The sequence below is a fragment of the Phenylobacterium kunshanense genome (assembly GCF_003254525.1).
Lineage (GTDB): Bacteria > Pseudomonadota > Alphaproteobacteria > Caulobacterales > Caulobacteraceae > Phenylobacterium > Phenylobacterium kunshanense.
Genome location: NZ_QFYS01000011.1, coordinates 52,994 through 109,820 on the forward strand (window position 1 = coordinate 52,994; position 56,827 = coordinate 109,820).

The 56,827-nt window shown below is 69.9% G+C and carries 47 protein-coding genes and 1 tRNA gene (1 of these 48 only partly in view); 22 read left to right on the forward strand and 26 right to left on the reverse strand.

Going from position 1 to position 56,827, the window contains the following annotated elements; all coding sequences use genetic code 11:
• The first annotated feature begins 36 nt into the window (after positions 1-36).
• A complete protein-coding gene (locus tag DJ019_RS18930) occupies positions 37-2,463 on the forward strand; it encodes a heavy metal translocating P-type ATPase (RefSeq protein ID WP_111277988.1) in 2,427 nt (808 codons plus the stop codon).
• On the opposite strand, the gene DJ019_RS18935 is transcribed toward DJ019_RS18930, so the two are convergent.
• The 4 genes from DJ019_RS18935 to DJ019_RS18950 all read right to left on the reverse strand — a co-directional run bounded on the left by DJ019_RS18935 (position 2,464) and on the right by DJ019_RS18950 (position 6,408).
• Positions 2,464-3,633, reverse strand: a complete 1,170-nt coding sequence (locus tag DJ019_RS18935; RefSeq protein WP_240606546.1) for an MFS transporter — start codon at positions 3,631-3,633, stop codon at positions 2,464-2,466. It lies immediately after the preceding gene.
• 100 nt (positions 3,634-3,733) lie between these two features.
• Entirely contained in the window at positions 3,734-4,351 is a 618-nt protein-coding gene (locus tag DJ019_RS21595; protein WP_111277992.1) for a DUF4142 domain-containing protein, read from the reverse strand.
• A 15-nt stretch (positions 4,352-4,366) separates the two neighbouring features.
• Positions 4,367-5,344, reverse strand: coding sequence for an aspartyl protease family protein (locus tag DJ019_RS18945; protein ID WP_165844083.1), 978 nt, complete (start codon positions 5,342-5,344; stop codon positions 4,367-4,369).
• Positions 5,341-6,408, reverse strand: a complete 1,068-nt coding sequence (locus DJ019_RS18950; protein WP_111277996.1) for a beta-N-acetylglucosaminidase domain-containing protein — start codon at positions 6,406-6,408, stop codon at positions 5,341-5,343. The genes DJ019_RS18945 and DJ019_RS18950 overlap by 4 nt, the downstream gene beginning before the upstream one ends.
• Before the next feature lie 75 nt (positions 6,409-6,483).
• Here DJ019_RS18950 and DJ019_RS18955 point away from each other — a divergent pair, with 75 nt between their 5' ends.
• Entirely contained in the window at positions 6,484-7,635 is a 1,152-nt protein-coding gene (locus DJ019_RS18955) for a saccharopine dehydrogenase family protein (RefSeq protein WP_111277998.1), read from the forward strand.
• 89 nt (positions 7,636-7,724) lie between these two features.
• Here DJ019_RS18955 and DJ019_RS18960 read toward each other — a convergent pair whose 3' ends face one another.
• Complete coding sequence (locus DJ019_RS18960) at positions 7,725-8,117, reverse strand: endonuclease domain-containing protein (protein WP_111278000.1); 393 nt, start codon at positions 8,115-8,117, stop codon at positions 7,725-7,727.
• Between the two features lie 76 nt (positions 8,118-8,193).
• Positions 8,194-8,943 carry a RadC family protein gene (gene radC, locus DJ019_RS18965; RefSeq protein WP_111278002.1) on the reverse strand — a complete coding sequence of 250 codons (750 nt, stop codon included), beginning with the start codon at positions 8,941-8,943 and terminating at the stop codon, positions 8,194-8,196.
• Between the two features lie 280 nt (positions 8,944-9,223).
• On the opposite strand from radC, the gene DJ019_RS18970 reads away from it, so the two are divergent.
• Complete coding sequence (locus tag DJ019_RS18970; protein WP_111278004.1) at positions 9,224-9,514, forward strand: DUF6958 family protein; 291 nt, start codon at positions 9,224-9,226, stop codon at positions 9,512-9,514.
• Between the two features lie 3 nt (positions 9,515-9,517).
• On the opposite strand, the gene DJ019_RS18975 is transcribed toward DJ019_RS18970, so the two are convergent.
• The 4 genes from DJ019_RS18975 to sfsA form a co-directional block, all read right to left on the reverse strand.
• Positions 9,518-13,096 (reverse strand): ABC transporter permease/M1 family aminopeptidase, encoded by a 3,579-nt coding sequence (locus DJ019_RS18975; RefSeq protein WP_111278006.1) that lies wholly within the window; start codon positions 13,094-13,096, stop codon positions 9,518-9,520.
• A 17-nt stretch (positions 13,097-13,113) separates the two neighbouring features.
• Positions 13,114-13,992 (reverse strand): ABC transporter ATP-binding protein, encoded by an 879-nt coding sequence (locus DJ019_RS18980; RefSeq protein WP_111278008.1) that lies wholly within the window; start codon positions 13,990-13,992, stop codon positions 13,114-13,116.
• Positions 13,993-14,115: 123 nt separating this feature from the next.
• The gene (gene map / locus DJ019_RS18985) at positions 14,116-14,934 is read right to left on the reverse strand and encodes a type I methionyl aminopeptidase (protein ID WP_111278010.1); all 819 of its coding nucleotides are present in this window, start codon (positions 14,932-14,934) and stop codon (positions 14,116-14,118) included.
• Positions 14,935-14,975: 41 nt separating this feature from the next.
• Entirely contained in the window at positions 14,976-15,689 is a 714-nt protein-coding gene (gene sfsA / locus DJ019_RS18990) for a DNA/RNA nuclease SfsA (protein ID WP_111278012.1), read from the reverse strand.
• 54 nt (positions 15,690-15,743) lie between these two features.
• Here sfsA and DJ019_RS18995 point away from each other — a divergent pair, with 54 nt between their 5' ends.
• From DJ019_RS18995 to DJ019_RS19030, 8 genes are all read left to right on the forward strand, one after another.
• Positions 15,744-16,511: a competence/damage-inducible protein A gene (locus DJ019_RS18995; protein ID WP_111278013.1), complete on the forward strand. Its 768-nt coding sequence runs from the start codon at positions 15,744-15,746 to the stop codon at positions 16,509-16,511.
• Between the two features lie 63 nt (positions 16,512-16,574).
• The gene (locus DJ019_RS19000) at positions 16,575-16,832 is read left to right on the forward strand and encodes a hypothetical protein (RefSeq protein WP_111278015.1); all 258 of its coding nucleotides are present in this window, start codon (positions 16,575-16,577) and stop codon (positions 16,830-16,832) included.
• Positions 16,833-16,972: 140 nt separating this feature from the next.
• Positions 16,973-17,674: a nucleotide-binding protein gene (locus DJ019_RS19005; RefSeq protein WP_276310042.1), complete on the forward strand. Its 702-nt coding sequence runs from the start codon at positions 16,973-16,975 to the stop codon at positions 17,672-17,674.
• An 83-nt stretch (positions 17,675-17,757) separates the two neighbouring features.
• Positions 17,758-18,537: an SDR family NAD(P)-dependent oxidoreductase gene (locus DJ019_RS19010; RefSeq protein ID WP_111278019.1), complete on the forward strand. Its 780-nt coding sequence runs from the start codon at positions 17,758-17,760 to the stop codon at positions 18,535-18,537.
• 10 nt (positions 18,538-18,547) lie between these two features.
• Positions 18,548-19,342 (forward strand): enoyl-CoA hydratase/isomerase family protein, encoded by a 795-nt coding sequence (locus DJ019_RS19015; protein WP_111278021.1) that lies wholly within the window; start codon positions 18,548-18,550, stop codon positions 19,340-19,342.
• A gap of 73 nt (positions 19,343-19,415) precedes the next feature.
• Positions 19,416-21,122: an ATP-binding protein gene (locus DJ019_RS19020; protein ID WP_165844084.1), complete on the forward strand. Its 1,707-nt coding sequence runs from the start codon at positions 19,416-19,418 to the stop codon at positions 21,120-21,122.
• Positions 21,123-21,243: 121 nt separating this feature from the next.
• The gene (locus tag DJ019_RS19025; RefSeq protein ID WP_111278025.1) at positions 21,244-23,643 is read left to right on the forward strand and encodes a TonB-dependent receptor plug domain-containing protein; all 2,400 of its coding nucleotides are present in this window, start codon (positions 21,244-21,246) and stop codon (positions 23,641-23,643) included.
• Between the two features lie 10 nt (positions 23,644-23,653).
• Positions 23,654-24,913 carry an aminotransferase class V-fold PLP-dependent enzyme gene (locus DJ019_RS19030; protein WP_111278027.1) on the forward strand — a complete coding sequence of 420 codons (1,260 nt, stop codon included), beginning with the start codon at positions 23,654-23,656 and terminating at the stop codon, positions 24,911-24,913.
• Here the strand turns inward: DJ019_RS19030 and purU are convergent.
• The 3 genes from purU to DJ019_RS19045 form a co-directional block, all read right to left on the reverse strand.
• Positions 24,910-25,752, reverse strand: a complete 843-nt coding sequence (gene purU, locus DJ019_RS19035; RefSeq protein WP_111278029.1) for a formyltetrahydrofolate deformylase — start codon at positions 25,750-25,752, stop codon at positions 24,910-24,912. The two genes, DJ019_RS19030 and purU, sit on opposite strands and share 4 nt — an antisense overlap.
• 53 nt (positions 25,753-25,805) lie before the next feature.
• Positions 25,806-26,489 carry a superoxide dismutase gene (locus DJ019_RS19040; protein WP_111278031.1) on the reverse strand — a complete coding sequence of 228 codons (684 nt, stop codon included), beginning with the start codon at positions 26,487-26,489 and terminating at the stop codon, positions 25,806-25,808.
• Positions 26,490-26,553: 64 nt separating this feature from the next.
• Positions 26,554-27,333, reverse strand: coding sequence for an SH3 domain-containing protein (locus tag DJ019_RS19045; RefSeq protein WP_111278033.1), 780 nt, complete (start codon positions 27,331-27,333; stop codon positions 26,554-26,556).
• 112 nt (positions 27,334-27,445) lie between these two features.
• Here DJ019_RS19045 and DJ019_RS19050 point away from each other — a divergent pair.
• Positions 27,446-27,532 (forward strand) — tRNA-Leu (locus tag DJ019_RS19050).
• A 2-nt stretch (positions 27,533-27,534) separates the two neighbouring features.
• Here the strand turns inward: DJ019_RS19050 and DJ019_RS19055 are convergent.
• From DJ019_RS19055 to DJ019_RS19065, 3 genes are read right to left on the reverse strand one after another with little or no spacing between them, the layout of a single operon-like run.
• Positions 27,535-28,476: a hypothetical protein gene (locus DJ019_RS19055; RefSeq protein ID WP_111278035.1), complete on the reverse strand. Its 942-nt coding sequence runs from the start codon at positions 28,474-28,476 to the stop codon at positions 27,535-27,537.
• Positions 28,477-28,535: 59 nt separating this feature from the next.
• Complete coding sequence (locus tag DJ019_RS19060) at positions 28,536-31,580, reverse strand: CHAT domain-containing tetratricopeptide repeat protein (RefSeq protein WP_111278037.1); 3,045 nt, start codon at positions 31,578-31,580, stop codon at positions 28,536-28,538.
• A 36-nt stretch (positions 31,581-31,616) separates the two neighbouring features.
• Entirely contained in the window at positions 31,617-32,411 is a 795-nt protein-coding gene (locus DJ019_RS19065) for a helix-turn-helix transcriptional regulator (protein ID WP_111278039.1), read from the reverse strand.
• A gap of 119 nt (positions 32,412-32,530) precedes the next feature.
• On the opposite strand from DJ019_RS19065, the gene DJ019_RS19070 reads away from it, so the two are divergent.
• From DJ019_RS19070 to DJ019_RS19080, 3 genes are read left to right on the forward strand one after another with little or no spacing between them, the layout of a single operon-like run.
• Positions 32,531-34,900, forward strand: a complete 2,370-nt coding sequence (locus tag DJ019_RS19070) for a TonB-dependent receptor (RefSeq protein ID WP_111278041.1) — start codon at positions 32,531-32,533, stop codon at positions 34,898-34,900.
• A 15-nt stretch (positions 34,901-34,915) separates the two neighbouring features.
• Positions 34,916-36,097 (forward strand): acyl-CoA dehydrogenase family protein, encoded by a 1,182-nt coding sequence (locus tag DJ019_RS19075; RefSeq protein WP_111278043.1) that lies wholly within the window; start codon positions 34,916-34,918, stop codon positions 36,095-36,097.
• A 13-nt stretch (positions 36,098-36,110) separates the two neighbouring features.
• Complete coding sequence (locus DJ019_RS19080; RefSeq protein WP_111278045.1) at positions 36,111-36,530, forward strand: MerR family transcriptional regulator; 420 nt, start codon at positions 36,111-36,113, stop codon at positions 36,528-36,530.
• A 24-nt stretch (positions 36,531-36,554) separates the two neighbouring features.
• On the opposite strand, the gene DJ019_RS19085 is transcribed toward DJ019_RS19080, so the two are convergent.
• The 5 genes from DJ019_RS19085 to DJ019_RS19105 all read right to left on the reverse strand — a co-directional run bounded on the left by DJ019_RS19085 (position 36,555) and on the right by DJ019_RS19105 (position 40,761).
• Complete coding sequence (locus tag DJ019_RS19085) at positions 36,555-37,250, reverse strand: sensor histidine kinase (RefSeq protein ID WP_111278047.1); 696 nt, start codon at positions 37,248-37,250, stop codon at positions 36,555-36,557.
• A 191-nt stretch (positions 37,251-37,441) separates the two neighbouring features.
• Positions 37,442-39,100, reverse strand: coding sequence for an N-acyl-D-amino-acid deacylase family protein (locus DJ019_RS19090; RefSeq protein WP_111278049.1), 1,659 nt, complete (start codon positions 39,098-39,100; stop codon positions 37,442-37,444).
• On the reverse strand, positions 39,100-39,309 hold the full coding sequence (locus DJ019_RS19095) for a hypothetical protein (RefSeq protein ID WP_111278051.1): 210 nt from the start codon (positions 39,307-39,309) through the stop codon (positions 39,100-39,102). The genes DJ019_RS19090 and DJ019_RS19095 overlap by 1 nt, the downstream gene beginning before the upstream one ends.
• A complete protein-coding gene (locus DJ019_RS19100) occupies positions 39,302-39,508 on the reverse strand; it encodes a hypothetical protein (RefSeq protein ID WP_111278053.1) in 207 nt (68 codons plus the stop codon). Before DJ019_RS19100 ends, DJ019_RS19095 begins: the two co-directional genes overlap by 8 nt.
• The gene (locus DJ019_RS19105) at positions 39,508-40,761 is read right to left on the reverse strand and encodes an acetyl-CoA C-acetyltransferase (RefSeq protein WP_111278055.1); all 1,254 of its coding nucleotides are present in this window, start codon (positions 40,759-40,761) and stop codon (positions 39,508-39,510) included. Before DJ019_RS19105 ends, DJ019_RS19100 begins: the two co-directional genes overlap by 1 nt.
• 160 nt (positions 40,762-40,921) lie before the next feature.
• Here DJ019_RS19105 and DJ019_RS19110 point away from each other — a divergent pair, with 160 nt between their 5' ends.
• Entirely contained in the window at positions 40,922-41,968 is a 1,047-nt protein-coding gene (locus tag DJ019_RS19110) for a hypothetical protein (RefSeq protein ID WP_133255335.1), read from the forward strand.
• On the opposite strand, the gene DJ019_RS19115 is transcribed toward DJ019_RS19110, so the two are convergent.
• Entirely contained in the window at positions 41,965-42,420 is a 456-nt protein-coding gene (locus DJ019_RS19115; RefSeq protein ID WP_111278059.1) for a nuclear transport factor 2 family protein, read from the reverse strand. The two genes, DJ019_RS19110 and DJ019_RS19115, sit on opposite strands and share 4 nt — an antisense overlap.
• A gap of 180 nt (positions 42,421-42,600) precedes the next feature.
• Here DJ019_RS19115 and DJ019_RS19120 point away from each other — a divergent pair, with 180 nt between their 5' ends.
• The gene (locus DJ019_RS19120; RefSeq protein ID WP_111278061.1) at positions 42,601-44,610 is read left to right on the forward strand and encodes a hypothetical protein; all 2,010 of its coding nucleotides are present in this window, start codon (positions 42,601-42,603) and stop codon (positions 44,608-44,610) included.
• A 45-nt stretch (positions 44,611-44,655) separates the two neighbouring features.
• On the opposite strand, the gene scpA is transcribed toward DJ019_RS19120, so the two are convergent.
• Positions 44,656-46,815, reverse strand: a complete 2,160-nt coding sequence (gene scpA, locus DJ019_RS19125) for a methylmalonyl-CoA mutase (RefSeq protein WP_111278063.1) — start codon at positions 46,813-46,815, stop codon at positions 44,656-44,658.
• Positions 46,812-48,206 (reverse strand): methylmalonyl-CoA mutase family protein, encoded by a 1,395-nt coding sequence (locus DJ019_RS19130; RefSeq protein WP_111278065.1) that lies wholly within the window; start codon positions 48,204-48,206, stop codon positions 46,812-46,814. The genes scpA and DJ019_RS19130 overlap by 4 nt, the downstream gene beginning before the upstream one ends.
• Before the next feature lie 107 nt (positions 48,207-48,313).
• Here DJ019_RS19130 and DJ019_RS19135 point away from each other — a divergent pair, with 107 nt between their 5' ends.
• From DJ019_RS19135 to DJ019_RS19145, 3 genes are all read left to right on the forward strand, one after another.
• On the forward strand, positions 48,314-50,542 hold the full coding sequence (locus DJ019_RS19135) for a glycosyltransferase family protein (protein ID WP_111278067.1): 2,229 nt from the start codon (positions 48,314-48,316) through the stop codon (positions 50,540-50,542).
• Between the two features lie 27 nt (positions 50,543-50,569).
• The gene (locus DJ019_RS19140) at positions 50,570-51,574 is read left to right on the forward strand and encodes an NAD(P)H-dependent flavin oxidoreductase (protein ID WP_111278069.1); all 1,005 of its coding nucleotides are present in this window, start codon (positions 50,570-50,572) and stop codon (positions 51,572-51,574) included.
• A 236-nt stretch (positions 51,575-51,810) separates the two neighbouring features.
• A complete protein-coding gene (locus tag DJ019_RS19145) occupies positions 51,811-53,385 on the forward strand; it encodes an OprO/OprP family phosphate-selective porin (protein WP_111278071.1) in 1,575 nt (524 codons plus the stop codon).
• Positions 53,386-53,406: 21 nt separating this feature from the next.
• On the opposite strand, the gene DJ019_RS19150 is transcribed toward DJ019_RS19145, so the two are convergent.
• Together DJ019_RS19150 and DJ019_RS19155 are read right to left on the reverse strand one after the other, a co-directional pair.
• Positions 53,407-54,876 carry an MFS transporter gene (locus DJ019_RS19150; protein WP_111278073.1) on the reverse strand — a complete coding sequence of 490 codons (1,470 nt, stop codon included), beginning with the start codon at positions 54,874-54,876 and terminating at the stop codon, positions 53,407-53,409.
• A gap of 110 nt (positions 54,877-54,986) precedes the next feature.
• Complete coding sequence (locus DJ019_RS19155) at positions 54,987-55,751, reverse strand: PhoH family protein (RefSeq protein ID WP_111278075.1); 765 nt, start codon at positions 55,749-55,751, stop codon at positions 54,987-54,989.
• Between the two features lie 342 nt (positions 55,752-56,093).
• On the opposite strand from DJ019_RS19155, the gene DJ019_RS19160 reads away from it, so the two are divergent.
• Both DJ019_RS19160 and DJ019_RS19165 read left to right on the forward strand, forming a co-directional pair.
• Positions 56,094-56,624: a gamma carbonic anhydrase family protein gene (locus DJ019_RS19160; protein ID WP_111278077.1), complete on the forward strand. Its 531-nt coding sequence runs from the start codon at positions 56,094-56,096 to the stop codon at positions 56,622-56,624.
• A gap of 69 nt (positions 56,625-56,693) precedes the next feature.
• Positions 56,694-56,827, forward strand: partial view of an enoyl-CoA hydratase-related protein gene (locus DJ019_RS19165; RefSeq protein WP_111278079.1) — the start only. 649 nt of this gene lie beyond the right edge of the window; the window shows 134 of its 783 coding nt (coding positions 1-134); it begins with the start codon at positions 56,694-56,696; its stop codon lies off the right edge, out of view.

Sequence of the window (56,827 nt, forward strand, 5' to 3'; positions counted from 1 at the left end):
CCTCGGGGGTATATTGAGACTTGCAGGAGGCCAACCATGGCCGGGCGACATAGCCACGATCACGAACACCATCATCACGATCACGCCGTAGAGAGCGCGTGTTGCGGGGGCGAGAGCGCGCCCAAGTCGACGGGGGAGGGCGCCTGCTGTGCGACCGCTCATGGCGCCGGCCCCGCCAAGGTGATCGACCCCGTCTGCGACATGACCGTCGACCCGGCGACGACCGCCCATCGTGCGGACCACGCCGGCCAGGACTTCCACTTCTGCTCGGCCGGCTGCCGGACCAAGTTCGTCGCCGATCCGGAGCGGTACCTGGACAAGGACCGGGCGCCGCCGCCCCCGGCGCCGCCGGGCACGATCTACACCTGCCCCATGCATCCGGAGATCCGGCAGGAAGGGCCCGGGAGCTGCCCGATCTGCGGCATGGCGCTGGAGCCTGAGCTGGTTACGGCGGAGGCGCCGCCGAACCACGAGCTGATCGACTTCACGCGCCGGTTCTGGGTGGGCCTGGCCTTCGCCCTGCCGGTGCTGGTTCTGGAGATGGGCGGGCACCTGTTCGACCTGCACCGCTTCGTCACGCCGCAGACGTCCAACTGGCTGCAGTTCGTGCTGGCGACGCCGGTGGTGCTGTGGTCGGGCTGGCCGTTCTTCGAGCGGGGCTGGCGCTCGCTGGTCACGCGTAACCTCAACATGTTCACGCTGATCGCCATCGGGGTCGGCGTCGCGTTCCTCTACAGCGTGGTCGCGACGCTGGCGCCGGGGATCTTCCCGCACGCCTTCCAGCGCCATGACGGCAGCGTCCCGATCTATTTCGAGGCCGCGGCGGTGATCACGGTGCTGGTCCTGCTGGGCCAGCTTCTGGAGCTTCGGGCCCGCGAGCAGACCTCGGGCGCGATCCGCGCGCTGCTGGACCTGGCGCCGAAGACGGCGCGGCGGGTCCGGGACGACGGCACGGACGAGGAGGTCACCCTGGACCTCATCCACGCGGGCGATCGGCTGCGCGTACGGCCGGGCGAGAAGGTTCCCGTGGACGGCGAAGTGCTGGAAGGCCGGGTTTCGATCGACGAATCCATGGTGACCGGCGAGTCCATGCCGGTGACCAAGGAGCCCGGCGCCAAGGTGGTGGGCGGCTCGATCAACAAGACCGGCTCGTTCGTCATGCGGGCCGAGAAGGTGGGCGCAGAGACCCTCCTGTCACAGATCGTCCAGATGGTGGCGCAGGCGCAGCGCAGCCGAGCGCCGATCCAGCGGATGGCCGACCGGGTCTCCGGCTGGTTCGTGCCGGCGGTGATGGCCGTCGCCACGCTGGCGTTCGTCGGCTGGGCCCTGTTCGCGACGAGCGCGGGGCTGTCGTTCGGCCTGATCGCCGCGGTCTCGGTGCTGATCATCGCCTGTCCCTGTGCTCTGGGGCTGGCGACGCCGATCTCGATCATGGTCGGCGTGGGACGGGGCGCGCAGGCGGGCGTGCTGATCAAGAATGCCGAGGCGCTGGAGCGCTTCGAGACCATCGACACCCTGGTGGTGGACAAGACCGGCACCCTGACCGAGGGCCGGCCGGCGGTGACGGCGATCCGTCCGGTGGGCGGGCTGGACGAAGGCGAGGCCCTGCGGCTGGCCGCCAGCCTGGAGCGGGGCAGCGAGCATCCACTGGCCGACGCCATCGTGCGGGCGGCTGGCGAGCGGAGCCTGAAGCTCTCGGAGCCCGAGGCGTTCGACTCCCCGGTCGGCAAGGGCGTGGAAGGCGTCGTCGACGGGCGCCTGGTGGCCCTGGGTTCCAGCCGGTTCCTGGCCGAGAAGCGCGTCGACCTCGCCGGCCTGGAAGCCGAGGCCGACGCCCTGCGCGCCGACGGCGCCACGGCGATCTTCATGGCAGTGGACGGCCGTGCGGCGGCGATCTTCGCTATCGCCGACCCCGTGAAGGCCACCACGCCCGAGGCCGTCCGGGCCCTCAAGGCCGAGGGCGTGCGGTTGGTGATGATGACCGGCGACAACCGCACCACGGCCCTGGCGGTCGCCCGGCGGCTCGGCATCGACGAGGTGGAGGCTGAGGTGCTGCCGCAGGACAAGGCGGCGGTGGTCCAGAAGCTGCGGGCCGAAGGGCGGCGGGTGGCCATGGCGGGCGACGGGGTCAACGACGCCCCGGCGCTGGCGGCGGCCGACGTGGGCGTGGCCATGGGCGCGGGCGCCGACGTGGCGATCGAGAGCGCCGGGGTCACCCTGCTGAAGGGCGACCTGCAGGGTCTGGTGAAGGCCCGGCGGCTGTCGCGCGCGGTGATGCGCAACATCCGCCAGAACCTGTTCTTCGCCTTTGTCTACAATCTGGCCGGCGTGCCGATCGCGGCGGGGGTGCTGTATCCGGTGTTCGGCTGGCTGCTCTCGCCCCAGATCGCGGCGGCGGCGATGGCGCTGTCCAGCGTCAGCGTGGTGGGCAACGCGCTGCGCCTGCGGGGCGTGCGGCTGTAGCTAGGCCGGAGGCGCGCCCGTCCGGGCGCGCCTTGCCGCCTCGGCCCCGAGCCAGGCGGCCGGCAACATGAAGACGGCGGCGAAGACGATCGGCGCCCAGGGGCCGACGCCCGAGAACAGGGCTCCGCCGAAGACCGGACCGATCACCCGCGCGAGCGAGCCGGAGGCGCTGGCCGCCCCGAGGACAGCGCCCTGCCGGTCGGGATCGGTCGCATGGGACACGATGGCGGTGCCGGCCGGTTGCCACAGCGCGTGGCCCACGACCGAGGCGGTGAGCATGACCGCGGCCAGCCAGCCCCAGGGCGACGCCGCCATGCCGACCAGGCATACGGCCGCGAAGACCAGGCCGATAACGATGGTAGGTCCTTCGCCGACGCGGCGGACGAAGGCGCCGGCGACCAGCCCCTGGGTCGTTGCGGCGGCGATGCCCGTGCCGGCCATGACCAGGCCCACGTCGCGTGGTCCCCAGCCGAACCGCGCCTCGGCCCACAGGCCGAGGACCGCCCACATGGCCGACGAGGCGAAGAAGCCGAAAAAGATCACGCCGAACGCGCGGGACAGGGTGGGATGACGAAGCGAGGCGCCCAGGGCCTCGAACGGGTTTCGGCGACCACCTGCGGCGGCGCCCGCCCGCCGGCTCTCCCTGACGAAGGCAAGGATCCCGATGATGGCGAAGACGCAGAGCACGGCGGCCAGGATGAGCGGCGGGCGGAAACCGGCGGCGCCCAGGTCGGGCCGCGCCATCAGCCCGCCCAGGGCCGGGCCGACCACGAATCCAACCCCGAAGGCCGATCCGATGAGACCCAGCCGGCCGGCCAGCTTCGCCGGCGGCGAGACGTCGACGATGTAGCCCTGGATGACCGACATGTTGCCGGAGAAGAACCCGGCGGCGAACCGCACCAGCACGGCGATCCAGATGCCGGGCGAGAAGGCCAGCGCCAGGTATCCGATCGCCGAACCGACGATCGTGACGAGCAGGATGGGTCGCCGCCCGACCCGGTCGGAAAGACGGCCCCAGACCAGCTCACCAAGGAACTGACCCGCCGAATAGACCGAGAAAAGCAGGGTCACCTGCCAAGGCGCCGCGTCGAACGCGGTCGCGAAGAAGGGCAGGAGGGGGATCACGACCCCGAAGCCGATCAGGCTGAGGAAGACGAGCAGAAGCAGCACCGGGACGGCGCCCGGCGCTGCTGTCTGACTTCCTGGTTCGCTCCGGCTCACCCGTCCGGCTTAGACCGGTCCGGCGGCGGCCTCCAGTGCAGAGGCGAGGTTACTTGGCGGCAGGCGCGGCGCCGGACTGCAGCTTCTTCACCTGGTCGAGGTGAGCCTGGATCTTCGGAACCGCCTTCGCCGCTGCGCCCTTCAGGCCGGCGTCGTCGCCGTTGTCGGCGTACCCCTGCATCAGGGTGAGGGCCTCGCTGTGCGCGGCCTCCTGCTGAGCGAGATAGGTCCTGTCGAAGTCGGCGGGGCTGGCGGCGTTGAGGTTGTCGATGAGGCCCTTGCGGCGCTCATCGAGGCCCGTCGGCGCGGTCTTGCCCGCCGCCACGATGAGCGGCTTCATGGCGTTGGACATGGCCGTGTGGTCCGTCACCATCATCTTGCCGAACGCCTTCACGTCAGCGGACTGACCCTTCTGCTGGGCGATCCTGCCGGCCTCGATCTCGTACATGTCGCTGATCGCGGCGTTGGTGACGAAGGCGTCGGTCGAAACCTGGCCCATGGTGGAGGCCGAGACTGCGCCGACAGCGGCGCTGGTGGCGTCCTGGGCGGCGTTGACCGCGTCGTTGGTCGTGCCGGCGTCGGCGGTCGGCTGGCTGTCGGTCTTCTGACAGGCGGCGAGCGAAAGGGCGGTCGCGGCGGCGGCCGCAACCAGCATGGCGGATTTCATCGGGCTCTCCCTGGACTACTGGGCGGGAGAACTGGGGCGACGCGCGCTTTGTTCCGGAACGATCATCAGCGTGGGCGCGGCCAGGATGAGCCGGCGGCCAGCGAGGTCGACCGCCACGTGCATGCCCTGGAGGGCGCTGGCCCCCACCAGACCCGCGGGGGCGGGCGCATGGATGGCCGGGGCGTAGATCTGCACCGGGACATGGCGCAGGGCGAGGTGGCCGATGGCGAGCTGGCGGGCCTCCACCACGCGATCGAGGCGCACGCCGCCCAGGCTGACGGACTGGGCGCGGGTGACCGGCCGTCCGGGGGCGAGCAGGCCGGCGTCCCGCGCAGCCGCTTCCGAAAGGGCCACCCAGCCGCTTGCGCCGGTGTCGAGGAGCAGGTCGATCGGCGGCCGCCCCTCGATGCTGACCGGCACGGTGGGCGCGCCGCCGCTGCGCTGCTTCAGCGGGATCACCTGGCCGTCGAACGGCAGGCGATACGCCCCGGGCGACAGGAAGCGCATCCGGTCCCTGGCGAAGTCGATCTCGAGGACGGCCTCGCGCAGGACGTCGCGGCCGATCAGAAGCTGGAATTCGCGGCCGGTGGCGGCGGACAGTGCGGCCAGGTCGAGGGCGGGCGCCCGCAGTCCCGGCGCATGCAGCCCGGGCACGCCGACGTCCAGCGTCACGGTGTGGGTGAGCGTCGGGCCGCCCGAGACGCCATAGGCCAGGACGGGCGCGGCCAGGGTGCGGGGCAGGTCGAGGCTCTCGGCCAGGACGCGGTCGACCGCCGTGAACTGGGCGCCGGTGTCGACCACCGCGCGGACCGGCCGGCCCGACACCGTCGCGTCGATCTCCACGAGGTTGCGCCCGGGCGCCAGCGGCAGCCAGGGCGTGGCGCGGCCATTGGCGAACCGGACGTCCAGGTCGCGCGGCAGGCGGTCGCGCACCAGGAACAGCGCCGCTCCGCCGGCGGCGGCCAGCAGCAGGAGCCCGCGACGGCTGGTCACTGGGTCTGCAACTCGTCCGCGCCGATGGCGAAGGCGCCGTCCAGCCAGTCCAGGATCTCGCGGGCGGCAGGATGGTCGAAGGCGCCGAACCGCGCGCGCAGGCGCTCTTTGCGCTCGTCGTCCAGGCCGCCGAGACCAGTGTCCTCCAGCAGCAGGAGCGTGCGCTCGACCCCGTCGGCAAGGTCCGGGCCGAGCACGGTCTCGGCTGCCCGGCGGAAGGCGGCGAGATACTGGTAGTCCGCGCCGTCGCGATAGCTCTCCACCAGGGTAAGCGCCGGGATGCGCGAGAGAACCGCCTGAGACGCCGTATTGATCCCGTGGGCCGAGATCTCCGCGCCGATCGAGGCCGGCCGCCCGGTGAAGGCGCGCAGGTGCAGATGCTGGCTCATGCGCGGTCCGTCGTTGACGGGATAGTTGTCCCACAGGAACGGCTTGCGGCGGATCTGGCCGGCGACGCGGGCGAGGTGGCCGGGCGAGAACTCGCGGGCGCAGACTTCCTCGCCGGTCCACATGATCTCGAAGGCAGGATCGAGGGCGGCGCCCAGGTCCTCCAGGTAGTTCGGCGGGCGCTGGCCGAAGACGCGGTCCAGGACCGGATCGTCGGTGTAGTAGCTGGGGCACACGATCACCCGGCCGGCGGCGGTGCGGTCCGCGATCCAGTCCACGATCTCGGCCTGGCGGGCGGCGAGGTCGGGCAGGTCGCCCTTCATGTCGTCGAAGAACACGCCGAGGTCGGCGAGGCCCAGGCTGTCGAGTTGGGCCAGCTTTGCGGCCAGGGCGTCCTTGGCGGGTCCGTCGAAGTCGAGGAAGAGTTCGTACGGGCTCAGGCCCACGCCGAAGCGCACGCCAGCGTCCCGGCACACGCCCGCGAGGTCGGACAGGGCGGCCATGGTGGCGTCGGGATAGGGCTCGCGCCAGCGGCGGCGGAGGTGCGCGTCGGCCTTGGGCGCGTAGAGGTAGAAGCCGTATCCGGCGGGCGCGAGGGCGCGGACCATGTCGGCCCGCTCGTCCCAACCGTAGGGCCGGCCGAAGAAGCCCTCGATGATGCCGAGTTCCGGGGTCATGCTGACTGCATAGCCGCTGGCCGTTGCGATAACAGCGTAAATTCGTAAGGTCGCGGGCCTGAATCGGAGGACCCCATGAACCCCAACGCCGAGTTCGACCTGATCGTCTATGGCGCCACCGGCTACACCGGCCGACTGGTCGCCGAGCACCTGGCGCAGCGCTACGGCGTGGGCGGGGAGGTGAAGTGGGCCATGGCCGGCCGATCCGCCGGAAAGCTGGCGGAGGTGCGCGACGAGATCGGCGCGCCGAAGGATACGCCGCTGGTAGTGGCCGACGCCTCCGACCCGGCTTCGCTGAAGGCCATGGTTGGTCGGGCCAAGGCGATCATCTCGACCGTGGGGCCCTACCAGCTCTATGGCTCCGACCTGGTGGCGGCCTGCGCGGCGGCGGGGACGGACTACCTCGACCTCTGCGGCGAGCCGAACTGGATGCGGCGGATGATCGACCAGCACGACGCGGCGGCGAAGGCCTCGGGCGCGCGCATCCTGTTCTCGTGCGGCTTTGACTCCATTCCCTTCGAGGTGGGCGTCTATTTCTGTCAGGAGACCGCGAAGGCGAAGCTGGGCGGGCCGGCCCCGCGGGTGAAGGGGCGCGTGCGCGGCATGCGCGGCGGCCTCTCCGGCGGGACGGCGGCCAGCGGGGCTGCGACCATGGCGGCGATCCAGAAAGACCCCTCGCAGCTCGCGGTGATGATGAGCCCGTTCGGCCTGACGCCCGGCTTCGAGGGACCGGCGCAGCCGCAGGGAACGACCGCCGAGGAGGACCCGGACGTGGGGCCGGTGGGGCCGTTCATGATGGCGGTGATCAACGTCAAGAACGTCCATCGTTCGAACCTGCTGATGGGCCATCCGTACGGTCGCGACTTCGTCTACGACGAGATGGTGATGGGCGGGCCGGCGGGCTCGGTGGGCTTCACCGACCTGGGCTCGCTGCCGGGCGGCGGCCCGAAGCCGGGCGAGGGGCCGACCAAGGAGGAGCGGGAGACCGGCTTCTTCGACGTGCTGTTCGTCGGGATCGCCGCCGATGGGCGCAAGGTGCGGGTCTCGGTGAAGGGCGACAAGGACCCGGGCTATGGCTCCACGTCCAAGATGCTGGCCGAGACGGGCATCGCCCTGGTGCGCGCGCCCGACGTGGCGGGCGGAATCTGGACGCCCGGCGCGGCGCTGCAGGGCCGTCTGGTGGAGCGTCTGGCCCAGCACGCCGGATTCACGTTCACGGTGGAATAGGCCTCACCGCCCCTCCACCACTTCGTGGTCCCCCTCCCCCATGAATGGGGGAGGTATTTGGAGACGTTGATAGCGCGAACCTCCCCCGTTCACGGGGGAGGGGGACCCGAAGGGGGGAGGGGGCGGTGGGCGCGCGCTACCGCCTCCGCAACGACACCATCGGCGATGCTCTGGGTGTGGGCGATCACCTCGCTGGCGTTCAGGCGCAGAGTCTCGATCCCAAGGTTGCGGAGATAGGCGTCTCTTCGCGCGTCCTGCCCGGGTCGATCGCCAAAGCCGTGGCCGCCGCCGTCGATCTCGACGCAGAGCGACGCGGCTGCGCAGTAGAAGTCGAGCACGTAGGGACCGAGCGGGTGCTGGCGGCGGAACACCGGCTTTCCGTCGCCGCGGCCACGGAGGCAGCGCCACAGCATCACCTCGGGCAGGGACATGTTCTTCCGCAGGCGGCGGGCGCGGATAAGGACGTTTCCGTCGGCTCTCATGGTGGGGCGCCGCCCCCTCCACCACTTCGTGGTCCCCCTCCCCCATGAATGGGGGAGGTTTGGTGCTCAGCTGGCATCACATGAGCCCCAGCGCCTTGAAGCTGGCGACGCCGTCGCGGCCGACGACGAGGTGATCGTGGACGGCGATGCGCAGCGGGCGGGCGGCGTCGACGACCTGGCGGGTCATGTCGACGTCTGCGCTGGAGGGCGTGGGGTCGCCCGAGGGGTGGTTGTGCACCAGGATGATGGCGCTGGAGGAGAGTTCCAGCGCACGGCGAACCACCTCGCGCGGGTAGACCGGAGCGTGGTCGACGGTGCCGCGGCCGAGCACCTCGTCGGCGATGAGCTGGTTCTTCTTGTCGAGGAAGAGCACGCGGAACTGTTCCCGCGCCTCATGGGCGAGGGCGGTCTTCGTGTAGGCGAGCAGGGCGCTCCAGGACGATATGACCGGGCGCCTGGCCACCTGTTCGCGGGCGGTCCGCAGGGTCGCTTCGTGGAGGAGCTTGAGGTCCAGGGCGATCGCCTCGCCGACGCCCGCCACCGTGCGCAGATCCTCGGGGGTGGCGCCGAGGACGCCGCCCAGCGAGCCGAAGCGGCCCAGGAGCTGCTTGGCGAGCGGTTTCACGTCGCCCCGCGGGACCGATCGGAAGAGGAAGAGCTCCAGCACCTCGTAGTCGGGCAGGGCGGCGAGGCCGCCGGCGGTCGCCCGCTCGCGCAGCCGCTCGCGATGGCCGGCGTAGTGGGGCTTGGGCGCGGGCGCAGACCGGCTCAGCCACAGTTCCGGCTGGGGCGAGGCATCCTCGACGGCGGCGTATCGGCGGACCATGACGCGTCAAATGTTCCGAAAATGTTCCGGTTTGGCAAGGCCGAATTCCGGACCCCCGATCGGGGGACCCGTTCTTAACCGTCGACGGCTACGCTTGAGGGGGTGATGGGAGCACAAGGGACATGAAGGTCTCGACCCTGCTGGGGGTGGTCGCCGTGGCGGTCGTCATGGTGGCGATGATCATGGCGGCGCCGACCGCCTGAGGCCCACGGAGTGGCTCGGCTTGGCCTCTGCGCGAATTCGTGCGCCAATTTCCCGGCGAATAGCTGGAGGCGAGGCGATGGTGCGCGCCATGGTGGAGGTCGAGAACGTCAATCACCCGGGCCACATGTCCCGGGTGGACGCGGGCAAATATGCGGCGGCGCGGGAGGCGATGCTGGCGCTGCTGCCACGAACGGCGCCCGGCATGAGCCAGAAGGAGATGATGCTGGCGATGCGTCAGGCCCTGCCGGTCACTCTCTTCCCCGGAACGACAACCAGTTGGTGGGCTAAGACCGTGCAACTCGACCTCGAGGCCAAGGGGCTGGTGGTCCGTGACGCCGGCAAGCCGCTGCGGTGGCGGCGTACCTGAGGATCAGCGCGCCTCGACCGCGATGGCGTTGTCGTCGGACGCCCGGTCGATCTGCTTGTTGTAGGGATCGACCCCCGCGAACTTCGGCAGGCGGTCCACGGTGACCGTCAGCGTCTGGACGCCCGACTTCAGCGACACGGGCCTGAACGCCAGGACGTCCCTGGACGTGAAGCCCGGCTTGCCGGGTTCGGCGGTGAAGACGCCCAGGTCGAACGCCTCGCCGGCCGGGATCGCGACCGCGGTCTCGCTTCCCTGGCCGTCGGCATAGGCCTTCTTCGCCTCGACCGTCAGGGTGACGTCGTAGCGGCCGTCGCCCCGTTTCCTGGCCACGGCGGTCCGGGTCTTGAGGTCGTAGACGGTGATCCTCTCGAACAGGTCGCTGATCAGCTGTTGCGCCGCGGGATCGTTCCCGGCCTCGGCGCGCAGGGCGTCCACCAGGTCCTGGGAGCGCGGATAGGGCGCGCCCTTGAAGGCGTGCTGCTGGAGCAGCCGGCGCAGGGCGGCGTTGACCTTGGCCTCGCCCAGCCGGTCGCGGAGCAGGTACATGACCAGCGAGCCCTTGCGGTAGTGGATGTAGGGCTGGTTCTCCACGCGGATCAGCGGCAGTTCCTCGACGACTTCGCCGCCGCGCGAGCGGAGGTAGCGGTCCAGCTCGTACTTCAGGAACTTGCGGATGCGGTCGGCGCCGTAGGTCTTCTCCATGACGATCAGGGCCGAATACTGGGCCAGGGTCTCGGAGAGGGCGGTCGCGCCCTGCATGTCGGCCCCGATCACCTGGTGCGCCCACCACTGGTGCGCCAGCTCATGGGCGGTGACGTAGGTGACGTAGTCGATCTTGTCGGGCTTGGTGTTGTCGGCCACGAAGCCGATGCCTTCGGAGTAGGGCATGGTGTTGGCGAAGGCCTGGGCGAAGGCGGCGTAGTCTGGGAACTCCAGGATGCGCGCCTGGCGGAACTGGTAGGGGCCGAAATTGGCCTGGTAGTAGTCGAGACCCGTCTTCAGGGCGGCGATCATCCGCTCCACGTTCCAGGGGTGCTGGGGGTCGTGGTAGACCTCGAGCTCGACGCCCTTGTAGCTCTCGCGCCGGACGGCGTAGCGGGCGGACTGCACCGAGAAGAAGTGCAGCACCGGCGCCTCGGTGCGGTAGCGGACGGTCCGGCGACCCTTGTTCGTTTCGTCGGAAATCCGGTAGCCCGGCGCGACCGGGGTCTGGTCGGCGTCGGTGGTGACGCGGATGTCGGCGTTAACCCAGTCGGCGTTGGCGAGGTAGTTGCGCGCCTGGGCGGAGCGGTTTTCCAGCTTGGCGGGCCGGAGCTGGGGCGTCAGGCCGTACTTGCGCCGCTTGGCGCGTTCCTGCAGCAGGCGCGCGCGGTCCATGCCGACGATCGGGGCGAACTCGAAATTGTCGACGAAGGTCCCGTTGTCGACGATCCGGGTCATGTTGCCCGAGTTCTTGAAGCCCCACTGGCCCATGACGGTCTGGAAAGACAGGGCGGTGCGCTCGCCGGGCATCAGCGGGCGGTCGAAGGTGAAGATGCGGTAGTTGAAGCGGTCGAAGGTGCGCACACGGCTCGCGCCATTGACCGACATCTGCAGGGCCTTGGTGTCGCGGTCGAGGCGCACGTGCAACTCGCGCACGGGCGCGCCGGTGTCGTTGAGCAGGTGGTAGACCCCCTCGGTAACCAGCTTCGGCTCGCGCGGGTGCAGGTCGAGGTCGAGCTCGACGTCGGTCACCGACGGCTGCGGCAGCGACTCGTACTTCAGGAAGGCCTTCTCGTAGTCGGCCAGCCAGCGCTCACCCTCGACGCTGGTCCGGTATTCGTTGTCGATGTTGGTGTTGCGGAAGATGTGCGCGCCGAGGCCGGCGAAGGCGAGGAGCGCGACCCCAGCGATCACGCCGCCCGGGCCCACCAGGCGACGCGGCAGCCGCTTCAACCGCGGGCTGAACCGAGTCTCGGTCCCGCGCCGCCACAGCCCCCAGGCCAGCACCATCAGCAGGACGGCGAAGGCGCTCCAGTAGGCGCGGAACCAGGCCGCGTAGCCGGCGAAATCGCCCTGGCCGTTCATGTCGGACAGCGGAACCGAGGGGCGGCCGCCATATAGGTAGAGGTTGTGCTCGAAGCCGATGGTCGGCAGCACCAGGATGGCGATCAGGTAGAGGACCATCAGGCCCCAGCCCACGAACTTGTGCGGCGAGACCGCCTGGAAGAAGACCGCCAGCACGGCGATGAGCGTGAAATCCAGAGCGTGGGGCAGGATGTACCAGAGGAGGTACTTTTCCGGCTGGGTCTGATGGAAGCCGGAGAAAAGCTGGACGGCGACGCCGGTCAGGGCGCTCACGGCCAGCATCGCCATCAGCACCAGGGCGATGGCCAGGGTCTTCGGAACAACGAAGGTCCAGTCGGGGGCCGCCGTGGCGTCGATGATCTCGTGGGTGCGCCGCTCGCGCTCACGCCAGACCAGCTCGCCAGCGTAGTAGACGGCCACGATCGGGACCAGGAAGGCGAAGCTGCCCAGCAGGGTCGTGATGACCCACCGCGTCACGGGATACAGCGCCGCGCCGTCCGCTTCGGCGCCGAAGATCAGGCTGCCCAGGCTGTTGAAGAGGCCGAGGGCCAGGAGGACACCGAAGGCCGGGCTCTTGAACACCTGGGCCATGTCGAACCGGGTGCGGCTGGCAAGCTGCGCCCAGGCGACGGCCAGGCCCTTGCCCGGCGCGGCGAGGGGCTTCAGCCCAGGCGGCGGAACGTCCCGGCCTGCGAGGAGGGTGCGGCGGGCCCGCGTCGGTCGCGCTTCGAACCGGAAGGTCAGGCCGGCGAGCGCGAGGAAGCCGACGGCGACCGGAATCCAGATCAGCCGGTTGGTCAGCAGCGGGCCCGCGAGGTCGGGCATCCGCGTGTTGGACTCGGCGGCCGTGAAGTAGCGGGTCGAGAGCTCCCAGGCCGCCAGGCCGAACGGTTCGACCAGCGCGGCCAGCGGCAGGCGGCTGGGATCCTGCAGCGCCACGCTCATGACGATGTAGGCGACCAGGAAGCCCGCGACCCCCAGGTAGGTGGCCATCATCGAGCGGGTGACGGTCGCCAGGGCGAAGAAGATCGCGGAGGTGAGGAACAGGCCGGGCAAGGCCAGCCAGACGTAGGCGAAGGCGAAGTCGCCCAAGCGGTTCGGACCCATGGTCTCCGGGTCGACCCAGGGCATCAGGGAGCCGATCCAGATCGCCGCGGGGACGAAGAGGAAGCACAGCGCGCAGGCCGCGAAGGCGCCCGAGAACCGGCCGAACAGGTAGTCGAACTTGCGCACGGCAGTGGAGCGGATGATCGGGCCGAAGCCCGTCTCCTCGTCGCGCACGATCACGTTCGCCACGAACGCCGTGGAGACGAACATGAAGAAGACCGTCATCACCATGACGATCTCGCCGATCGCCTTGGGCGAGTTCTTGTGGACGTTGCCGCCCGAGCCGATCTGGATGCGGTCGATGCCGACGGCGCCGAACACCAGGGCGAAGAACATCAGGCCGGCGATCCAGAAGACCGGCTGGCGGAGCTGATAACGCAGCTCGAAGGCCGCGATCCTGCCGAACATGCGGGGCGTCCCTTCGCTCAGGCCGCGCGGCGCGAGGCGGCGAGGGTCGAGAAGTAGACGTCTTCCAGGCCGCCGGCGGCGGGCTCGTAGGCGTCGTCGGGACGGACGTCGGCCAGCACGTGGATCACGAGGCGGCCGCCGGACAGCCGACTGGCGATCACCTGGTGGCGCGCCCGTTCGGCCTCCAGCTCATGACGGTCGATCACCCGGCGCCAGATGCGGCCATGCAGGCCCGCGACCAGCTCGGCCGGCGCGCCCTCCGTGAGGATGCGGCCGCCCGCCAGCACGGCCATGCGGGGACAGAGGTCGGAGACGTCCTCGACGATGTGGGTGGAAAGGATCACCACCACGTTCTCGCCGATCTCTGCCAGCAGGTTCAGGAAACGGTTGCGCTCCTCCGGATCGAGGCCGGCCGTCGGCTCGTCGACGATGATGAGCGAGGGTTGGCCGATCAGCGCCTGGGCGATGCCGAAGCGCTGGCGCATGCCGCCGGAATAGCCGGCCACGGCCTTCTTGCGCACGTCCCAGAGGTTTACCTGCTGGAGCAGGGTCTCGACGGTGTCGCGGCGCTCGCCTCGGCCGGCGATGCCCTTGAGGACCGCCATGTGGTCCAGCAGGTCCATGGCGGACACCCGCGGATAGACCCCGAAGTCCTGCGGCAGGTAGCCAAGCGTGCGCCGCAGCGCCTCGGGCTGGGCGATCACGTCGATGTCGCCGAAGCGGATCTGGCCGGACGTCGGCGTCTGCAGCGTCGCGATCGTGCGCATTAGAGTCGACTTGCCGGCGCCGTTCGGGCCCAGCAGCCCGAACATGCCCTTGCCGATCTCGAGATCGACGCCGTCCAGCGCGCGCGTCCCGTTCGGGTAGACGTGCGTCAGGCCCTTGATGGAAAGCATGGTCTCACTTTCACCCCGTCCCTGGCGCGAAGCTGCCTTCGGCCGGACGAGGGGGCAAGTGAGGGATATGTAACCTGCGACGAAGGGCGAGGTTACAGCGGCGACATCCCTGCCGCGGAGGGATCAGGCCGCGTCGATCGGCGGCTTGAACTGGCCGGTGGGAGAGGCGGTGAAGATCTCGACGCCGTCCTCGGTCACGCCCACTGAATGCTCGCACTGGGCCGAGAGGGACTTGTCGCGGGTCACCGCTGTCCAGCCGTCGGCCAGCAGCTTCACCGGATGCTTGCCCAGGTTCACCATCGGCTCGATCGTGAAGAACATGCCGGGCTTCAGCTCGGCTCCGGTGCCCTTCTGGCCGAAGTGCAGGATGTTGGGGGCGTCGTGGAACACGCGGCCCAGGCCGTGACCGCAGAAGTCGCGGACCACCGAGCAGCGCATGCTCTCGACGTACTGCTGGATGGCCGCGCCGATGTCGCCGGTCTTCTGGCCGGGCTTCACGGCCGCCAGGCCGCGCTCCAGCGCCTCGTAGGTCACGTCGACCAGCCGCTTGGCCCGCGGGGCCACGGCGCCGACGCCGTACATCCGGGAGGTGTCGCCATGCCAGCCGTCGACGATGACGGTGACGTCGATGTTGGCGATGTCACCCTCGCGCAGCGGCCGGTCGCCGGGGATGCCGTGGCAGACCACGTGGTTCGGGCTGATGCAGACCGTCTTCGTATAGCCGCGATAGCCCAGGCAGGCGGGCAGGGCGCCGTGGTCGAGGATGAACTCCCGGGCCAGGTCGTCCAGGCGTCCGGTCATCACGCCCGGCACGACGTAAGGCGTCAGCATGTCGAGGCACTCGGCCGCCAGCCGGCCGGCCTTGCGCATGCCTTCGAAGTCTTCGGGGCCGTGCAGCTTGATCTGCCCGGTGCGGTATTCGCCGTCGAGGGTGTCGGTCATGGGAGCTCCAGCCGCCTATGTCGCAGCGCGGGGGCCGGAATTCAACCGCGCGCGGCGTCGCGCCACGGGATCCGGTCGGCCAGCGTCACCCGCTCCGGCGTGATGGCGCAGCGGTAGGCCAGCACTTCGACGCCGTCGGCGGCGGCCTGCTCCAGGCCGCGGGCATAGGCCGGATCGAGCTCGGCGCAGGCCGCGAAGACGTCGCAGTCGGTGCGCTGGATCACGAACAGCATCACCGCGCGCTCGCCGGCCTCGACCATGGCGGTCAGCTCGCGCAGATGCTTCAGCGAGCGAGCGGCGACGCAGTCGGGGAACTCGGCCAGGGTCCCGGCGCGGCGCAGGTGGCAGTTCTTCACCTCCAGCCAGCAGGGCGCGCGATCGGGGTGCTCCAGCAGGAAGTCGACGCGGCTGTTGGCGCCGTAGCGCACCTCGCGGCGGTGGGTGGCGTAGCCCGCGACCTCGGGGATGGCGCCGGCCGCGAGGGCCTCGGCGACGATGCGGTTGGGGTGCAGGGTGTTGATGCCGACGAGGCCCCCGTCGGCTTCCACCAGCTCCAGCGTATGGGCGAGCTTGCGCTTGGGGTCGTCGGACTTCGACAGCCAGGCGGGCAGGCCGGGGGTGTTCAGGCCCAGCATCGCGCCGGGGTTCGGGCAGTGGGCGGTGACCTCGGTCCCGTCGTCCAGAACCACGTCGGCGAAGAAGCGCTTGTAGCGGCGGACGAGAACGCCGCGGACGAGCGGTTGCGGGAAGTCCATGGATGGCTTTAGTCCGGAGGAAACGGAAACCGGATGTAGGCGAGGGGCAGGCGTATGGCGAGCGGTGCGGACGATCGGGTCACCTGTGCGGTGCTGATCATCGGGGACGAGATCCTCTCGGGCCGGACGCAGGACACCAACCTGCGTGACATCGCCCGCTATCTGAACGTCATCGGCGTGGACCTGGCCGAGGCGCGAACCGTGCCCGACGTCATGGACGAGATCGTCGGAGCGCTGAACGCCCTGCGCGAGAAGTACGACTACGTCATCACCACCGGCGGCATCGGCCCGACGCACGACGACATCACGGCTGACGCCGTGGCCGAGGCGTTCGGCGTCGAGCTGTTCGAGCACCCCGAGATCATCGCCATGATGGAGGCCCGCTTCGGCGACCAGCTCAACGCCGCGCGGCGGCGGATGGCGCGGGTGCCGGTGGGCGGCGACCTGGTGAAAAACCCGGTGCAGGGACCGCCCGGCTTCACCATCGGCAACGTCTTCACCCTGGCCGGCGTGCCGCAGATCATGCGGGGGATGCTGGAGGACGTGGGGCCCAGGATGCGGGGCGGGCGGCCGACGGTGTCGCGCACCGTGCGGGTGGAAGGTTCGGGCGAGGGCGCGATCGCCGCGCCGCTGGAGGTGGTGGCCAAGGCCCATCCCGACATGTCGCTGGGCAGCTATCCGTTCTTCAGCCCCGATGGCTACGGGTCCAACCTGGTGATCCGCAGCCGCGACCCGGAGGCGCTGACCGGCGTGATCGCGGAATTGATCGCGGCGCTCAAGGCGGCGGGGATCGACAACGTCCGGGAGATCGACGTTGCGTGAAAACTGTAGGGTGCTATCCCTTGGTCACAACCTTGAGCTTCGTCCTCCTGAGGAGCGTGACCGATGATTTCCCTCGTGCTGGCCGCCGCGCTGTTCGCCGCCGCAGAGCCCGCCGCCGCGCCCGCGGCCGCGCCGCCGGCCAAGGCGGCGAAGGTGGAGAAGGTCAACAAGGACGGCCTGATCTGCCGGAAGGAAGCCCAGATCGGCAGCCGGATGAAGACGCGCACTTGCATGACCCAGGAGCAGTGGGACGCGCGGGCGGTCGATGACCGCGACATGGTCGAGCAGGCCCAGCGCAACAAGCCGTACCAGTCGAACTGAAATCAGCGTTCGCCGACACAATCCACAGGCGAGGGGTTTCGCCTGTGGATAAGTTGTGCACTACTGAAAGCTTCAGAAGCTGCGCGCCGATTCCGGGCGCGTGAGTTCGGGCTTCGGGGGCGCGCGTGAAGACGTTAACCGTGATGTCTCGCAAGGGCGGGGCGGGCAAGACAACGGTCTCGGTCAACCTGACGCTGGCGGCGCGGGCCGCGGGCCTCCGGGCGGTTCTGGCCGACGCCGACCCCCTCCGCAGCGCCACGGAAGTCTTGCGAGGCCGGGACGAGCCGCCCGGCCTTCTCTTCGAGACCTCGGCGTCCAAGCTGTTCACCCTCACCGAGGCCTGCCGTCGCTCGGGCGTCGACCTGCTGGTGATCGACACGCCGGCCGCGCCGGAGGCGGACGTCGCAGAAGCGGTGAAGATGGCGGACCTGTGCGTCGCCGTCGCCCGCCCAACCTATCTGGATCTGGCCGCAACGGTGCAGTCGGTGGCGGTGATCCAGCGCCTGGGCCGCGAGGGCCTGATCGTGCTGAACCAGTGCCCGCCATCGCGGGGCGGGCTGGAGCCTCCGTGCGTGCTGAAGGCCTTCGAGGCGCTGCGGTTCGCCAATCTGCCGGTGGCCCCGACGGCGCTGCGCTCGCGGATGATCTACCAGACGGCGTTCGCCCAGGGGCGCTCGGTGCTAGAGGCGGAAGGCGGCGATGCGGCGGCCAAGGAAGTCCGCGCGCTGTTCGCCCAGGCCTGGCGCCGGCTGAACGGCAAGGCCGCCCCCGCCGTGCCGACGGCCAACGACGACCTGGCCGGCTTGGCCGCCAGACGCTCCGAGATCGCCGCCCGGGCCTGACGCCATCGGCGCCGACACGCCTTGACCGACGCAGGGTCGGCCGCGAGAAGTCCCCTCAAGCAAAGAGCGGGAGGCTTTCTCAGATGGCGTTCAAACCCTTCGACCTGACCGGCAAGGTCGCGCTGGTGACCGGCGGCAACGGTGGCATCGGCCTGGGCATGGCCGAAGGCCTCGCGGCGGCGGGCGCCAAGGTCGCCATCTGGGGCCAGAACCCGGAGAAGAACGCCAGGGCCGAGGAACAGCTGAAGCGCTACGGCGTGGAAGTCCTGGTCCAGAAGGTGGACGTCGCCGACGAGGCCGCCATCGTCGCGGGCGTCGCCGAGGTGATCAAGACCTTCGGCCGGCTCGACTTCGTGGCCGCCAACGCCGGCATCGGCGGCGGCGCGCCGTTCGAGGAGATGACCACCGAGAAGTGGCGCCGGGTGACGACCGTCAACCTGGACGCGGTGTTCTGGACCTTCCGAGAGGCGGCCAAGCACATGCTGGAGCGCGCCCGGGCGGGCGATCCGGGCGGTTCGCTGGTGGTGACCTCGTCCACGTCGGCGATCCACGGGGCGCCGCGCAACGAGGCCTACGCCGCGACCAAGGGCGCGGTGCTGTCGATGGTTCGCGGCCTGGCGGTCGAGTACGCGCGCTACGGCATCCGGGCCAACTCGATCCTGCCGGGCTGGATCGCCACCGACATGACCTCCGGCCTGCAGGCCAACGACAAGTTCAACGACAAGGCCATCGGCCGCGTGCCCATGCGCCGCTGGGGCGAGGGCGACGACTTCTCGGGCATCGCGGTGTACCTCGCCTCGGACGCCTCGAAGTTCCACACCGGCGACAGCTTCGTCATCGACGGCGGCTACACCATCTTCTGAGGAGGCCGCGATGAGCGATCGCTACGCCCGCTACGAGCGGCTGAAGTTCGAGCGGCCGGCGGACGGCGTGCTCCGGATCGTCATGAGCAATCCGGGCAAGCTGAACGCGGCGGACGTGGTGATGCACCGCGAGCTGGCCGAGATCTGGCGCGACGTGGACGCCGACCCCGACGTCCGTTGCGCGATCCTGACCGGCGAGGGGACCGCCTTCTCGGCCGGCGGAGACTTCGGGATGATCGAGCAGATCGTCGACGATTTCGAGGTCCGGGCCCGCGTGATGCGCGAGGCCCGGGACATCGTCATGAACATCATCGATTGCCAGACGCCGGTGGTCAGCTCGATGCGCGGCGTGGCGGTGGGAGCCGGACTGGTCTGCGGCCTGCTGGCGGACGTCTCGATCGTGACGCCCGACGTGCGGATCATCGACGGCCACACCCGGCTGGGCGTGGCGGCGGGGGACCATGCCGCCATCGTGTGGCCGCTGCTCTGCGGCATGGCCAAGGCCAAGTACTACCTGCTCACCTGCGACCCGCTGAACGGGGCCGAGGCGGAGCGGATCGGGCTCGTCTCGCTGTGTGTCTCGGATGGCGAGCTAGACGGCAAGGCGCTGGAGGTCGCGACGAAGCTGGCGAATGGCGCCACGCGGGCCATCGCCTGGACCAAGCATGCGCTGAACCACTGGCTGAGAACCGCCGGGCCGGCCTTCGATGCTTCTCTGGCGCTGGAGTTCCTCGGCTTCACCGGACCGGAGGCGGCCGAGGGGCTGGCGTCGCACAAGGAAAAGCGAAAGCCGAAATTCACGTAACCCCGTTTGCGTTAACGGGTTTCTCGTCAACCTCCCGCACGATGCGCCTCGCGCAGGCGGGGACGATCGCTCGATGGACAATTCGTACGCGGTGCTGGCCGACGTGCGGCGGCGGGAGCTGAAGACCCGCATCCTCGTTGCGGCCATGGTCGCGGCGGCGGCGTTCGCCATCACGCCGACCTGGGGGCCGCCCGCCTGGTTGGCGGCGGTGGTCGTGAGCCAGCTCGTCGACACGATCAACACCCGTGCGATGCGTGGCGTCCCGAGCCGGGGCGCGCAGGCTGTCTGGATGGCCGCCGTGTTCTGCAACTCGGTGATCTACTCCAGCCTGGGCGTCTATCTCTGGGTGGACGGGAGCGAGACGGGCCGGCTGCTGGGCGTGCTGCTGGTGAGCGGCAGCTTGCTGCATGTCACGATCCACATGCACCACGTGCGCGGGATGCTGCTGGCGGCGATCATTCCGCACGCGGCGATCCTGCTGGCCATGCCGCTCTATAGCGTCGTGCTGGGCGAGCCGATCATGTGGACGATCGTGATGGCCGGCGTGCTCTACCTGGGGCACCTGGTGGTGACCTTCCGCCAGGCCGACACCACCACCCGACAGATCCAGGCCGAGCGCGAGCGGGCCGAGGAGGCGAGCACGGCCAAGTCCGACTTCCTGGCCACCGTGAGCCACGAGATCCGCACGCCGATGAACGCCATCGTCTCGGCCGCCAACCTGCTGGGCAGGTCCAGGCTCAACAAGGCCCAGCGCGAACAGGTCGAGATGCTGAAGGATGCGAACGACGTCCTGCTCAGCCTGCTCAACGACGTGCTGGACCTGTCGCGGATTGAGGCCGGCAAGATGGCGATCGAACCGACGCCGATGGACCTGGGGCGAACCCTCGAGGGGCTGCACAGGCTGTGGAGTCCGCGGGCGGCCGACAAGGGACTGGAACTGCGGCTCGAGATTGCGGAGGTGGCGCCGACGCACGTCGTCATGGATCCCCTGCGTCTGAAGCAGATCCTGTCGAACCTCATATCCAACGCCGTGAAGTTCACGGAAGCCGGCGCCGTCACGGTGCGGCTCGGCCTGGATGCGGCCGCGCCGCAGCGCCTGGTGATCGAGGTGGCGGATACAGGGGTGGGGATCCCGCCCGAGGCGCTGTCGCGGCTGTTCGGGGCGTTCGAGCAGGCGGGCGCCGGGGCCACGCGCAAGCATGGCGGAAGCGGTCTGGGCCTGGCGATCAGTCGCCGGCTGGCGGCGATGATGGACGGAGCTCTCGATGTGGAGAGCACGCCGGGCCAGGGCTCGACCTTCCGGCTGACGCTTCCCCTGGTGGAGGCGGGGGGCGATGCTTCGCCCGCCGAGATCGAGGGCGACGCCGAAATCGGCGACGATGTCCTGCGGGGGCTCGCGATCCTGGTGGCGGAGGACCATCCGGTGAATCGTCGGGTCGTGGAACTGCTGCTTGGCCCACTCGGCTGCGACCTCACCTTCTGCGAGGACGGCGCACAGGCCGTCGAGGCCGCCGGGCTGCGTCCGTTCGACGCCATTCTCATGGACATGCAGATGCCGGTGCTGGACGGCGTGGAGGCGACGCGCCGGATCAAGTCCAGCCGGGGCCCCAACGCCGGCGCTCCGGTGGTCGCCCTGACCGCCAACGCGCTCGACCATCACCGCGCGGAGTGGGCGAGCGTCGGCGTCCATGCCTTCGTCAGCAAACCGATCGACCCCCGGGAGCTGGTCGCGGCGCTGATCGAGGCCGGCCGCGCCGCCAAGGACCGCAGGGCCGCCTGAGGCTATCCACAGCCCCGTAACGCCGCGGTCGCCGATCCGACCGCGAATGTTCACACGCTCGTCGGCGCACCGCCATCGAACTCCGTCACAGCCCGCCCCAGCTTAAACAAGGGGATCGGGTATGCGTATCAACGGGACCAGGGGCCGGCTGCTGGCGGGCGCGGCGGCGGGCGTGATGTGGGCGACGGCGGCGGTCGCCGCGGATGCTCCGGCCGCGGACCAGGTCGAAGAGGTCGTGGTCACGGGTACGCGCGACACCGGCCGCACCGTCTTCACCGCCCTGTCTCCTGTGGACGTTCTTTCGAAGGAGGCGATCCAGGCCTCGGCGACGCCGCAGCTCGGCGAGAACCTGGCCCAGCAGATCCCGTCGTTCATCGTCCAGCGCCTGCCGACCTCGGACGGGCTGCAGTTCGTGCGGCCGGCGACCCTGCGCAACCTGTCGCCGGACCAGAGCCTGGTGCTGCTGAACGGCAAGCGTTTTCACCGCTCGGCGTTCCTGGGATCGCGCGGCGCCCAGGGACCGGACCTGGCGCAGATATCGAGCTTTGCCGTGAAGCGGATGGAGGTGCTGCGCGACGGCGCCTCGGCGCAGTACGGCTCGGACGCCATCGCCGGGGTGATCAACATCATCCTGGATGACGCCATTGGCGTGGCAGCCTTCGGGCAGGCGGGCCAGTTCTACGAGGGCGACGGGACGACCTATCGCGTCGGCCTCCGGGGCGGCGCCCCGCTGGGCGACGGCGGCGTCGTCAGCGCGACGGTGGAGTACGCGGACGCTGAGGCCACCTCGCGCACGCGCCAGCGGCCCGACGCCATCGCCTTCCAGGCAGCCAATCCTACGCTGACCGTGGCCAACCCGGTGCAGCGTTGGGGCAACCCGGATCTTCAGACCCTGCAACTGGCGATGAACGCCGAGCTGCCGCTTGGCGAGACGGCCGAGCTCTACGCCTTCGGGACCCACACGCGGACCGAGGGGGTGAACGACATCAACTGGCGCAATCCGGACGCCAACCCGGCGATCTTCCGGACGGTGTCGGTGTTCCCGGGCTTCAACCTGCGCAGCATCTATCCGGCCGGCTTCACGCCGCGCGAGGGGATCGAGGCCCGGGACCATCAACTGGTCGGCGGGGCGCGCGGCGGCTGGGGCGAGGCCTTCACCTGGGACCTCAGCGCCTCGTGGGGGCGCAACGCCAGCCGGTTCTCTCTGGATGAGTCCATCAACGCCTCGCTTGGCCCACAAAGCCCAACCTCCTTCGACCTCGGCCGGCTGGTGCAGGAAGAGGTCAACCTCAACGCCGATTGGGTCTATCGGCTGACCGTGCCGGGCCTGGCCGAGCCGGTGAACGTGGCCTTCGGCGCCGAGCACCGGACCGAGACCTACCGCATCGAGACCGGGGATCCGGCGTCCTACGCCGTCGGTCCGGGCGCGGCCCAGGGCCTGGCGCCCAACTCCAACGGCTTCCCCGGCTTCAGTCCCCAGCAGGCGGGTGAATGGGACCAGAAGAGCTACGCCGGCTATCTCGATGTCGAGGCCCAGCTTACCGACCGTTGGAGCGCCGGCGTCGCGGTGCGCTACGAGGACTTCTCGGAGTTCGGCGATACCCTGGACGGCAAGCTCGCGACGCGGTTCGAGTTCACGCCCGACATCGCGGCCCGCGTCGCCTTCTCGACCGGCTTCCGCGCGCCGACGCCGGGCCAGCTCAACTCCACCAGCACGTCGCAGGGCCTGGATACGGTGACCCTGCAGCTCTTCACCGCCGGGCGGCTGTCGCCCACCAATCCGGTGGCGACGTTCCTGGGCGCCAAGCCGCTGGAGCCCGAGGAGTCCGAGACGATCACTGCTGGCGTCACGTGGCGGACCGCCTTCGGCCTCTCGGGCTCGATCGACGCCTATCGGATCGACGTGGACAAGCGCTTCTCCGGCTCGCCGACGGTGACGGTCACTCCCGCCATCCGAGCCCAACTCGTGGCGCTGGGCGTCCCGGGCGCCTCGGCCTTCACCTCGATCTCCTGGTTCACCAACGACTTCGACACCCGCACCAAGGGCGTCGATGTGGTGGTCTCCTACCAGCGTGACCTGGACGTCGGCGCGATCAACCTCACCGGCGCCTACAACTACAACAAGACCGAGGTGCGAGCCGGTGCGCTGAGCCGCAGCGCCACCCAGCAGCGGCTGTTCGAGGACTCGCGGCCGAAGCACAACCTGACCGGCTCGGCGACCTGGACCTGGGACCGGCTGCAGCTGCTGGGCCGCGTCCGCTACTACGGCAAGTGGACGGACTCCACCGGCAACGCCACGGGCGACATCTTCCAGGATTTCGGCGCCGTGACGTTCTTCGACGTGTCGGCGAGCTGGAAGGTCAACGACCAGGTCACGGCGCGCATCGGCGCCGAGAACGTCTTCGACAAGTATCCGGATGAGGCCGTATTCCAGGCCAGCCGCGGCCTGATCTACTCGCGGAACTCACCGTATGACACCAATGGCGGGCAGTACTACGCTCGCGTCGACGTGCGTTTCTGAGGGCGGCGGGATGAACGATCGGGTCGAGCTGTCACGGCGCACCCTGCTGGCCACCGGCGCCGCGGCGCCGGTGGCGGGCGCGGGCCTGCCGGCGGCCGCCCGGCCCGACGACGAAGCCTATTGGCGCAAGGTGGCGGCGCTGTTCGACGCGCCGCCGCCGGGCGTGATCCAGCTGGAGAACGGGCAGTTCGGGGCGATGGCGCGGGCCACCCGCGCCGCCTACGAGGGCTACGTCGCCCGCATCAACCGCGAAACCACGCTCTACACCCGCCGCGGCATAGGCGCCGACCTTGCGGCCGTGCGGGCCAAGGCGGCGGCGCTGCTTGGCGTCGGCGAGGACGAGATCGCCTTCACGCGGGGCGGCACGGAGTCCATGCAGACGCTGATCGGCCAATACAACCGGCTGAAGCCGGGCGATGCGGTGCTGTACGCCGACCTCGACTACGACAGCATGCAGGTGGGCATGGCGGCGCTGGCGCGCACTCGCGGCGTCCGCGTCGTGAAGATCGACCTGCCCGAGCCGACCAGCCGGTCAAGTCTCATCGAAGCCTACGACGCGGCGCTGAAGGCCAATCCCGATGTGCGGCTGATGCTGCTGACCCACCTCAGCCACCGCACCGGGCTCATCCCGCCGGTGAAGGAGATCACCGCGATGGCGCGGGCGCGGGGCGTCGATGTCCTGCTCGACTGCGGCCACGCCCTGGGCCAGACCGAATTCTCCCTGAAGGAGATGGGCGTCGAGTTCGCCGGCCTGAACCTGCACAAGTGGATCGGCGCGCCGCTGGGCGTGGGGCTGGTCTATATCGCCCGCGACCGCATCCCCGATATCGACGTCTCGCCGCTGGAGGAGCCCAGCCCGAAGATCGACGCGCGGGTCCACACCGGCACGGTCAACTACGCGGCCGTGCTGGCCGTGTCGGACGCCATCGCGACGCACGAGCATATCGGGCCGGCGGCCAAGGCGGCTCGACTGCGGTGGCTGCGTGACCGCTGGGCGGAGGCGGCGCGTGACATTCCCGGTGTCGAGGTTCTGACGCCGAATGATCCGGCGCTGCACGCCGGCATCACCTCGTTCCGGGTCGCCGGGCGGACCACGACGGCCGACAACGTAGCGATCCGCAAGGCGCTGTTCGAGCGCCACCGCATCTTCACTGTCGAGCGATCCGGCCCGGCGAAGGGCGCCTGCGTGCGGGTGACCCCGTCGTTCGTGAACGGCCCGGCGGACGTTGACGCCCTGGTGACGGCGCTTCGGGAGCTGGCGCGACCCTAGTCCGTGAACACCACGGTCTTGCGGCCGTTGAGCAGAACCCGGTCCTCCAGATGCCAGCGGACGGCGCGGGCCAGGACCCTGCGCTCGATGTCGCGGCCCTTCCGGATCAGGGCGGCCGGGGTGTCGCGGTGGCTGATGCGCTCGACGTCCTGCTCGATGATCGGGCCTTCATCGAGGTCGCCGGTGACGTAGTGCGCCGTCGCGCCGATGACCTTCACGCCGCGCGCATGAGCCTGATGGTAGGGGCGGGCGCCCTTGAAGCCCGGCAGGAACGAGTGGTGGATGTTTATGCAGCGGCCCTCCAGCTTCCGGGCCAGATCGTCCGACAGGACCTGCATGTAGCGGGCGAGGACAACGAGCTCGGTTCCCGTCTCCTCGATCAGCCGCCAGAGCTCGCCTTCCTGCTGAGGCTTGGTGTCCGCGGTGACGGGCAGATGGCGGAAGGCGACGCCGTGCAGATCCGTGTGCGGGAACGTCGTGGCCGGATGGTTCGAGACCACGGCGGTGATGTCCATCACCAGCTCGCCCTGCCGCCAGCGCCACATGAGGTCCGATAGGCAGTGATCCTGCTGGGAGGCGAGGATCATGACCCGGCGGCGCTCCTTCCGGCCGCGGACGGTCCAGGTCATGTCGTATTCGGTGGCCAGCGGCGCGAAAGCCGCGCGCCAGGCGGCGGCGTCCTCGGCGCCGGGGTCGAACACCACGCGCATGAAGAAGCGGCCCGTCTCCTGGTCGTCGTACTGCTGGGCGTCCAGGATGTTGGCGCCGCGCTCGAACAGCAGGGCGGACACGCGGGCCACGATGCCGGGGCGGTCGTCGCAGGAGAGGGTCAGGATCATCGCGCCGGAGCCCTTGCACGCCAGGGCCCGGCGCGGTCAAGGCGTACGGAGCGTCAGGCGGTGGGGCGGGGCGCCTCGGATGGCGACGCCGCCGAGGCATCACCGGTGGGGTGCGGGTAGCGGAAACCCTCACCCCGGCCATCCGCTGCGGCGAGCTGGGCCGCAGCGAAATCCCAGTTGGCGACGTTGTCGAACCAGCGCTCGAGGAAGCCTTTCCGGTCGTTCTTGTAGTCCAGGTAGTAGGCGTGCTCCCAGAGGTCGCAGACCAGGAGCGGGAAGACGCCCTCACGGACGAGCGTGTCGTCGGCGTCATGGGTGGAGATCACCTGCAGGCCCTCCGGCCCGGTCACGATCCAGACCCAGCCGGACGCGAAGTGGCCGACGCCTTCCTTCACGAAGGCCTCCTTCAGGCCGTCCTGCCCGCCGAAGCCCTGCTCGATACGCCGCGCCAGGTCGCCAGCAGGAGCGGGCCCGCCCGGCGGGCGCATGCTTTCCCAGAAGAAGGCGTGGTTCCAGGCCTGGGCGGCATTGTTGAACAGGCCGGCGTCCCCGCGCCTGCGCGCCTCGCGCACCACATCCTCCAGCGGTCGGCCAGCCAGACCAGCCTTGGCGGCCAGGTCGTTGGTCTTGTCGACGTAGGTCTTGTGGTGTTTGCCGTGGTGAGTTTGCAGCGTGTCAGCCGACACGAACGGCGCAAGCGCATCGTGGGCATAGGGGAGCTCGGGCAGAACGTACATCGGCGCCTCCGTTTCGGGTTCGCTGCTGCAACCCGTTGGAGGCGCCTCTGTTCCGCGTCCCTCGTCAGGCCGCGGTGATCTGCCAGCCGCCACCGGCGACGCGGCACGCATTGTAGCGTTCGCGCAGGGTCGGCGCGCCCGGTTCACGGATCGTCTGCTCGACCAGTTGGCAGTCGCCTGTTCCGTTCACCTGGCGGACCACCGAGCGGGACACATAGCCCTGGATCAGGCCGTCTTCGATCACGGCGAGCCAGCCGCCGGCCGCAGCACCTGCGACTTCGAATTCCTCGCCCGCGCGAAGGCGGTCGACGATGGCCGCACTGGTGTTCGGGGCCGCGCGTACATTCACGCGGTTGCTCGCGGCGTAGGTTCCGCCAACGCTGCTGACGCGCGTGGCGGCCTTTACGCCCTCGGCGAAGCGCCAGCGGCCAGAATAGCTGGTCTGGCCGCCCGACCCGGGGCCGTCGGCAGCGCCCAGCACTTCGATGCGTCCGGTTGCGCCCGTCTTGGGATCCGACCACGTCTGCGCTTTGCCGGTGTCGAGCGCCTTTTCGAAGGCTGTGCGGGCGTCCTGCTGCGACTTGCGGTCCATGCGGCAGCCGATGTTGTTGCCGATCGCGGCCCCGATGCCGGCGCCGATGACCGCGCCAAGCGTGCGCTCGTTCTTGCTCACCTGACTGCCGACGAGCCCACCCACGAGGCCGCCGACCACCGCGCCGGTGGTGTTGGAGGAACCTGGGGCGTCACAGGAGAACAGGTTGCCGAGTCCCTGCGCCGATGCGGCCGATGGCAGGGCGAACGCAAGCGCCGCAAGCGGCGCGATGGCGAGGGTGAGGCGGGTCATTGGGCGTCCTCCAGACGAGCTTTGTCACATCATGCCCGCGGCTGCGCCGTAACGCCATGATCCAGCGCAAGGGTGGACGGGCGCGGCGCAAACGTCGTACCGCTCGGGCTGCGCGGGCGTGGCGGAATTGGCAGACGCAGCGGACTTAAAATCCGCTTCCGGCGACGGAGTGTCGGTTCGAACCCGACCGCCCGCACCAGGTCAGGAGGCCAGGCCCCTGAGGGCTGCGGGCGACTGGGGGTTGACCCAGCTCTCGATCACGCCGCGTTCGGCAAGACCCGCCATCAGGCGTTGCAGCGTTGCCGCCAGCTCGGCGACGAAGGCCTCCATCGCCGCGTCATCCGGATCGAGCCGCACGCTGAACCGGGCGCTGGCGTCGCGCTGGCAATGACCGGCGAGGTGGAGTTGCGTCAGGCGACGGCGAACCGTCTCGGCCGGCAATCCGAGGCGTCGAGCCGCCTCGCTGGCCGTCAGGCCGGGAGGAGATTCAGGGTTCCGGCCGGTGCGGATCGCATCGGCGATCACCGCCGCCAGGATGAGCCCGGCGACGGTGTCCTCGGTGCGCCGGACGAGGATGTCGGCGATCCGCAGTAGGAAGTCCGACAGGAGCCGGGCCGCGGCTCGCACCGGCGCTTCGTCGGCTGGCAGGTAGTTCGACGGCGGCAGCGGATCGAGGACGCTGGCGTCGGCGAGGTCGAAGTAGAGCCGGCGCATCCGCTCGTGGGCCGCGAGCACATCCTGAAGGTAGGCAGGAGAACTGAGATAGCTTGCCGGGATGACCACGCCGCGGGCTTCCTGCCGGCACGCGCCCATCGCTTCGAGATGGTGGATGCGTCGCCGGACGGTCTCGAACGGGATCTGCATCGACTGGGCGATGGCGTGAATGCTGACCGGCCGACGGCTCTCGTCCGGCGCCGGCGCGCTCAGACCGCCATAGGCGTAGCGGGCGTCGACATCCCGGGTCAGCGACGCGATGTTCGCCTGGTTCACCGCCAGGACGATGAGCGCATCGAGCGACTTCAGGCCGGTCAGACCCAGGGCCACCTGATCCACGGTGAAATCCAGCGCCGCCCGCGCCAGCCGCCAGACCCGCGGCTGCTCGGCGCGCCAGAGCGCGCCCGGAACCTCGACGGATTCGTCCACAGCTCTGATTGTCTCCCCGTCGCGGCCCGCGGGCAAGCGACGTCTGGGGCGTCAGCCGACTACTCGCCGGCGGCGATGACCACGAATGGCGCCCAGTAGGCCGGATGCGCCCACTCGGGACGCCAGCCGGGCAGGGTGGTGTTGTCCGGCAGCCGGCCTGTCCGCACGATCCGCATCGCCCGCTGCAGGGCCTGAGCCTTGGTGAGCTGGGGATTGGCGCGCTGGACGGCCAGGGTCTGGACGGTAAGGGCCGCTGTGGAATCGTCGAACACCCGCCAGTGGCTGACCAGCAGCGCCCGCGCGCCGGCATACAGAAAGGCGCGCGCCAGTCCGGACAGGCTGTCGGCGCCCGGCGCGCCGTCACCGCCCGCGGTGTTGCAGGCCGAGAGGATCACCCAGTCCGCGGAGAGCTCAAGCGCGGCCGCTTCCGACGCGGTCAGCACCCCATCGTCCTGCGCGGTGGCCTTGCTGGGTGGCGTGAGGACAAGTCCCGGCTCGCTCACGCCGTCCAGTTCCCTGGAAAGGAGGCCGTGGGTGGCGATGGCGATCACCCCCGCGTGGGCGATGTCCGGGGAGGCCTTGATGGCGGCTTCCGTCGCCCTGGAGCCCAAGCGGAGGGCCGACGGGGACGCGCCGAGCGTCCGGGCCATGGCGCGCAGTTCATTGGCCGTGCCCGGAAGCGGCGGATAGGCCGAGCGAAGCATGGTGGGGTCTGCGAGGCGCCGGGCGCCCGGCGCGGGGCCGGTCAGGGACGGGTCGCCGAAGCCCACGAACGTCCATCGCTGCGAAGCGGGCCGCCGGGCCGGACCGCCCGCGCGAAGGCTCGCCACGGAGGGCAGGGTGGTCAGCGCGTAGCGATCCGCGAGCCAGGTGGTCGCGCCGAGCGCCGCGTTGCCGCCAGAGCTCGGCGACGCCTCGGTGGGCAGCAGGCCGAGCGGCAGGCCGGCCAGGGGGCCGGTCATGGTGACATACAGCCGGTTCACGCCGGCGAATGCGTCCTCCACCGGAACCAGCAGGTCCCGATAGAGGGCGTGGGCCGCCTGCAGGTCGAACGCGGGCAGGCGCCCCTCAGGGGCCGCGCGGCCACAGGCCTGGTCGTCGACCTGGCAGCGGAGGGTCCGGACCCGCGCCTCAAGGTTCGACGCTCCGCCGGAGATGCGATTCCAGGCGATCCTGGTGCGGGACACGGCGAAGACGTGGACGTCCTCGCCCGCCGGAGTGACGAGCAGCAGGCCTTCTCCAGGCCGCAGCCGAGCCTGCGCCTGGGTCACGCTCAACGGCGGCGGCGAGGCCAGTTCGGCGTATCGCGGGTTGCTCCGCTGAAGCCGGGCGTCGAGGTCGGCGAGCTCTCGTCCCACGGCGTCGAGGGCTGCGCCCACGCGCGCGGCCTTGCCGGGATCGCCCTGGGGAAGGGCGCGAACGAGCTGTTGTTCGATCTGTCGGACCTGTCCCGCCAGGTCCTCCCGCAGCCTCGCCTGACGGGCCGCGTCCTGTCGGCTGACGGCCGCGCGGGCCGTGGTCAGGGCGAGGGCGCGCGCCGCGGGGGAGACTTCCAGTTCCTGGGCGACGGTGAAGGCCTTGGCGCGGAGCCGCGGCAGGTCCGCCGGCCGGCCCTGGGCCGCGAGCCAGGCGGTCTGAAGATAGCGCCGGAAGACTGGTTCGGCCTCGGCGCCCGGATCGGCCCGGACGCGCCGGATCGCCGCCTCGCCGTCGGAGCCCGAGACCCGGAGGTTCTCGCTCCGGCGGGCCCGAATGCTGGCGACAGCCTGGGACGCGAGATCCTCGGCCGGAGCATAGGCCGCCAGCCGCTGCTGGTTGGAGGCCAGGGCCTCGAAAGCCTTGGCTGTCGCCGGATGCTTCTCGCCCAGGACTTCGCGACGGATCTCGAGGGTTCTTCGTAGCCAGGGCTCTGCCTGGGCGTGACGGCCTCGCGCGCTCAGTGTTCCCGCCAGGGCCGCATAGGCGCTCGCCGTCGCGGGGTCGCGTTCTCCGCGGGCGGCCCGCAGGATTTCCAGGGCGCGCCGGTGGTGCGCCTCGGCCGCGCGAAGCTGGCCGCGGGCCGCCAGATTGTCGGCCAGAGCGCCGTAGCTGGCGCCGGTGTCGGCGTGTCGCTCTCCCAGCACCTGGCGGCGCACCGCCAGCGCCTTGCGAAGAAATGGCTCCGCCTCGCGGGTACGTCCCTGGGCGCTGAGGTTGGCGCCAAGCGCGGCGGCGTCCGCAGCCGTGGCGGGATGACTCTGGCCACGGACGTCGCGGTCGATCGCAAGAGCGGTCCGGTGCAGCGGCTCCGCTTCGGCGTGCCGACCCTGGGCGTCCAGGTTCGCTGCGACGCGGGCATAGGCCTGGGCGGTGGCGGCGTCGCGTTCACCGAAAGCCGCCCGGCGCAGTGTGAGGGATCGCCGGTGCAGGGTCTCTGCTTCGACGTGCCGGCCGAGGTCGTCCAGCGCCGCGGCCAAGGCGCCCAGGTCGGCGGCGATCCGGGGATCGGCTTCGCCGTAGAGCCTGGTGTCGATCTCCAGGGCCAGGCGGTACAGCGGCTCGGCTTCAGTGGGGCGGGCGCTGGCGCGAAGAACGTCTCCGAGCGCTACGGCGGCGGCGGCGGCCTCGGCGCTCCGAGGTCCAAACATCTTCTGGGTCGTCGCATGGAGACTGCGCCTCAGCGGCTCGGCCTCGCCGAACCGTCCCAGGCGTTCGAGCACGCCGGCAAGGTTGGTGAGGGCCAGCAGCGTCTGGGGGTGTGCTTCGCCCAGTGTCCGCCGGTTGGTCTCCAGCGCTCGCCGGTAGAAAGGTTCAGCCTCGGCTTCCCGGTCCTGGCGAACCAGCGCCTGACCGATCCAGGACCAGGACGCCACCGTCACGGCGGCTTCGGGGCCGAACGTCTTCTCCTCGATGGCGGCTCGGCGGCGCGTTAGCTTTTCCAGCTCGCGCCAGCGGCCGGCCGACCGGGCGGTTTCGGCCTGGTCCACGAGGGATTTCCAGGCCTGCGCTTCCTTGGGTGTCGGCTCGCGCGGCGACGCTGGCGTCGCGGCGAGCGCGCCCGGTCCTACCGCGAGACTGAGCACCGCGCAGGCCAACAGACCTGCGCGCCAAGCCCGGGGCGCCATGCTCCCGTCCTTCTACGAATCTCCCACGCGGTAAGCTTACTCGCTCGGCGGCCGCGTGCGCATGGGACCCGACGCCGCGTTGCCGGAACTTCCGCCGATGTAGCCGAGGGTCGCAGCGCGCTGGATCGCCTGGGACCGACCGCCCACCCGCAGCTTTCGGGCCGCGTTGGTCACATGGAAGCGCACTGTCGGCAGCGAGATGTCGACGATCGCGCTGATCTCGGCGTCGGTCTTTCCGGCCGCAGCCCACTTCAGGCACTGGATTTCACGGCGGGTGAGCCGGGGCGGCGCCTCGCCCTCGCCGGCCATCGCCTCCCCGTAGGTGGCCACGAACCGCAGGGCCAGCAGGTGCAGCTCGCCCGCGTGGCGGTCGAACGCCGATTCCACATCGAACTCGGGATCGGCGGTGGCCCAGACCACCGCCCCGATCACGCCCCCGGGCAGATAGGCGGGGCAGACGATCGCCGCGCCGACGCCGTAGGTTTCCACAGGGCCTTCGGCGTTGACCGCATCGAGGGCGCGGCTTGGTCGCCAGGTGCCGAAGCCGGCGCCGGAGAAGTGGAAGGGCTCGGAACAGGCGCGGGAGGCGTGGATAAAGGCGGCCCGCAGCGCGAAGCCGTGATCCTCCCAGTAGCGCAGACTGGGATCGACCCAGCGGAAGAGGGTTTCCGCCAGGGGCCGGCCATCGGCGCCGACCGGAGGTACGGCCGACGAGATGTCGGCCGCGACTGCAACGAAGGGCAACCCGATGCGCGCGCCGGCGTCGGCGATCTCGTGCGCCAGCGCCTCGGCGGCGGCGAGGGCGACTTGGTCGGGTGCGGCGGCCGTCACGTCAGCAGGCCCTATCACTTCCACTAGCTTGTTCACTGCGGCGCGGGTCCGCAAGCTTGCGCTTCGGCCGGATTATAGGGTCCGACAAGAACGACAAGTCGTCCGTAAGGGGAGGAACAATGCAGTATCTCAAAGCGACGGCGTCCAGCGCCGTGCTGGCGTTTGCCTGCGCGGCGGCCGCGCCGGCCCTGGCGCAGACCGAAGTCGCGGAGGTCGAGGCGGTTATCGTCACCGCTCAGAAGCGGGAGCAGAACCTCCAGGACGTTCCGATCGTCGTGAACGTGGTGTCGGGCCAGCAGCTTCAGGACGCCGGTGTCCGGGACGTGAAGGACCTGCAGGTCCTGACCCCGGGCCTCAGCGTCACCTCGTCCAGCGGCGGGGCCCAGACCTCGATCCGCATCCGCGGCGTCGGCACCATCGGCGACAACGCCGGCCTGGAATCGTCGGTCGGCACGGTGATCGACGGCGTGTACCGCGCGCGCAGCGGCGTTGCGTTTGGCGACCTCGGCGAGCTGGAGCGCATCGAGGTGCTGAAGGGGCCGCAGGGCACCGTTTTCGGCAAGAACACCTCAGCCGGCGTGATCAACGTCATCACCAAGGCGCCTGAGTTCGAATTCCACGCCGAGGGCGAACTCACCGCCGGCAACCACGACCAGCGCGGCATCGCGGCCAGCGTCACCGGACCGCTGAGCGAGACGGTGGCCGCCCGCCTGTTCATCGCCAAGCGCGATCGGGACGGCTACTACACCGTCCGCAACGGCGCGGGCCCCAGCACGCAGGGCGACAACGACGACCAGGACGTCTTCACCGTGCGCGGCCAGCTCTCCTGGCTGCCTACCGACGCGCTGACGTTCCGGTTCATGGCCGACTACACCAAGCGCGACGAGCACTGCTGCCTGGATGTCACCACCTTCGTCGGCGGCACGGGCGCGATCATCGACGCCCTGGCGGCGGATGCGGGCCTGGGCCGGCCGGCTGATCCGTTCAGCCGGATCGCCTATGCGAACCGGGAATCCAGCCAGGAGCTCAAGGACAAGGGCGTCTCGCTCCAGGCGGACTGGGAGATCAACGACGACCTGACCCTGACCTCGATCACCGCCTGGCGCGACTGGTCCAACGTCCAGGGCAACGACATCGACTTCTCGTCCGCCGACCTGTGGTACCGGCCGTTCGATGGCCAGACCTACAGCAAGTTCGAGGTCTTCTCGCAGGAGACCCGGCTGGCGGGGACGGCGGGTCCGCTCGACTGGATGGTCGGCGCCTACTACTCGGACGAACAGCTCGACGCCAAGAACTTCACCCCCTACGGCACGTCGTACGAGACGTACTTCGGCCTGCTGCTGTCTTCGGGCGCCAATCCCAATACTGTCTCGCTGCTCACGGGCCTGCCTGCGGGTACGAACTACGTGCCGGGTCAGGGGCCGCTCGACACCTTCGATCACAGCAATACCGGCTGGGCGCTGTTCACCAACAACACCTGGCGGATCGCCGAGGGCCTCGATCTGACGTTCGGCCTTCGCTACAGCGACGACACCAAGAAGGTGTTCTCGCAGTATCGGAACACCGCGCCCGGCCTGGCCTGCGCCGCCGCGATCGCCCGGCCGATCCCGGCCGCCGCCCGCGCCGCGCTGTGCGCTCCCGGGTCGGATCCGGCGTTCAACAACGTCGACACCCGGCAGAAGCGTAGCGAGGACCGCCTCGGCGGCACGGCCAAGCTCAGCTACCGGATCAATCCGGACCTGATGACCTATGTGTCGTACGCTTCCAGCCACAAGAGCGGCGGCTTCAACCTCGACCGTGCGCGCCTGAGCGCGGGGGTCATCAACACCGACACCAGTTTCCCGGCCGAGACGGTCGAGAGCTGGGAGGCGGGCTTCAAGAGCCAGCTCTTCGATCGCCGCCTGACGCTGAACGCCGCGGCCTTCGACCAGACGTTCAAGAACTTCCAGCTCAACACCTTCACCGGCATCAGCTTCGTGGTCGCCTCGATCCCGAAGGTGACGTCCAAGGGCGTGGACATGGACCTGGTGTGGCGGACCCCGGTGCCGGGCCTGACCACCACGGGCGGCGTGACGTATGCGGTCACCCAGTACGGAAACTTCGTGCCGGGCCCAGGGGTCGGCCCGCGCCTGCCGGGCTCGCGGCTGGGCTACGCCCCGCTGTGGTCGGCGTCGTGGTCGGCGGCCTACGAGAACGACATCGGCTCGAACCTGAAGCTGCGGGCCAGCCTCTCGGGCCGCTACACCTCGGCCTACAACACCGGCTCCAACCTCGACCCGGCGAAGATCCAGAAGGAGCTGACGCTGTGGAACGGGCGCGTCGGCGTCGGCACGGCGGACGACCGCTGGATGCTGGAGCTGTGGGCCCAGAACCTGACGAACGAGGACTACTACCAGGTGGTGGTGGACCAGCCGCTCCAGTCGGGCACCTTTGCAGCCTTCCTCGGCGCCCCGCGCACGTGGGGCGTCACCCTTCGGTCGCGGTTCTAGACGGAGAAAGTCGTAGTGGACCTGGAGCTTACCAAAGAGGATCTGGCGTTCCGCGATGAGGTTCGCGCCTTCATCGAGGCTAACCTCACGCCCGAGCTCCAGGTCGCTGGCCGCCGTCTGACGAGCGTCTTCTGCGAACCGCGCTACAGCCTGCCCTGGCAGAAGATCCTGCATGCGCGGGGCTGGGCCGCGCCGGCTTGGCCCAAGGAATACGGCGGGCCAGGCTGGAACGAGGTGCAGCGCGCGATCTTCGCGGCCGAATGTGCGCGGGCGGGGACTCCCTCGCTCTCGCCCATGGGCCTGAAGATGGTGGGGCCGGTGATCATGGGCTTCGGTACGCCCGAGCAGAAGGCCTATTACCTTCCGCGCATCCTGGCGGGCGAGGACTACTGGTGCCAGGGCTATTCCGAGCCAGGCTCGGGCTCGGACCTCGCTTCGCTGCAGCTTCGGGCCGTAAGTGACGGAGATCACTACGTTCTTGATGGGTCGAAAATCTGGACGACCCACGCCCATCACGCCAACCGAATGTTCTGCCTGGTGCGGACGTCCACCGAGGGCAAGGCGCAGCAGGGGATCACCTTCCTGCTTTTGGAGATGAACACCCCCGGGATCAGCGTGAAGCCGATCATCACCCTGGCCGGCGAGCACGAGGTGAATCAGGTGTTCTTCGACGGGGTGCGGGTGCCCAAGGCGAACCGCATCGGCCAGGAGAACCAGGGGTGGACGGTCGCCAAGTACCTGCTCGAGTTCGAGCGGGGCGGTGGTTCTGCTCCCGGCCTGTTCGTCGGGCTGGAGCGGGCGCAGGCGATCGCCGAGACCGCCGACGGTGACGACCGCTGGCACCGCCGGCGTCTGGCCGAGGCGGAGATCGCGGTGGCCGCGATCGACATGTCGGAGCGGCGGGTCCTGTCCGAATTGGCCAGTGGCAAGAATCCGGGGCCGGCGTCTTCGATGCTGAAGATCAACGGCACCGAGGCGATGCAGCGGATCGACGAGATCTCGATCGCGGCGCTGGGCGACTACGCCCACGTCGATCAGATGGACGCGCGCGAGCCGGGTTCGAACATCCCGCCGATCGGGCCCGAGGAAGGGCTGACCGCGATGCCGCGGTATCTGAACAATCGCGCGGCTTCGATCTATGGTGGATCCAACGAGATCCAAAGGGACATCATCGCCCGCCTCGTGCTCGGGCTATGAGGAGGAAAGACGCATGACCAGCCTGCTCGGCCTGCGCCGGCCGCCGTTCCGGACCTATTCGATCACCCAGCTTTGCCGCGAGTTCGGCGCCACGCCGCGCGCCCTGCGCTTCTATGAGGAGCAGGGCCTGCTTTCGCCGGCGCGGCGGGACACGGCCCGCGTCTACTCCTACCGGGATCGCGCGCGGCTGCAGCTCATCATGCGGGGCCGACGGGTCGGCCTCTCGATCGCGGAGATCCGCGACATCCTCGATACCTACGAGGAGGAGGGCGCGGCCGCCCAGGACGCTGAAGCGCTGCGGATTCACAAGAAGCGGGTGGCCCAGCTCGAGGCCCAGCGCCAGGACGTGGAGGATGCGATCAAGGCGCTGGAGGACGCGGCTGCGCGCCTGGAGCGGAAGTACCCCGAGGCGGTGCGGGCTCTGGACTCCTGACGGCCAACGGCCGCCCCGGCGGCGTCAGACGTCGATCCAGGCTTCGAATGAGCGGCTTAGCACCGGCGGCGGCGCGGGCAGGGGTGCGCGGATCGTGAACGTTGCGCCGCCGTCCGTCTGGGCGGACAGGCTGCCCCGCAGGTCGCGGATGATCGCGGCGATGATCGACATGCCAAGCCCGCCGGGCCGGCCATCGCCTAGCCCCTTGCCCTCGTCCGACACGGTGAGGATCAGGTCGGAGCCGTCGCGCCTCGCCGTCACGGTGAGACGGCCGCCCGGTTGGCCGGCATAGGCGTGCTTGGCGGCGTTGATGGCGATCTCGTTGATCGCGATTCCCAGCTGCTGGGCCATGTCGCCGGGAACGCTGGTCGCGTCGGCGGTGATCGAGACGCGCAGGCCCGTGGTGGCCGCGATGGCGTCGCCCAGGCCTATGAGGAACGGGCGCAGCTCGATGGTCGGCTTGTCGGCGTGCTCGTAGAGATACCGATGAAGCTCGCCCACCGCCACGAGGCGGGCGCGGCTCGCTTCCAGCGCCGCCTGAGCCAGCGGGTCGCGAGCCCGGAGTTGCTCGAACACCAGCATGTCCGCCGCCAGCTGCAGGCTGTTGGCGATGCGGTGGTTCAGTTCCTGGATCTGGCGTTCCTGACTGGCCAGGCGCGCGCGCGCTCGAGTGAGTTCTCGGGCCAGTCCGGTGTCGTTGGTCGCGGCGCTTGCGAGCATATGCGCCCCCGGGGCGTTACAGTGGAGCTTGTTCCGTTGTGAGACGACGCGTTCTGCGTCGCTGTCGATGAACCGCCCGTCCCGGTTATCAGTTCCGCTCTCTAAAGACTAAATTGGGCAAAAGAACGGCGGTATCGCCACGAATACACGAGCGCCGAAAAGGTTAATGGAATGTTAACGTGAATTCTCACCTAAGCGCAGATAACGCCTGATCGAGACTGGGTATAGGCGCCTGAAGAATAGGCAACCTCTCCATTGACCAGCACCGTATCGACACCGCGGGCCGCGCGTACATAGCGCATGCCGTCGCCCGGCATGTCGAAGGACGGCAGCTCGGCGCCCCGGTCGATGTTGTCTGCGTCGAACACCACGATGTCGGCGGCGAGACCCTCGGCCAGGCGGCCGCGGTCCTTGAGGCCCCAGATGTCGGCGGTCTCGCTAGTCACCTTGGCGACGGCCTTCTCCAGCGAGAGATAGCGACCCTTGCGCACGAATTCGCTGAACAGGTAGCCGGTGTCGCCATAGGTGGCGAAGGAGGCGAGGTGCGCACCGCCATCGCTGGCGCCGATGTGCACCAGCGGGTGGGCCAGCATCGGGCCGATACGATCGGTGAGCTGATGTCCCTGGCTGGCGCTGAGGAAGGCCACGTCCAGGCCGTGCTCCAGCGACAGGTTGATCAGCGCCCGCGCCGGGACCTCGCCGCGCGCGGCGGCGATCTCGGACAGGGTCTTGCCGACCAGTTCGGACGGGGCGGCGTCGCCGCCGCGCACCACCAGGCGGCCCATCATCTGCTCGCCGCCGTCGGGGCCCAGGTCGGCCACCATCTTGTCGGCGGTCTCCGGGTCGCGCAGCGCGGCCAGGCGTTCGTCCAGCGGCTGGCGCAGGATGCGCACCCAGCGCGGCAGGCGGGCGAAGAACAGGCTTGGCCGCAGCAGGCTGAAGCTGATGTCGATGGGCCGGGTCTGCATCTGCGGCCAGACGCGGGCGCCGCGGGCGAAGTGCTCCTCGACCCGGGCGATGGCGCGGGGCGCGTTGTCGGGCACGGCGGCGGTGTCGAACAGCGGCGAGAAGGTGGTGGGGATATTGTGCTTCAGGCTCAGCTCGGCGAGCTGGTCGATGCGCGCGATGGTGATGTCGGTGGCGTAGAACTCGGGCACGCACTGGAGCATGCGGCCGTATTCGCCCAACACAGCGCAGAGGGCGTCCAGCTCCTCGAACTGGGCGAAACGGCTGGGCACCGGGCGGCCGTTCTCGTCGACGTCCACGAAGCTGGTCGAGAGGCCCACGGCGCCGGCGTCCAGGCACTCGCGCAGCAGGTCCTGCATGGCCGCGATCTCATCCGGGGTCGCAGCGCGCTCCTGCGAGGCGTTCCCCATCACCCAAAGGCGGATGACGCTGTGCCCGACCAGCGGGGCGACGTTGATGGACAGGCCCTTGCGGATCGCCGCGACATAGCCGGCGAAGTCCTCCCAGCTCCACTCGAAGGCGGTGGTGAAGGCCTCGGGCGGCATCTCCTCGATCTGCTGGAACATGCCGACCACACGGCGGCGGTCGGCTGCCTTCAGCGGCGCCAGCGACAGCGAGCAGTTGCCGGGAACGATGGTGGTGACACCGTGCTCCAGCGCCGGCCGTGCGGCGCCGTCCCAGAGCAGTTGGACGTCGAAATGGGTGTGCGGGTCGATGAACCCCGGCGCCACGACGCGGCCCGCGGCGTCGACCACCTGTCGCGCCTCGCCTTCGACCTTGCCAACGGCGGCGATCCGCCCGTCCTTCACGGCCACGTCGCCGGTGAACGCCGGAGCGCCGGTGCCGTCGACCACCAGGCCGCCCTTCACGATCACGTCGAACATCAGCCGGTCTCCACGATCCGTCGCCAGGACTGACCCTTCAGGTCGTCAAGGCTGCCTGCCGCGCAGGCTTCCATCAGCTTGAGGCCGGTCTCCTCGTCCAGCACCACCGGGCCCTCCGACCCGTCGGGGTGGCGCAGGCGGACGAGCAATTCGGCCGAGCCGTCATGGCCGGCGACGATCTCGGCGCCGACGATGACCGCGTCATCCAACCGGCGGCTCCACGAACACGACGTCGGAGCCGAGCAGCAGGCCGGCCGGCTTGCGCATCGCGAAGATGTGCAGGTTCCAGCTCTTGATCCGGTCGACGGCGGCTTCGAGCGGCTCGCCGGGGAGGGCCCGCAGGGCGAGCTCCTCCACGGTCTCGTCCGGACCCGGCGTCACGAAGCGGCGTTGCCGGGTCAGGGGCATCAGATGCGCTCGATGATGATGGCCGGGGCCATGCCGCCGGCGGCGCACATGGTGACGAGGCCACGCTTCAGGTCGCGGCGCTCGAGTTCGTCGAGCACGGTGCCGATCAGGATCGAGCCGGTGGCGCCGATCGGGTGGCCAAGGGCCATGGCGCCGCCGTTCACATTGACCTTCTCACGATCGAGGTTCAGGTCGCGGATGAACTTCTCGGCCACGACCGCGAAGGCCTCGTTGATTTCCCACAGGTCGATGTCGTCCGGGGTCAGGCCGGCCTTCTTCAGCACCTTCTTGGCCGCCGGGACGGGCGCGTTCAGCATCAGGGTCGGGCTGTCGCCGACATTGGCCATGGCGACGACCCGGGCGCGGGCCTTCAGGCCGTTCTTCTTGGCGTAGTCCGGCGAGGCCAGCAGCACGGCGCCCGAGCCGTCCACGACGCCCGAGGAGTTCCCGGCGTGGTGGAAGTGGCGGATCTTCAGGTCCGGATAGACCTGGTTGATCAGGCCCGCGAAGGTGGTGCCGTTCTCGTCCAGCGGCACGTTGGCCATGGCCTCGAAGGACGGCTTGAGCGACGCCAGGCCCTCAAGGGTGGTCTGGGGCCGCGGGAATTCCTCGTGGTCGAGGGCCAGGCCGCTGCCGTCCTGCTTGTAGACCGGCACCAGCGAGCGGTTGAACCGGCCTTCCTTGATCGCCTTGTCCGCGCGCTGCTGGCTGACGTAGGCCAGCTCGTCCAGTGCCTCGCGGGTGATGCCTTCCATCGTGGCGATGGCGTCGGCGCAGATGCCCTGGTGCGACTGCGGGTGCAGCTTGCGCAGATGGGTGTTGCCCGCATCCATCAGCGGCGGGCCTTCCTTGGGGTCGCGCTGCGCGGCGGTCGCCGCGGTGTACGACATCATCTCGCAGCCGCCAGCGATGACCAGGTCTTCCATGCCCGCCATGATCTGGGCGGAGGCCATGTTCACCGAGGTGATGCCCGAGCCGCAGAAGCGGTCGAGGGTGACGCCGCTGGCGCGGACGTCGAAGCCGGCGTCCAGCGCGGCCATGCGGCCCATGTCGCTGCCCTGCTTGCCGCGCTGGGAGGAGGTGCCCCAGATCACGTCGTCGACTTCGGCCGTGTTCAGGTTGTTGCGCTCGGCCAGGGCCTTCAGGACCGTGGCGGCGAGGTGCTGGGGATGCTGGTCGGCCAGCGCTCCCTTGCCGACCTTGCCGATGCCGCGCGGCGTGCGGCAGGCGTCGATGATGAGAGCTTCGGGCATGATCTTTCCTCGCGAGCCGGTCTGGGCCTTGTGGCGGGAAGATTCCGTCCCCGACCTAAGGTCAGTCTAGTCCCTAGTTGCCGCCCACCCGGACGACTGGCGAATCTTCGAAATCAGGGTATGGTCATTCCGGGCCTGGAGAAGCCCTGGGGAGGATGCGATGAGAATCAGGCTGATGGTCCTGGGCGCGCTTTCGGCGGCGCTGGCGCGCGAAGCTGCGGCCAGAGACGTCGGCGGCGTGGCCTGCACGACTCCGCAACCTGTGCGGTGTGAGGGAGAGGCCTGCGCCACCTCGAACGCGCTGGCGGACCTGGGCAATGCGACGGATGCGAAGACCGGGCGGAAGTTCTGGCTCGACTATCCCTGCGACCTGAAGCCGGGGGAGAAGGTGACCTTCATCCTCAACCTGCACGGCGCAGGCTCGGTCGGGAACTGGCAGCGCCACTACTTCCCGGCCTCGGACTATGTGCAGAAGCACCGGCTGGTCGTGGCGACGCCGACGGCGGCGACCTCGGTCGCCATGGCGCCCGGCGGGCCGGCCGTCCGCCGATGGGACGGCGCCGCGGACGACGCGCACCTTCAGAACATCACCGACTTTGTGTTCGACAGCTTCGGCCGGAGCAACATCCGCTCCATGTGGCTGGCCGGGCACAGCCAGGGCGGCTTCACCTCCAGCCGGATCATCTGCAGCGACTATTTCAAGGGCAAGGTCGACGGCTGGCTCAGCCTGTCGGGCGGTCGGATCGGCCAGGCGCCGTTCGTGGCCCAGTTCGGCCCGCCGAAGGCCGACGGCTCGCCGCCCGATCCGCGGCCTCGCGGCGCGATGCCGACGGGCTCCGCGCCGACCTGCGACTTCAGCCACATCTTCGCGATCGGCCAGTACGAGATCGAGAACCTGCCGGAGACCTCGCCCTGGGCCGAGAAGTACGGCTGTGGCGCGCGCATCCGCGAAAAGGACATCGTCGACGACAAGCCCGGCCATGTCTGGGACTTCGCGAGGGCCGGCTACAAGGTCTGGGGGACGAAGGCCCGACCGGGGACGGCCGAGGCCTGGACCTATCCGAAATGCCGCGACGGCCGCGTTGTCGCCGACGTCATGCGCCTGGACAAGGGTCACACCGAAGGGCTCGAGCCGAAAGTCACAGAGGCCCTGGTGCGGATGATCGTGGCCGCGCCTGGCGGCAAGGCGCAGGCCGGCGGGACCTAGGACGCGGGCAGGGCGAGCGAAGCTTGGCCGAAGGCGTATCGCCAGCCTTCGGCCGTGCGGACATAGGTGTCGCTGAACCACAGGGTCCGATCGACCGCCTGGCCGCCGCGCACGTACTTCAGCCGCAGCTTGGCGGTGACGATGGCGGTGTCGGCGCCGAACAGGCGGACGGTCTGGGAGCCGGGTTCCTCGTCCTGGATCTCGTACTGGACGCGGCCCGAACGGGCCTCCGCGAGCAGGTCGTCGCGGGTGACGACGGCGCCCGAGCCGACCACGAGGATCATCTCAGGGTGGAGGATGCGGGCCATGGCCTCGGCGTCGTTCGCCTTCACCGCGGCCTGGTACCGGGTGTCGAGGGTCGCAACGGCGGCGCGGTCGGCGGCCGGATCGGCGGCCTGCGCGGAGGTGGCCAGCAGCGCGAGCGCAGCGACAGCGGCGACTGAACGGATCATGTGGCGGTCTCCAGTTTCGGAGAGCGCCGATAGCCGAGCTATCCGTTTTCGGCTGGCGGCAATCGGACATCATAGGCGGGGGCCGTTCGAAATATTGGTGTAACGTGAAGTGGCGAGGATTGCGGCACAGGGCCTGCCGCAAGAGCGGGCGTTCTACGAATCCCTGGGGGGACCCGCGTCATGACCATCACCCGCTACGGCATCCTGGCCCTGCTGGCTTCGACCGCGCTGGTCTCCGGCTGCGCCAGCGACAGCACAGCGCCGAACGCTCTCGCGCAAGGCTCGCCCGTATCGGCCGTCGCGGGCGCACAGAGCGTGGACAACTTCATGCTCGTGGACGCCGGGATGGAGGCGCACGAGCTGTACCGAAAGGCGCATGCCTCCGCGGTCGTGCTGGTCGTCCAGGCCAATGGAGACGCGGTGCTGCGCGGCCAGGCCGGCGCGGTGAACGCCCTGGCGTCCAGCTACGGCGCGAAGGGCGTCGAGGTCCTGATGCTGAACTCCACGGGCAAGGACACGCGCGAGGCCATCATCGCGGAGGCCGAGAAGGCGGGCTATCGCGCGCCGGTCCTGATGGATTCGTACCAGCTCGTCGGCGAGAGCCTGGGCGTCACGCGCTCCGGCGAGGCCATCGTGGTCAATCCGAAGACCTGGACCATCGCCTGGCGCGGGCCGGTGGGCGGCGCGGCCGCCGCGCTGGACGCCCTGCTGGCCGGCCAGGCCGCGCCGGCCTCCGTCGCCGTGGCTCAGGGGACGCCGATCGCGTTCCCGTCAAAGGCCCAGGCTCACAAGATCTCCTACGCCAAGGACGTGGCTCCGATCCTCGAGGCGAAGTGCGTCGCCTGTCACCAGGACGGCGGCATCGGCCCGTTCGCCATGTCGAGCTACGAGATGGTGAAAGGCTTCTCGCCGATGATCCGCGAGGTGATCCGCACCGACCGGATGCCGCCCTATAACGCCGACCCCCGCGTCGGCCGCTTCAAGGACGACAAGAACCTCTCGGCCGCCGAGATCAAGACGCTGGTCCACTGGATGGAAGCCGGCGCGCCGCGCGGCGAGGGCGCCGATCCGCTGGCCATCGCCCGGCATGTTGCGCCCGACTGGCCGCTGGGCAAGCCGGACCTGGTCCTCAACATCCCAGCCTATACGGTGCCGGCGTCGGGCGTCGTCGACTACCAGCGGCCGGCGATCGCGAACCCGCTGACCGAGGGCAAGTGGATCAAGGCGACGACCGTGAAGCCGGGCGACCGCCAGTCGGTCCACCACGTCCTGACAGGCTGGATGGCCGAGATGCCGGCCAATGGCCAGTCGTCGGAGACGCGCTGGCGCGGCTCGGTCGGCGGCTACGCCGTCGGCTCGGAATCCACGGTGTTCGACAAGACCGTCGGCACGTTCCTGCCGGCCGGCGGCGCCATCGGCTTCCAGATGCACTACACGCCGTATGGCAAGGAGGCGACGGACAACTCCCAGATCGGCGTCTACTTCCACGACACGCAGCCGGAACTGGTCATGCGCAGCGTGGTGGTCATCGACACCTCGATCTCGATCCCGCCGAACACCGCGCGTCACACGGAAACGGCCTACGTCGAATTCCCGAACGACGCGCTGCTGTACGCCGCGTTCCCGCACGCCCACTACCGCGCCTATTCCAGCGACCTTTGGATCCAGTACCCCGACGGCAGGAAGAAGCTCCTGCTGACCCTGCCGCGGTACGACTTCAACTGGCAGCGGTCGTACGACTTCGCCGAGCCGGTGAAGATCCCGGCCGGGTCGCGGATCATCGCCAACTACGTCTACGACAACTCGAGGCAGAATCCGGCCAACCCCGACCCGACCATCAAGGTCACCTGGGGCGAGCAGAGCCATGAGGAGATGCTGTTCACGAACCTGCAGTTCCGCTGGGTGGACGAGACCTCGGCCAAGCAGGTGAACTCCGACGCCCGCCTCGCGCCGACCCGCCTGATGGGCATGATGGACGACAACCTCGACGGGCGGCTGCAGAAGGCCGAGCTGAAAGGCAACATGGGCAATATGATCAGCCCGTTCTTCGCGCGCATCGACGCCGACAGCGACGGCTCGATCGACAAGGCAGAACTGGCGAAGGCCCAGGCGCTGCTGCCGGGCCGCCGCCGGGGCGCGGAAGCCGCCAACGCGCCCACCCAGCCGAAAGGCACGTCCGGCGGCCGCTGAGGCTGGAAGAGCCGGGGCGCGGCGGTCGCCGCCCCCGGTCACGACCTATTGCGCGGCCTGTTCCTGGGCGTAGCCGAGCTGTTCGTTCAGTCGGTCCAGGACCTCGATCGCCGCTTCCGGGATCACCGTGCCGGGCGGGAAGATCGCCGCCACGCCCATGTCCTCCAGGGCCTTGAAATCCTCGGGCGGGATCACGCCGCCGACGAAGACCAGGATGTCGGGCCGGCCCAACTTCTTCAGCTCGGCCTGGAGTTCGGGCACCAGCGTGAGGTGGCCCGCGGCGAGCGAGCTGGCGCCGACAGCGTGGACGCCCGCCTGCACGGCCTCGGCCGCGGCCTCGGCCGGGGTTTGGAAGAGGTCGCCGATCTCCACGTCGAAGCCGAGGTCGGCGAAGCCCGAGGCGATCACCTTCTGGCCGCGGTCGTGGCCGTCCTGGCCCATCTTGGCGACCATGATCCGGGGCTTCTTGCCGTCGGCCTGGACGAACGCTTCGGTCATCGCCCTGGCGCGCTCGGCGAGCGGCGTGCTGCCGGACTCGCGGAGATAGACGCCCTTCACCGCGTCGGCCTTGGCCTTGTGGCGGCCGAAGACCTTCTCCAGCGCGAACGAAATCTCGCCGACGGTGGCCTTGGCCCGGGCGGCCTGCACCGCCAGCTCCAGCAGGTTGGCGTTCCCCGCTGCGCCGGCCGTGAGGGCGTCGAGCGCCGCAGCCACGGCCTCGGGGTCGCGCTCGGCCTTCAGGCGGTTGAGCTTGGCGATCTGGGCGTTGCGGACGGCCGTATTGTCGACCTTCAGCACCGGGATATCGTCCTCGACGTCCGGCTTGTAGCGGTTCACGCCGACCACGACCTGCTGGCCGGAATCGATCCGGGCCTGGATGCGCGCGGACGCCTCCTCGATGCGGCGCTTGGGCAGGCCGTCCTCGATGGCCTTGGCCATGCCGCCCAGGGCCTCCACCTCGGCGATGTGGGCGAGGGCCCGTTCGGCGAGGTCGGCCGTCAGACGCTCGACGTAGAAGCTGCCGCCCCAGGGGTCGACGACCCGCGGCTGGCCGCTCTCCAGCTGCAGGAAGAGCTGGGTGTTGCGGGCGATCCGGGCCGAGAAGTCGGTCGGCAGGGCCAGGGCCTCGTCCAGCGAGTTGGTGTGCAAGCTCTGGGTCTGGCCGCCCGCGGCGCCCATGGCCTCGATGGCGGTGCGAGGCACGTTGTTGAATACGTCCTGCGCCGCGAGGCTCCAGCCCGAGGTCTGGGTGTGGGCGCGCAGGGCCAGCGAGCGCGCGTCCTTCGGGTCGAACTCCTGCTTCATGAGCTTGGCCCAGAGCAGGCGGCTGGCGCGCTGCTTGGCGACCTCCATGAACATGTTCATACCGGCGCACCAGAAGAACGACAGGCGCGGGGCGAACTGGTCCACCGTCATGCCGGCGGCGACGCCCGCGCGGACGTATTCGATGCCGTCGGCCAGGGTGTAGGCGAGCTCCAGGTCCAGCGTCGCCCCGGCTTCCTGCATGTGGTAGCCGCTGATCGAGATCGAGTTGAACCGCGGCATTTCCTTCGACGTGTAGGCGAAGATGTCCGCGATGATCCGCATCGAGGGGCCGGGCGGATAGATGTAGGTGTTCCGGGTCAGGAACTCCTTCAGGATGTCGTTCTGGATCGTGCCCGACAGCTTCTCGTGCGGTACGCCCTGCTCCTCGGCCGCGACGATGTAGAGCGCCAGGATCGGCAGCACCGCGCCGTTCATGGTCATCGACACGCTCATCTTGTCGAGCGGGATGCCGTCGAACAGCGTCCGCATGTCGAGGATGGAGTCGATGGCGACGCCCGCCATGCCGACGTCGCCGGGCACGCGCGGATGGTCGGAATCGTAGCCGCGGTGGGTGGCCAGGTCGAAGGCGATGGACAGGCCCATCTGACCCGCCGCCAGGTTGCGGCGGTAGAAGGCGTTGGAGTCCTCGGCCGTGGAGAAGCCCGCGTACTGGCGGATCGTCCACGGGTTGGTCGCGTACATCGTCGGGTACGGACCGCGGACGAACGGTGCGAGCCCGGGATAGCCGCCAAGGGCGGCGATGCCCGCAGCGTCTTCGGCCGCGTAGGAGGGCTGGACGGCGAGGCCTTCGGGCGTCGTCCATGCCGCGCCGGTGGCCGGCTGGGTCGCGGCGGTCGGGCCATCGAAGGGCAGGGTGGCGAAGTCGGGGAAGGCGCTCATGCCGCGACCTCATGCTTTTCGGAAAGCCGCACAGGCTTGAGCGGCGGGCACTTGCCGTCCGGCCCTGGCAGGCGGGCGGCCGAGATATCGAGCACGGCAGGCGATCCCTCGCCGATGCTGACGGGCGCTTCGTCCGTCGGTGGGAAGGCGGTGACGCCGAGGATCTTCGGCTCACCGCGCGCGGCGACGGCGGCCTCGACCTCACGGGCGATCAGGCCCGAAGAGTGGGCCGCGGCGAGTCCGCCGGCGGCTTCGATGGCCTGGAGCTTGTCCCAGGCCGCGCGGGCGATCTGGTCGGTCAGGGCCTCGACGTAGCCCGAGCCCGCGGCGGGATCGGCGACCTTGCCGATCGCGGCCTCTTCCATGAGGACGAGCTGGGTATTGCGGCTCTGGCGACGACCGAAGGCGGTCGGCAGGCCGAGCGCGTCGGTGAAGGCGCCGAGGACCACCGCGTCCGCCCCGCCCACCGCCGCGCCGAAACCGGCGGCCGTCAGGCGGATCATGTTGGTCCAGGGATCCTTGGCGGTCAGCATCCGCCGCGAGGACCGGGCCTCGATGCGCGCCAGCGCCGGGGCGCCCGAAGCGGTCGCCACGCGGGCGAACACGGCCCGGGCGGCGCGCAGCTTGGCGATGGTGAGGAAGTAGTCCCCGTCGGCGGAGAGCCCGAGGGTGATCCGGGCGAAGGCCTCGTTCACCGGCAGGCCCGCGCGGACCAGCGCCTTGGCGTAGGCGATGGCTGCGGTGGCGGCGACCGCCACCTCGAGCGCCTCGCCGCCGCCGGCCTCGTGGGCGACGCGGCCCGAGGCCAGGAAGAGCTGGGCCTGGGGATAGGTCTGGGCGTGGCGAACGGCGACGGTCGCGGCGCTGACCAGGTGGCTTTCGATCGGGCCGGGGCTCTCGCCCGCCTCGGCGAAGGCGCTGAGCGGATCGAGATTGAAGTTCAGCTTCGCGCCCGGGGACGACTTGGCCACGGCGTGCAGCGCGTCGGCGGCCCTGGGGCCGAGGAAGCCGGCATCGAGGCCGACGGGCGCCAGCTCGACGATCACGTCCTTCAGGGCGCGGGACAGCGCCTCGGGCGCGACCTGACCGGCCACGATGACCGATGCAGCGCCGCCTTCCAGATCGGCGAGCAGCTCGGCGTTCACCCGCGCCGGGTCGGCATGCGCCGAAAGGACCCTGAGATCCCAGGGACGCTCGGCATCCACTGGACGCGCCGGAAACGCCGCGGGCGCTTCGCTGGCCGCATAGAGTGGCGCGATCGGCAGGCCTTCCGCGGTCGCCTTGGTCAGGCTGTCGAAGGGCTTGTCGCCGAGGGTCTTGGCGACGAGGGCGCGCCAGGCGTCCTCGCTGGCGGGCGGGATTCCAGTATCCAGAAGGCGTATGTCGGCCATGGCGCGAATTGCCCCCCGGCCGCCGCGCCCGTCAAGTTCACCTAAGGGCGCCGCCCTGGCGCGCCGGCGGGGGTTCGGGCTAGTACGGGACCGGGAGGGACCGCGACTTGACCGCCGAGAACCTGTTGCGACTGGCGGCCCCGACGCTTGTTGGCGAGCTTCCCTATTGGACCCTGCCGGAGCCCGCGGACTCGGATCGCCCTGTGCTGCTGGTCATCGCCGGAAGCTTCATGTCGATGCGGTCTCTCAACCGCCTCCCACAGCTTCTGGCCGGCCGGTGTCAGGTGGTTCTGGTCGAACTGCCGACGACCACGCCGCCGGAGATCCCCAATCTGACCGCCGCACGGGTCGCCGAGGCGTTCGGTCAGCTGGTCCACCGGGCGTTCCGCGCCCGGCCGGTGGTGGTGCTGGCGTTCGGAGACGCCGCGGTGGTGGCCGTCTCGATCCGCGCGCCCGAGGTGTTGAGAACGGTCGCGGTAGAGCCGCCGCTGCGGAGCGAAAAGCTGTGGCCGATGCACGACGCCGTCCTGGCGCGTGCTGAGGCGGCGAGCGACGGGTTCAAGCGGTTCCTCGACGATCTCTATGGCGTTGGGGGGGCGACGCCGGGAGCTCGAGACCATCGGTTGGCCTTCCGCGCGCCGCAGGCGCCTGTCGACGTCCTCGTCGGCGAGGATCCGCTCATGCCCGAGCGAGCTACGCCACGCACACCTAGCCTGGTCGACGAGGAGGATCGGGCGTGGCTGCGCGCGCAGCCACAGGTCAGCCTCCGCGTCGTCGCGGGTGCGGGTCATGATCTGGTCCGAGAGGCTGGCGGGGCGGTGCTGGAGGCGGCGCGCGCAGCGCTGGACTGGGCGGCGGCCTTCCGGCGGCCGGCGGCCCAAATGGCGCGGCGGCTGGTCGAGGCGACGCCGATCGAGGCGGCCCGCGTACTGTTCCTTGGTGAGGGCCATGACGAATTCGCAGCCGGCTATCTCGCGCGCTGCCCGGCCGCGCGGGTCGACGTCGCCGCAAGCGCTGGCGCCAGCTATGACGCCATCGTTCTCGCGGACCCCGGCGGCGAGACCCCGGCGGACGACGCGCTCCTGGCGTCCCTGGCGCCAGGCGGAACCATGGTGGCGGCGACCCAGCTTGGCGCGCCGGCGCGCCGGCTAGGCGAGAGCCTCGCCCAGCATGGGCTGACGCTTCTATCCGGCGATCGGGCGCTGACCGCCGTGGGCACGGCCCTGGTGCGGGCGCGCCGCTCGCCGCCGCCGGCCACGCCGCTGACCATCGTCGCCTACGCCCGGACGCTGATGGACATCCGCACGCGCCTGCCGGCCATGGCCCTGCGCAGCGATCCGGCGCTGGAGGTCGAGTACCAGGCGCCGCCGTTCGCCCAGCCCGAAGGCGGCGTTCCCGGCGTGGTGGTGATGACCCGCCCGGCGGAATGGACGCCCGAGGCCTGGCGGGCGACGGCGGCCCGCGCGATCCAAGCCCGGCAGGTGCTGGTGGTCGAATATGACGACCACCCCGAACTGGTGTCGCAGATGACCCGCGGGGTGAGCGTGCCCGAGCGTGACTGGGAACGCTTTCGCATGGTCCACGCGATCCAGACGTCCACCGAACCGCTGGTCGCACTATTCCAAAGGTTCAATCCCGAAGTGGCGATGTTCCCGAACGCGGTCTTCACCCTGGCGCCGTTCCCCCAGACGCCGCGTCCACGCCGGGTGTTCTTCGGCGGCGTCACGCGCGGACCGTTCGTCGTCGACGTGGCCCGCGCCCTGCGGCCGGCGATCGAGGCCTATCCGGACACCGCTTTCCACGTCGTTGGCGACCGGGCCTTCTTCGACGCCCTGCCCACGGCCAACAAGCAGTTCGACGACTATCTGCCGTACGAAGCCTACCTGAGTGCGATGGCCGCCTGCGCCATCTCGCTTTCGCCGCTCGAAGACCGGCCGATGGTGGAGACCAAGAGCGACGCGAAGTACCTCGACGCCGCTCGCGCCGGGGTCGTGACCATTGCCTCGCCGACGGTCTACGCCCGGACGATCCGCTCGGGCGTCAATGGCCTGATCGCCGCGCGGTTGGAGGACTGGCCGACCGCCCTGTCGCAGTTGCTGGGCGACGATCCCCTGCGGGAGCGGATCGCGCGGGCCGCCTGGGAGGATGTGCGCGACCACAGGATGTTCGCGCACCAGCTTGGCCGTCGGCGCGACTGGTATCGGGATCTGCTGGCGCGGCGGAAGGCGCTGAACGCCGCCATCCTGGCCCGCGCCCCGGCTGTCGCAGCGGAACTCGCGACTCGACGTGGACTTGCCTCCTCCTTGCGACCCGACGAGGGTGTGCGTACAACGTAAACCAAACAACCGTTCGAGGAACCGTCCATGGCCCTGCCGCCCGTCCTGCGCGACCGCCTCCGCCTGCCGCTGATCGGCAGCCCGCTGTTCATCATCTCGACGCCCGACCTGGTGATCGCCCAGTGCAAGGCCGGCATCGTCGGCTCGTTCCCGGCCCTGAACGCACGCCCGGCGTCGCTGCTGGACGAGTGGCTGCACCGGATCACCGAGGAACTGGCCGCCTGGGATCGCGACCATCCGGATACGCCGTCGGCGCCCTTTGCGGTGAACCACATCGTGCACAAGACCAACGACCGGCTGGAGCACGACCTGGAGGCCTCCTGCAAGTGGAAGGCGCCCATCGTCATCACCTCGCTCGGTGCGCGCGAGGACGTGAACAAGGCGGTCCACGAGTCGGGCGGCGTGGTGCTGCATGACGTGATCACGAACGCCTTCGCCCGCAAGGCCGTGGAGAAGGGCGCCGATGGCCTGATCCCGGTGGCGGCCGGCGCCGGCGGCCACGCCGGGCGGCTGTCGCCCTTCGCCCTGGTGCAGGAGATCCGCGAGTGGTTCGACGGGCCGATCGCTCTATCGGGCTCCATCGCCAACGGCCATGCCATCCTGGGCGCCCAGGCCATGGGGGCGGACCTCGCCTACGCCGGTTCGATGTTCATCGCGACCCAGGAGGCCAATGCCGATCCGGCCTACAAGCAGATGATCGTGGAGTCCGCAGCCGACGACATCATCTACTCGAACCTCTTCACCGGCGTGCACGGCAACTATCTCGCGCCGTCGATCATCGCCGCCGGTCTCGACCCCAACGCACTGCCGGAATCCGACCCGTCGAAGATGAACTTCGGCTCGGGCGGCAACCAGAAGTCCAAGGCCTGGCGCGACATCTGGGGCTGCGGTCAGGGGATCGGCGCGGTCAAGGACGTGCCGACCGTCGCCGAACTCGTGGCCCGTCTGTCCGCGGAATACGAAGAGGCCAAGGCCGAGCTGGCGCTGAAGACGTCCTTCACCGCCGGCAAGGTGCTGATGGCGGCGGAATAGCCGCCGCCGCGACCATCGGGCGCACCTGGACGCAGGGTGCGCCTGGGGCCGCGCCGCATACCGCGTTAACCCTCCCGGGGCACTGTCACGCGCGTTTCACTCAAGGTGAAGCAGGTCTGTGGTCAGATGCTCCCGGGCGGCTCCCGTTTCGAGCCAGGCATTCCGCGATTGGCGCGGAGTCCGAGATCTGACCGGCTTACGAGGGCCAGCTTCGCCTCAACCCGAGGATTGAAGACATGCCCTCCGCTCGCCTTCCGGCCCACATCCGCAGTCTGTCGCTCGCCCTCCTGCTCGCCAGCGCCGCGCCGGCGGCTTTCGCTCAGCAGGCGACGGCGCCGACGCAGACCGTCGGCATCAGCCAGGAGCAGCTTCTGGCGCTCGTCGGCCGGCTGGACGCGCTGGAGAAGCGCAACGACGACCTGGAGGCCCAACTCGCCGCCCTGAAGACCAGCCAGGCGAGCGGGGAGCAGGCGGTGAAGAAGCTGAGCGCGACCACCGTTTCGATGTCGAACGGCCGGCCGACTTTCGCGTCCAGCGACGGCCGTTTCAGCGCCTCCCTGCGTGGGGTCCTGCAGCTCGACGCGGCGCGGTTCGACCAGCGCAGCGCCGGGCCGGTCGCGACCGACTTCCGCCGCGGCTCGTTCGGCGACGCGGCCGAGGCCGAGCGTGCGCGTGACCTGGCCGACGGCGCCAATTTCCGCCGCGCGCGCATCGGCGTCGAGGGCAAGGCCTGGGGTGACTGGAACTACAACATCCTGTTCGACTTCGGCGGCTCGGGCATCGAGGAAGCCGGCAAGATCAGCTCCGCCTACCTGGAGTACGCCGGCCTGAAGCCGCTGCGCTTCCGTGTCGGCGCGTTCCCGCCCAACACCGGGTTCGATGACGGGACGGGGGTCAACAACCTGCTGTTCCTCGAGCGGCCCGCAGTGGCCGAGCTCGTGCGCGGCCTGGCCGGCGCCGACGGACGGGTCGGCGCGGCCGTGCTGGGCAACGGGGACCGGTGGAGCGCGCAACTCGTCGTCAGCGGCAATCTCGTCACCAACCAGACGTATGACGAGCAGACCGGTCTCGTGGGGCGCCTGACCTACCTGCCGTACAAGTCCAAGGACTCGCTGGTCCACGTGGGCGGCAACCTCAACATGATCATCAGCCCGGCGGCGACCACGGTCGACGTGGCGCCGGCGGGAGCGACCACGCCCGTGCGGCTGCGCGAGCGGCCCGAGGTCCGGGTGGACGTCACGCGGCTGGTGGACACAGGCAGCATCGATGCCGATGGCGTGACCTCGATGGGGCTGGAGCTCGGGTTCCAGCACAAGGCTCTGACGGTTCAGGCCGAGAACTTCTGGATCGACGTCGAGCGTCGCAACAGCCTGCTGGCCGATCCCAGCTTCGGCGGCTGGTACATCCAGGGGGCCTGGACCCTCACGGGCGAAGCGCGGCGCTACAATACCGCCACTGGCGGCTTCGACCCGCCGCGCGTGGACAATCCGTTCAGCCGGGGCAAGGGCCTGGGCGTGTGGGAGATCGCCGCGCGGTTCTCGGAGCTGGACCTGAACTACCGGGCCGGAGCGGGCGGCACGGCGCCGGTGGCCGGCGCGGTTCGGGGCGGGGAGCAGCAGATCTTCTCGCTGGGGCTCAACTGGTATCCCAACAACAACGTCCGCTTCCTCGCCGACTACCAGCGGGTGGAGGTCGACCGGCTGTCGCCCGGCGGCACGGCGTTCGGCGCCGGCGCGCTGACGCCGCCGGCGGGCGCGCAGGTGGGCCAGGACCTGAACATCTGGTCGATCCGGACGCAGTACGCCTTCTGATCGCGCGACGGCCGGCGGGGGCTATGCGGCGCGTCGACCCCGCCGCCCGTTCATCTCGTCGCCGGCGTCCGCCGGCAGCCGGGCGAACCAGAGCATCGACAGGAGCGTGATGGCGCCGATGATCACGAAGGCCGGGCTCACGACCTCGGTCGTCAGCTCGGACGAGCCTTTCAGGACCATCAGTCCGTGAAGCAGGCTGGCCGACAGGCCGATGCCGATGGACTGGACCAGCTGCTGGACCATCGACGAGGTGGTGGTCGCCCGGCTCATCTGGTCCTGCTCGATGTCGGCATAGGCGAGGCCGTTCAGGGCGCTGAACTGCAATGAGCGGAAGAAGCCGCCGACGCCCAGCACGACCATGATCGCCCAGTGCGGCCACGACGGCCGGAAGAGCGCATAGGCCATGAACGAGGCGCCGACGATGACGGCGTTGGTCATGAGGACGGTCCGGAAGCCGAACCTGCGGAGGATCGGCGGCGCGGTGGTCTTCATCGCCAGCGCGCCGACCGCGGAGACGAAGGTCATCAGCCCGGCCGCGAAGGCCGACAGGCCGAACGCCACCTGCAGCAGCATGGCGAGCAGGAACGGGTTGGCCCCCATGGCGATGCGCATGAAGCCGCCGCCGACCACCGAGGCCTGGAACGTGCGCAGCCTGAAGATGGAGAGGTTGACCACCGCGTGGGGCGTGCGGCCGGCGTGCCGGACGTAGAGGGCCAGCAGCGCGATCCCGGAGGCGAGCAGGCCGGCGGTCGTCAGCGGACTCAGCGCCTCGCGGCCCAGGTTCTCGAAGCCGAAGATCAGGGCGGCGAGCCCGGCGCCGGTGAGCACGACGCCCGGCAGGTCCACGCGCGGCGGCGCCTGTTCGCGCACCTCGGGCACGAACCGCCAGGCGAGCACGAGGCCGGTCAGGGCGATCGGCAGGTTCATGAAGAAGATCCAGCGCCAGTCGGCGAAGGTGACGATGGCGCCGCCGATCGGCGGGCCGAGCACCGGCCCAAGGAGGGCGGGCATGGTCACGACCGAAAGCGCGCCCACGAGCTCGCTCTTGGGCGTCGTCCGCAGGAGCACGAGGCGGCCGACGGGCATCAGCGTCGCGCCCGCCGCGCCCTGGGCGAAGCGGAACAGGACGAGTTGCCAGAGCTCGGTCGCGAAGCCGCAGGCCGCGGAGCCGGCCGCATAGAGCACGATGGAGATCATGAAGACCCGCCGCGCGCCGAAGCGGTCGGCCGCCCAGCCGCTGAGGGGCAGGAAGATCGCCGCCGACAGCATGTAGACCGTGATGGCCAGGTTCAGGCGCAGGGGCTCGACGCCGAAGGCCTCGGCCATGGAGGGCAGGGCGTTGGCGATGACGGTGGCGTTCAGCGTCTGCATCATCAGCGCCGAGCCGATGATGGCGGGCACCAGCCAGCCGCGGCCTGGAGCGGTGGACGCGGGAGCGGCGTGGGGAAGGTCGGGCGCCTCGGCGCGCTCCTCGCTGGGATTCGTCGGCATACCGGAGCTACGAAAGCCACGAAACCCCGCCCAGGGGGAGTCCCAACAGCGCCGCGCATGAAGAAGGGGCCCGCGCGGGCGGGCCCCTTCGGCAGTCCCGTGGCCCGGAGCTAGAGGACGCCCAGCATCTCGGCCACCAGCGGGTGGCGGACGATGTCCTGGTCGGCGAGCCGGACGACGGCGATGTTGCCCACCTCCTCCAGCCTGGAGGCGACGGGCCCGAGGCCGGAGATCTCGGGCAGCAGGTCGGACTGGTTGGGGTCGCCGGTCACCACCATGGTCGAATGCCAGCCGAGGCGGGTCAGCAGCATCTTGAGCTGGCCGTAGGTGCAGTTCTGCGCCTCGTCGATCACCACGAAGGCGTTGTTCAGCGTGCGGCCGCGCATGAAGCCGACGGGGGCGATCTCGATGGCGCCCTCGGACATCAGGGCCCGGACCCGCTTCATGGACAGGCGGTCCGACAGGGCGTCGTAGAGCGGGCGCAGATAGGGGGCCAGCTTGTCCTCGGCGTCGCCGGGCAGGAAGCCGATCGACTCGCCGGCCTCGACGGCCGGACGCGAGAGGACGATCCGCCCGACGCGGCCGCTCTCCAGCGCCTCCACGGCCTTGGCGATGGCGAGATAGGTCTTGCCGGTGCCGGCTGGGCCGAGCGCCAGGACCAGGTTCTTGGCGTCGATGGCGTTGATCAGGGCCTGCTGGCCCTCGGACTTGGCCTTGATGGTCTTGAGGTAGCCCTGCTGGCGGTCGTCGTTGTGGTGCGGGAGCGGCGACCAGCCGCGGTCGACCGGCAGCCGCCGGATCTTGTCATCCCCCTCGAACTGACCCGCGTCGAACGCACCTTCGCGCAGTTGTCGCTTCAGAGCCCGCTTGCTCATAAGGCCTCCTCAGGGGGCAAGAAAAAAGGGCGTCCCGGATGGGAGCGCCCTTCGAAAGATGAAAATGAACGGATGCGGCGGCGTTCGCGGCCCGATTGGTCGAACCCAGGTGGCGAGACGGGCCCTGGCGGGCCTTCGCCATCTGCGGGACCGGGGCGGGCGCCCCGGCGGAACGACAGACTCAGCGCCATCCAACTCCGTCCAGCGCGAGACGCGGAGGCGAAACCTCCGCGGCGGCTCACGGGAAGGCTTTCGCCCCCTCGAATCGCCCGACTAGAATGATCCTAACGTGGTTTCGGTTTCGTTAAACCGGGTGTCGAGCACAAGAAGAGGGGAGTTGACGTGGCTGTCTACAACTTAGGCAATGTGACGCCGCAATTACCAAATGATGACGAATACTGGATCGCGCCGACGGCGGCCGTGATGGGCAACGTGATTCTCAAGAAGAATGCGTCGATCTGGTGGGGCGCGGTGCTCCGGGGCGACAACGACCCGATCGTGGTCGGCGAGGGCTCCAACATCCAGGACGGCAGCATCTGCCACACCGACCATGGCGCCCCGCTGACCATCGGCGCCAACGTGACCATCGGCCACATGGTGATGCTGCACGGCTGCGAGATCGGCGACGGCTCGCTGATCGGCATCGGCTCGATCGTGCTGAACGGCGCGAAGATCGGGAAGAACTGCCTGATCGGCGCCAACTGCCTGATCACCGAGGGCAAGGAGATCCCGGACAACTCCCTGGTCATGGGCGCGCCCGGCAAGGTGGTGCGCGAGCTGAGCCCCGAGCAGGCGGCCCGCGTGGCCCTGGGCTCGGCGCACTATGTCGAGAACTGGAAGCGCTACCGCCGGGAGCTGACGCAGATCGGTTGACGGGACGGGGCGCGCTTGACGGACGTTGGGGCGCCCCGAGAAGCGTGCCGCCGAACACGGGAGGACGCCATGGCGTATCAGCATATCAAGGTCGAGCGGGAAGGCCCGGTCACCATCTTCACCCTGAACCGCCCGGAGGTGATGAACGCCCTGCACTCGCCGGCGCACTTCGAGCTGCACGAGGCGTTCGACGCCTTCGCCGC

What these genes read in the sequence shown, in the direction of transcription:
- DJ019_RS18930 (WP_111277988.1), top strand. Translation starts at nt 37, where the DNA reads ATGGCCGGGCGACATAGCCACGATCACGAACACCATCATCACGATCAC.
- DJ019_RS21595 (WP_111277992.1), bottom strand. Translation starts at nt 4,351, where the DNA reads ATGAAATCCGCCATGCTGGTTGCGGCCGCCGCCGCGACCGCCCTTTCG.
- DJ019_RS18950 (WP_111277996.1), bottom strand. Translation starts at nt 6,408, where the DNA reads ATGACCCCGGAACTCGGCATCATCGAGGGCTTCTTCGGCCGGCCCTAC.
- DJ019_RS18955 (WP_111277998.1), top strand. Translation starts at nt 6,484, where the DNA reads ATGAACCCCAACGCCGAGTTCGACCTGATCGTCTATGGCGCCACCGGC.
- DJ019_RS18960 (WP_111278000.1), bottom strand. Translation starts at nt 8,117, where the DNA reads ATGAGAGCCGACGGAAACGTCCTTATCCGCGCCCGCCGCCTGCGGAAG.
- radC (WP_111278002.1), bottom strand. Translation starts at nt 8,943, where the DNA reads ATGGTCCGCCGATACGCCGCCGTCGAGGATGCCTCGCCCCAGCCGGAA.
- DJ019_RS18970 (WP_111278004.1), top strand. Translation starts at nt 9,224, where the DNA reads ATGGTGCGCGCCATGGTGGAGGTCGAGAACGTCAATCACCCGGGCCAC.
- DJ019_RS18975 (WP_111278006.1), bottom strand. Translation starts at nt 13,096, where the DNA reads ATGTTCGGCAGGATCGCGGCCTTCGAGCTGCGTTATCAGCTCCGCCAG.
- DJ019_RS18980 (WP_111278008.1), bottom strand. Translation starts at nt 13,992, where the DNA reads ATGCTTTCCATCAAGGGCCTGACGCACGTCTACCCGAACGGGACGCGC.
- map (WP_111278010.1), bottom strand. Translation starts at nt 14,934, where the DNA reads ATGACCGACACCCTCGACGGCGAATACCGCACCGGGCAGATCAAGCTG.
- sfsA (WP_111278012.1), bottom strand. Translation starts at nt 15,689, where the DNA reads ATGGACTTCCCGCAACCGCTCGTCCGCGGCGTTCTCGTCCGCCGCTAC.
- DJ019_RS18995 (WP_111278013.1), top strand. Translation starts at nt 15,744, where the DNA reads ATGGCGAGCGGTGCGGACGATCGGGTCACCTGTGCGGTGCTGATCATC.
- DJ019_RS19000 (WP_111278015.1), top strand. Translation starts at nt 16,575, where the DNA reads ATGATTTCCCTCGTGCTGGCCGCCGCGCTGTTCGCCGCCGCAGAGCCC.
- DJ019_RS19010 (WP_111278019.1), top strand. Translation starts at nt 17,758, where the DNA reads ATGGCGTTCAAACCCTTCGACCTGACCGGCAAGGTCGCGCTGGTGACC.
- DJ019_RS19015 (WP_111278021.1), top strand. Translation starts at nt 18,548, where the DNA reads ATGAGCGATCGCTACGCCCGCTACGAGCGGCTGAAGTTCGAGCGGCCG.
- DJ019_RS19020 (WP_165844084.1), top strand. Translation starts at nt 19,416, where the DNA reads ATGGACAATTCGTACGCGGTGCTGGCCGACGTGCGGCGGCGGGAGCTG.
- DJ019_RS19025 (WP_111278025.1), top strand. Translation starts at nt 21,244, where the DNA reads ATGCGTATCAACGGGACCAGGGGCCGGCTGCTGGCGGGCGCGGCGGCG.
- DJ019_RS19030 (WP_111278027.1), top strand. Translation starts at nt 23,654, where the DNA reads ATGAACGATCGGGTCGAGCTGTCACGGCGCACCCTGCTGGCCACCGGC.
- purU (WP_111278029.1), bottom strand. Translation starts at nt 25,752, where the DNA reads ATGATCCTGACCCTCTCCTGCGACGACCGCCCCGGCATCGTGGCCCGC.
- DJ019_RS19040 (WP_111278031.1), bottom strand. Translation starts at nt 26,489, where the DNA reads ATGTACGTTCTGCCCGAGCTCCCCTATGCCCACGATGCGCTTGCGCCG.
- DJ019_RS19045 (WP_111278033.1), bottom strand. Translation starts at nt 27,333, where the DNA reads ATGACCCGCCTCACCCTCGCCATCGCGCCGCTTGCGGCGCTTGCGTTC.
- DJ019_RS19060 (WP_111278037.1), bottom strand. Translation starts at nt 31,580, where the DNA reads ATGGCGCCCCGGGCTTGGCGCGCAGGTCTGTTGGCCTGCGCGGTGCTC.
- DJ019_RS19070 (WP_111278041.1), top strand. Translation starts at nt 32,531, where the DNA reads ATGCAGTATCTCAAAGCGACGGCGTCCAGCGCCGTGCTGGCGTTTGCC.
- DJ019_RS19080 (WP_111278045.1), top strand. Translation starts at nt 36,111, where the DNA reads ATGACCAGCCTGCTCGGCCTGCGCCGGCCGCCGTTCCGGACCTATTCG.
- DJ019_RS19085 (WP_111278047.1), bottom strand. Translation starts at nt 37,250, where the DNA reads ATGCTCGCAAGCGCCGCGACCAACGACACCGGACTGGCCCGAGAACTC.
- DJ019_RS19090 (WP_111278049.1), bottom strand. Translation starts at nt 39,100, where the DNA reads ATGTTCGACGTGATCGTGAAGGGCGGCCTGGTGGTCGACGGCACCGGC.
- DJ019_RS19100 (WP_111278053.1), bottom strand. Translation starts at nt 39,508, where the DNA reads ATGCCCCTGACCCGGCAACGCCGCTTCGTGACGCCGGGTCCGGACGAG.
- DJ019_RS19105 (WP_111278055.1), bottom strand. Translation starts at nt 40,761, where the DNA reads ATGCCCGAAGCTCTCATCATCGACGCCTGCCGCACGCCGCGCGGCATC.
- DJ019_RS19110 (WP_133255335.1), top strand. Translation starts at nt 40,922, where the DNA reads ATGAGAATCAGGCTGATGGTCCTGGGCGCGCTTTCGGCGGCGCTGGCG.
- DJ019_RS19115 (WP_111278059.1), bottom strand. Translation starts at nt 42,420, where the DNA reads ATGATCCGTTCAGTCGCCGCTGTCGCTGCGCTCGCGCTGCTGGCCACC.
- DJ019_RS19120 (WP_111278061.1), top strand. Translation starts at nt 42,601, where the DNA reads ATGACCATCACCCGCTACGGCATCCTGGCCCTGCTGGCTTCGACCGCG.
- scpA (WP_111278063.1), bottom strand. Translation starts at nt 46,815, where the DNA reads ATGAGCGCCTTCCCCGACTTCGCCACCCTGCCCTTCGATGGCCCGACC.
- DJ019_RS19130 (WP_111278065.1), bottom strand. Translation starts at nt 48,206, where the DNA reads ATGGCCGACATACGCCTTCTGGATACTGGAATCCCGCCCGCCAGCGAG.
- DJ019_RS19140 (WP_111278069.1), top strand. Translation starts at nt 50,570, where the DNA reads ATGGCCCTGCCGCCCGTCCTGCGCGACCGCCTCCGCCTGCCGCTGATC.
- DJ019_RS19145 (WP_111278071.1), top strand. Translation starts at nt 51,811, where the DNA reads ATGCCCTCCGCTCGCCTTCCGGCCCACATCCGCAGTCTGTCGCTCGCC.
- DJ019_RS19150 (WP_111278073.1), bottom strand. Translation starts at nt 54,876, where the DNA reads ATGCCGACGAATCCCAGCGAGGAGCGCGCCGAGGCGCCCGACCTTCCC.
- DJ019_RS19155 (WP_111278075.1), bottom strand. Translation starts at nt 55,751, where the DNA reads ATGAGCAAGCGGGCTCTGAAGCGACAACTGCGCGAAGGTGCGTTCGAC.